The organism is Cytobacillus sp. FSL W7-1323, assembly GCF_038595015.1.
GTDB classification, from domain to species: domain Bacteria; phylum Bacillota; class Bacilli; order Bacillales; family Cytobacillaceae; genus Cytobacillus; species Cytobacillus kochii.
The window spans coordinates 4,264,227-4,321,897 of record NZ_CP151998.1; the positions used below are offsets into that span (position 1 = coordinate 4,264,227).

At 38.9% G+C, this 57,671-nt stretch carries 54 protein-coding genes (2 of these 54 cut by a window edge); 5 read left to right on the forward strand and 49 right to left on the reverse strand.

All coding sequences use genetic code 11. From position 1 onward, the window contains the following. The 25 genes from MKX67_RS21675 to prfA form a co-directional block, all read right to left on the reverse strand. Window positions 1-30, reverse strand: partial view of a F0F1 ATP synthase subunit epsilon gene (locus MKX67_RS21675; RefSeq protein WP_095371595.1) — the 5' end (the start) only. Its footprint begins 378 nt before the window's first position; 30 of the gene's 408 nt are visible here — the first part of the coding sequence; its start codon is at window positions 28-30; its stop codon lies off the left edge, out of view. Between the two features lie 22 nt (window positions 31-52). After that, window positions 53-1,474, reverse strand: a complete 1,422-nt coding sequence (gene atpD / locus MKX67_RS21680; protein ID WP_095371594.1) for a F0F1 ATP synthase subunit beta — start codon at window positions 1,472-1,474, stop codon at window positions 53-55. 32 nt (window positions 1,475-1,506) lie between these two features. Continuing rightward, window positions 1,507-2,367, reverse strand: a complete 861-nt coding sequence (locus tag MKX67_RS21685; protein WP_095371593.1) for a F0F1 ATP synthase subunit gamma — start codon at window positions 2,365-2,367, stop codon at window positions 1,507-1,509. Window positions 2,368-2,513: 146 nt separating this feature from the next. Continuing rightward, entirely contained in the window at window positions 2,514-4,022 is a 1,509-nt protein-coding gene (gene atpA / locus MKX67_RS21690; RefSeq protein WP_095371592.1) for a F0F1 ATP synthase subunit alpha, read from the reverse strand. Window positions 4,023-4,046: 24 nt separating this feature from the next. Next, window positions 4,047-4,583 carry a F0F1 ATP synthase subunit delta gene (locus MKX67_RS21695; protein ID WP_095371591.1) on the reverse strand — a complete coding sequence of 179 codons (537 nt, stop codon included), beginning with the start codon at window positions 4,581-4,583 and terminating at the stop codon, window positions 4,047-4,049. Continuing rightward, entirely contained in the window at window positions 4,580-5,098 is a 519-nt protein-coding gene (locus MKX67_RS21700) for a F0F1 ATP synthase subunit B (RefSeq protein WP_224936757.1), read from the reverse strand. Before MKX67_RS21700 ends, MKX67_RS21695 begins: the two co-directional genes overlap by 4 nt. 130 nt (window positions 5,099-5,228) lie before the next feature. Beyond that, window positions 5,229-5,441 (reverse strand): F0F1 ATP synthase subunit C, encoded by a 213-nt coding sequence (gene atpE, locus MKX67_RS21705; RefSeq protein WP_095371589.1) that lies wholly within the window; start codon window positions 5,439-5,441, stop codon window positions 5,229-5,231. 79 nt (window positions 5,442-5,520) lie between these two features. Further along, window positions 5,521-6,231: a F0F1 ATP synthase subunit A gene (atpB, locus tag MKX67_RS21710; protein ID WP_281203301.1), complete on the reverse strand. Its 711-nt coding sequence runs from the start codon at window positions 6,229-6,231 to the stop codon at window positions 5,521-5,523. A gap of 7 nt (window positions 6,232-6,238) precedes the next feature. Then, entirely contained in the window at window positions 6,239-6,628 is a 390-nt protein-coding gene (locus MKX67_RS21715) for an ATP synthase subunit I (protein WP_095371587.1), read from the reverse strand. A 6-nt stretch (window positions 6,629-6,634) separates the two neighbouring features. After that, window positions 6,635-6,856: an AtpZ/AtpI family protein gene (locus MKX67_RS21720; RefSeq protein ID WP_095371586.1), complete on the reverse strand. Its 222-nt coding sequence runs from the start codon at window positions 6,854-6,856 to the stop codon at window positions 6,635-6,637. Between the two features lie 313 nt (window positions 6,857-7,169). Next, entirely contained in the window at window positions 7,170-9,416 is a 2,247-nt protein-coding gene (locus MKX67_RS21725) for a S8 family serine peptidase (protein WP_322909835.1), read from the reverse strand. A 298-nt stretch (window positions 9,417-9,714) separates the two neighbouring features. Continuing rightward, the gene (gene wecB, locus MKX67_RS21730) at window positions 9,715-10,866 is read right to left on the reverse strand and encodes a UDP-N-acetylglucosamine 2-epimerase (non-hydrolyzing) (protein WP_307318204.1); all 1,152 of its coding nucleotides are present in this window, start codon (window positions 10,864-10,866) and stop codon (window positions 9,715-9,717) included. 158 nt (window positions 10,867-11,024) lie between these two features. Then, window positions 11,025-11,654: a uracil phosphoribosyltransferase gene (upp, locus tag MKX67_RS21735; protein WP_095371583.1), complete on the reverse strand. Its 630-nt coding sequence runs from the start codon at window positions 11,652-11,654 to the stop codon at window positions 11,025-11,027. Between the two features lie 210 nt (window positions 11,655-11,864). After that, window positions 11,865-13,106: a serine hydroxymethyltransferase gene (gene glyA / locus MKX67_RS21740; protein ID WP_095371582.1), complete on the reverse strand. Its 1,242-nt coding sequence runs from the start codon at window positions 13,104-13,106 to the stop codon at window positions 11,865-11,867. Window positions 13,107-13,385: 279 nt separating this feature from the next. Beyond that, the gene (locus tag MKX67_RS21745) at window positions 13,386-13,928 is read right to left on the reverse strand and encodes a TIGR01440 family protein (protein WP_095371581.1); all 543 of its coding nucleotides are present in this window, start codon (window positions 13,926-13,928) and stop codon (window positions 13,386-13,388) included. 78 nt (window positions 13,929-14,006) lie between these two features. Beyond that, window positions 14,007-14,453 (reverse strand): ribose 5-phosphate isomerase B, encoded by a 447-nt coding sequence (rpiB, locus tag MKX67_RS21750; protein ID WP_095371580.1) that lies wholly within the window; start codon window positions 14,451-14,453, stop codon window positions 14,007-14,009. 99 nt (window positions 14,454-14,552) lie between these two features. Then, the gene (locus MKX67_RS21755; protein ID WP_095371579.1) at window positions 14,553-15,842 is read right to left on the reverse strand and encodes a methyl-accepting chemotaxis protein; all 1,290 of its coding nucleotides are present in this window, start codon (window positions 15,840-15,842) and stop codon (window positions 14,553-14,555) included. A 23-nt stretch (window positions 15,843-15,865) separates the two neighbouring features. Next, on the reverse strand, window positions 15,866-16,327 hold the full coding sequence (locus MKX67_RS21760; RefSeq protein WP_095371578.1) for a low molecular weight protein arginine phosphatase: 462 nt from the start codon (window positions 16,325-16,327) through the stop codon (window positions 15,866-15,868). Between the two features lie 163 nt (window positions 16,328-16,490). Continuing rightward, window positions 16,491-17,042, reverse strand: coding sequence for a manganese efflux pump MntP family protein (locus MKX67_RS21765; protein WP_095371577.1), 552 nt, complete (start codon window positions 17,040-17,042; stop codon window positions 16,491-16,493). A 457-nt stretch (window positions 17,043-17,499) separates the two neighbouring features. Beyond that, a complete protein-coding gene (locus tag MKX67_RS21770) occupies window positions 17,500-17,832 on the reverse strand; it encodes a hypothetical protein (protein ID WP_322909836.1) in 333 nt (110 codons plus the stop codon). 210 nt (window positions 17,833-18,042) lie between these two features. After that, window positions 18,043-19,086, reverse strand: a complete 1,044-nt coding sequence (locus MKX67_RS21775) for an L-threonylcarbamoyladenylate synthase (protein ID WP_322909837.1) — start codon at window positions 19,084-19,086, stop codon at window positions 18,043-18,045. Window positions 19,087-19,251: 165 nt separating this feature from the next. Further along, the gene (locus MKX67_RS21780) at window positions 19,252-19,704 is read right to left on the reverse strand and encodes a hypothetical protein (protein ID WP_095371574.1); all 453 of its coding nucleotides are present in this window, start codon (window positions 19,702-19,704) and stop codon (window positions 19,252-19,254) included. 86 nt (window positions 19,705-19,790) lie between these two features. After that, complete coding sequence (spoIIR, locus tag MKX67_RS21785) at window positions 19,791-20,474, reverse strand: stage II sporulation protein R (protein WP_322909839.1); 684 nt, start codon at window positions 20,472-20,474, stop codon at window positions 19,791-19,793. A 406-nt stretch (window positions 20,475-20,880) separates the two neighbouring features. Beyond that, a complete protein-coding gene (prmC, locus tag MKX67_RS21790) occupies window positions 20,881-21,747 on the reverse strand; it encodes a peptide chain release factor N(5)-glutamine methyltransferase (protein ID WP_322909840.1) in 867 nt (288 codons plus the stop codon). Beyond that, window positions 21,740-22,813: a peptide chain release factor 1 gene (gene prfA / locus MKX67_RS21795; RefSeq protein ID WP_322909841.1), complete on the reverse strand. Its 1,074-nt coding sequence runs from the start codon at window positions 22,811-22,813 to the stop codon at window positions 21,740-21,742. Before prfA ends, prmC begins: the two co-directional genes overlap by 8 nt. A 216-nt stretch (window positions 22,814-23,029) precedes the next feature. On the opposite strand from prfA, the gene MKX67_RS21800 reads away from it, so the two are divergent. Continuing rightward, complete coding sequence (locus MKX67_RS21800; protein ID WP_322909842.1) at window positions 23,030-24,004, forward strand: multidrug resistance efflux transporter family protein; 975 nt, start codon at window positions 23,030-23,032, stop codon at window positions 24,002-24,004. A gap of 12 nt (window positions 24,005-24,016) precedes the next feature. Here MKX67_RS21800 and MKX67_RS21805 read toward each other — a convergent pair whose 3' ends face one another. The 8 genes from MKX67_RS21805 to MKX67_RS21840 form a co-directional block, all read right to left on the reverse strand. Further along, on the reverse strand, window positions 24,017-24,463 hold the full coding sequence (locus MKX67_RS21805) for a hypothetical protein (protein ID WP_095371569.1): 447 nt from the start codon (window positions 24,461-24,463) through the stop codon (window positions 24,017-24,019). A gap of 145 nt (window positions 24,464-24,608) precedes the next feature. Further along, the gene (locus MKX67_RS21810) at window positions 24,609-25,223 is read right to left on the reverse strand and encodes a thymidine kinase (protein WP_095371568.1); all 615 of its coding nucleotides are present in this window, start codon (window positions 25,221-25,223) and stop codon (window positions 24,609-24,611) included. 192 nt (window positions 25,224-25,415) lie between these two features. Continuing rightward, window positions 25,416-25,622 (reverse strand): 50S ribosomal protein L31, encoded by a 207-nt coding sequence (rpmE, locus tag MKX67_RS21815; protein ID WP_095371567.1) that lies wholly within the window; start codon window positions 25,620-25,622, stop codon window positions 25,416-25,418. 155 nt (window positions 25,623-25,777) lie between these two features. Continuing rightward, complete coding sequence (gene rho, locus MKX67_RS21820; RefSeq protein WP_095371566.1) at window positions 25,778-27,046, reverse strand: transcription termination factor Rho; 1,269 nt, start codon at window positions 27,044-27,046, stop codon at window positions 25,778-25,780. A 308-nt stretch (window positions 27,047-27,354) separates the two neighbouring features. Next, a complete protein-coding gene (gene glpX, locus MKX67_RS21825) occupies window positions 27,355-28,317 on the reverse strand; it encodes a class II fructose-bisphosphatase (protein WP_095371565.1) in 963 nt (320 codons plus the stop codon). Window positions 28,318-28,409: 92 nt separating this feature from the next. Beyond that, a complete protein-coding gene (locus tag MKX67_RS21830) occupies window positions 28,410-29,696 on the reverse strand; it encodes a UDP-N-acetylglucosamine 1-carboxyvinyltransferase (RefSeq protein WP_095371564.1) in 1,287 nt (428 codons plus the stop codon). Between the two features lie 458 nt (window positions 29,697-30,154). Next, window positions 30,155-31,012, reverse strand: coding sequence for a class II fructose-bisphosphate aldolase (locus MKX67_RS21835; RefSeq protein WP_095371563.1), 858 nt, complete (start codon window positions 31,010-31,012; stop codon window positions 30,155-30,157). Window positions 31,013-31,240: 228 nt separating this feature from the next. Continuing rightward, window positions 31,241-31,609, reverse strand: a complete 369-nt coding sequence (locus MKX67_RS21840) for a response regulator (RefSeq protein WP_095371562.1) — start codon at window positions 31,607-31,609, stop codon at window positions 31,241-31,243. 267 nt (window positions 31,610-31,876) lie between these two features. On the opposite strand from MKX67_RS21840, the gene MKX67_RS21845 reads away from it, so the two are divergent. Next, a complete protein-coding gene (locus MKX67_RS21845; RefSeq protein WP_307318189.1) occupies window positions 31,877-32,404 on the forward strand; it encodes a DUF2529 domain-containing protein in 528 nt (175 codons plus the stop codon). 246 nt (window positions 32,405-32,650) lie between these two features. Here the strand turns inward: MKX67_RS21845 and MKX67_RS21850 are convergent, their stop codons facing one another. The 10 genes from MKX67_RS21850 to MKX67_RS21895 form a co-directional block, all read right to left on the reverse strand. Beyond that, on the reverse strand, window positions 32,651-32,977 hold the full coding sequence (locus MKX67_RS21850) for a hypothetical protein (RefSeq protein ID WP_322909843.1): 327 nt from the start codon (window positions 32,975-32,977) through the stop codon (window positions 32,651-32,653). Between the two features lie 262 nt (window positions 32,978-33,239). After that, window positions 33,240-34,841 (reverse strand): CTP synthase, encoded by a 1,602-nt coding sequence (locus MKX67_RS21855; protein WP_095371561.1) that lies wholly within the window; start codon window positions 34,839-34,841, stop codon window positions 33,240-33,242. 282 nt (window positions 34,842-35,123) lie between these two features. Then, the gene (rpoE, locus tag MKX67_RS21860) at window positions 35,124-35,663 is read right to left on the reverse strand and encodes a DNA-directed RNA polymerase subunit delta (protein WP_095371560.1); all 540 of its coding nucleotides are present in this window, start codon (window positions 35,661-35,663) and stop codon (window positions 35,124-35,126) included. Window positions 35,664-36,294: 631 nt separating this feature from the next. After that, complete coding sequence (gene icmF, locus MKX67_RS21865) at window positions 36,295-39,558, reverse strand: fused isobutyryl-CoA mutase/GTPase IcmF (RefSeq protein ID WP_341052501.1); 3,264 nt, start codon at window positions 39,556-39,558, stop codon at window positions 36,295-36,297. Window positions 39,559-39,668: 110 nt separating this feature from the next. Further along, window positions 39,669-40,298 carry a TetR/AcrR family transcriptional regulator gene (locus MKX67_RS21870; RefSeq protein ID WP_095371558.1) on the reverse strand — a complete coding sequence of 210 codons (630 nt, stop codon included), beginning with the start codon at window positions 40,296-40,298 and terminating at the stop codon, window positions 39,669-39,671. A 150-nt stretch (window positions 40,299-40,448) separates the two neighbouring features. Then, complete coding sequence (locus MKX67_RS21875; protein ID WP_095371557.1) at window positions 40,449-41,588, reverse strand: acyl-CoA dehydrogenase; 1,140 nt, start codon at window positions 41,586-41,588, stop codon at window positions 40,449-40,451. Between the two features lie 23 nt (window positions 41,589-41,611). Further along, entirely contained in the window at window positions 41,612-42,742 is a 1,131-nt protein-coding gene (locus MKX67_RS21880; protein ID WP_342488766.1) for an acyl-CoA dehydrogenase, read from the reverse strand. Window positions 42,743-42,837: 95 nt separating this feature from the next. Beyond that, complete coding sequence (locus tag MKX67_RS21885) at window positions 42,838-43,689, reverse strand: 3-hydroxybutyryl-CoA dehydrogenase (RefSeq protein ID WP_095371555.1); 852 nt, start codon at window positions 43,687-43,689, stop codon at window positions 42,838-42,840. A 21-nt stretch (window positions 43,690-43,710) separates the two neighbouring features. Next, window positions 43,711-44,898 carry an acetyl-CoA C-acetyltransferase gene (locus tag MKX67_RS21890; RefSeq protein ID WP_095371554.1) on the reverse strand — a complete coding sequence of 396 codons (1,188 nt, stop codon included), beginning with the start codon at window positions 44,896-44,898 and terminating at the stop codon, window positions 43,711-43,713. A 243-nt stretch (window positions 44,899-45,141) separates the two neighbouring features. Continuing rightward, window positions 45,142-47,250 carry a (Fe-S)-binding protein gene (locus MKX67_RS21895; protein WP_307316578.1) on the reverse strand — a complete coding sequence of 703 codons (2,109 nt, stop codon included), beginning with the start codon at window positions 47,248-47,250 and terminating at the stop codon, window positions 45,142-45,144. 241 nt (window positions 47,251-47,491) lie between these two features. Between MKX67_RS21895 and cls the strand changes: the two genes are divergently transcribed. After that, on the forward strand, window positions 47,492-48,709 hold the full coding sequence (gene cls, locus MKX67_RS21900; RefSeq protein ID WP_322909844.1) for a cardiolipin synthase: 1,218 nt from the start codon (window positions 47,492-47,494) through the stop codon (window positions 48,707-48,709). A gap of 17 nt (window positions 48,710-48,726) precedes the next feature. Beyond that, the gene (uvsE, locus tag MKX67_RS21905) at window positions 48,727-49,683 is read left to right on the forward strand and encodes a UV DNA damage repair endonuclease UvsE (protein ID WP_322909915.1); all 957 of its coding nucleotides are present in this window, start codon (window positions 48,727-48,729) and stop codon (window positions 49,681-49,683) included. An 81-nt stretch (window positions 49,684-49,764) separates the two neighbouring features. Here the strand turns inward: uvsE and MKX67_RS21910 are convergent, their stop codons facing one another. The 5 genes from MKX67_RS21910 to speE form a co-directional block, all read right to left on the reverse strand. Then, on the reverse strand, window positions 49,765-50,325 hold the full coding sequence (locus tag MKX67_RS21910; RefSeq protein WP_322909845.1) for a hypothetical protein: 561 nt from the start codon (window positions 50,323-50,325) through the stop codon (window positions 49,765-49,767). Window positions 50,326-50,465: 140 nt separating this feature from the next. Then, window positions 50,466-52,136, reverse strand: coding sequence for an arginine--tRNA ligase (argS, locus tag MKX67_RS21915; protein WP_340976867.1), 1,671 nt, complete (start codon window positions 52,134-52,136; stop codon window positions 50,466-50,468). Further along, a complete protein-coding gene (locus MKX67_RS21920; protein ID WP_233435184.1) occupies window positions 52,137-52,577 on the reverse strand; it encodes a DUF1934 domain-containing protein in 441 nt (146 codons plus the stop codon). A gap of 272 nt (window positions 52,578-52,849) precedes the next feature. Then, window positions 52,850-53,722: an agmatinase gene (gene speB, locus MKX67_RS21925; protein WP_095371548.1), complete on the reverse strand. Its 873-nt coding sequence runs from the start codon at window positions 53,720-53,722 to the stop codon at window positions 52,850-52,852. A gap of 12 nt (window positions 53,723-53,734) precedes the next feature. Further along, window positions 53,735-54,562, reverse strand: a complete 828-nt coding sequence (speE, locus tag MKX67_RS21930; protein WP_322909847.1) for a spermidine synthase — start codon at window positions 54,560-54,562, stop codon at window positions 53,735-53,737. A gap of 397 nt (window positions 54,563-54,959) precedes the next feature. Between speE and MKX67_RS21935 the strand changes: the two genes are divergently transcribed. Beyond that, window positions 54,960-57,038, forward strand: a complete 2,079-nt coding sequence (locus tag MKX67_RS21935) for a transglycosylase domain-containing protein (protein ID WP_342488767.1) — start codon at window positions 54,960-54,962, stop codon at window positions 57,036-57,038. Between the two features lie 195 nt (window positions 57,039-57,233). On the opposite strand, the gene MKX67_RS21940 is transcribed toward MKX67_RS21935, so the two are convergent. Next, window positions 57,234-57,671, reverse strand: partial view of a YwhD family protein gene (locus MKX67_RS21940; RefSeq protein ID WP_095371545.1) — the 3' portion only. 69 nt of this gene lie beyond the right edge of the window; 438 of the gene's 507 nt are visible here — the last part of the coding sequence; its start codon lies beyond the right edge, outside the window; the stop codon is at window positions 57,234-57,236.

The window sequence follows — 57,671 nt, forward strand, 5'->3', positions numbered from 1 at the left end:
AGTAACAACACTGACTTTAATCGTCTTCATTTTTTACCCTCCTGGTCCTAAATTATACCTCTACGCCCATTTTTTTAGCAGCTTCAATTACTTCTTCAATACGACCAACTAGACGGAAAGCATCTTCTGGTAGGTGGTCATATTTACCTTCAAGGATTTCTTTAAATCCTTTAACAGTTTCTTTTACAGGAACATAAGAACCTGGTTGGCCTGTAAATTGCTCTGCTACGTGGAAGTTTTGAGATAAGAAGAATTGGATACGACGCGCACGTTCAACGATAAGCTTATCTTCGTCTCCAAGCTCGTCCATACCTAGGATCGCGATAATATCTTGAAGCTCTCTGTAACGTTGTAACGTTTGTTGTACAGTACGAGCTACTTCATAATGCTCTTCACCAACTGTTTCAGGTGAAAGTGCACGTGATGTAGATGCTAATGGATCCACGGCAGGGTAAATACCCATTTCAGATAATTTACGCTCTAAGTTTGTTGTTGCATCTAAGTGAGCGAAAGTTGTTGCTGGAGCCGGGTCAGTATAGTCATCGGCAGGTACATAAATCGCTTGAATTGATGTAACAGATCCAACATTCGTTGAAGTAATACGTTCTTGTAATTTACCCATTTCAGTTGCAAGTGTTGGTTGGTAACCAACGGCAGATGGCATACGACCAAGTAGGGCAGATACCTCAGAACCTGCTTGCGTGAAACGGAAGATGTTATCCATGAAGAAAAGAACGTCTTGTCCTTGCTCATCACGGAAATATTCAGCCATTGTTAAACCAGTTAGGGCAACACGCATACGTGCTCCAGGTGGCTCATTCATTTGTCCGAATACCATCGCAGTTTTCTTAATAACGCCTGAGTCAGTCATTTCATAGTAAAGGTCATTACCTTCACGTGTACGCTCACCAACACCAGCGAATACAGAAATACCACCGTGCTCTTGAGCGATGTTATTGATTAACTCTTGAATTAAAACGGTTTTACCAACACCGGCACCACCGAATAGACCGATTTTACCACCTTTGATGTAAGGAGCAAGTAAGTCTACTACTTTAATTCCTGTTTCAAGAATTTCTACTTCTGTAGAAAGTTTTTCGAATGTAGGTGCTTCTCTATGAATAGAGTCACGACGAGCATCACCAGTAATGGCTGGATCCAGGTCAATTGTATCACCTAGTACGTTAAATACACGGCCAAGAGTGATATCACCTACTGGTACAGAGATGGCTGCACCTGTATCTATTACTTCAGTTCCACGTTGTAAACCATCTGTTGAAGACATAGCAATTGTACGTACAGTGTCATCACCTAAATGAAGGGCAACTTCAAGGGTTAAGTTGATTCCAACTTCAGATTCGTTACGCGAAGTGTTATCAATTTGCAATGCGTTATAGATTGCTGGTAATTGACCGTTTTCGAACTTTACGTCAACAACCGGACCCATAACTTGAAGAACGCGTCCTTTGTTCATCTTTTTCCCTCCTAATAAGAAATGCTATTTAATTATTCTAGAGCAGCTGCTCCACCGACAATTTCAGTAATCTCTTGAGTAATTGCAGCCTGACGCGCACGGTTATAGCTTAAGTCTAATGCATTGATTAGATCCTTCGCATTATCCGTAGCATTCTTCATCGCTGTCATACGCGCGGCATGCTCACTAGCTTTACTATCTAATAATGCACCATAGATTAAGCTTTCAGCATACTGAGGTAGCAATACTTTCAAAATTTCTTCAGCGGAAGGCTCAAATTCATACGAAGTTAACTGGTCTGACCCACTAGAAATATCTGTTAGTGGTAAGATTTTTTTCGATGTTACTTCTTGAGTAATTGCGCTGACATAGTGATTGTAATAAATGTATAGCTCATCATATGTTTCATCAGAGAACATACCAACCGTTTTAGTTGTTAAGTCTTTGATTTCAGCAAATGATGGCTGGTCTGCTACGCCGACGATATCGACGATTACATTCATCCCTTTTCCTTTGAAGAAATCAACGGCCATTCTACCAATCGCTATTATCGCAAACTCATCATTAGACTTATGTCTTTGTTGAATTGTTTGGTTAACGGCTTTTAGAACTCTACTGTTAAATGCCCCAGCTAGTCCACGGTCAGATGTAATGACGACATAACCCGTTTTCTTAACCGGACGGCTCACTAACATTGGATGTGATGCATCTGCACTACCAATTGCGATAGACGCTGTTACCTCTTGGATTTTTTCCATATAAGGTACAAATGCTTTTGCATTCATTTCCGCACGAGTCATCTTTGAAGCTGATACCATTTGCATAGCTTTTGTAATTTGACTTGTTTTCTTCGTAGAATTGATTCGGTTCTTTATATCACGTAATGATGCCACAGGTTCTCACCACCCTTATACTTAAGTGTGTTTGATTGGTTAGCGCGTAGGCTGTCCCAATCCTTATATATCATTAGATCCTGTAAAAACAATGCATGAAAAGGCAGGAAGGGACAACGATCCCATCCTGTCTAACTCTGCAATGATTATTCAGAAACCACAAACGTTTTCTTGAATTCGTTAATTGCAGCTGCCATATCTTCATCAGCCGGAAGGCCTTGAGTTGTAGCGATATGGTCAAGCAATTCTTTATGATTTTGATCTAACCAAGTAAGATATTCTTCTTCAAAACGACGGATATCTTCAACTGGAATATCATCAAGGAAACCACGAGTTAACGCATAAAGAATCGCAACTTGCTTTTCTACTTTAAGTGGTTTATTAAGGTCTTGTTTAAGAACCTCAACTGTACGAGCACCACGGTTTAACTTCGCTTGTGTTGCTGCATCTAAATCTGAACCAAATTGAGAGAATGATTCAAGTTCACGGAATGAAGCAAGGTCTAGACGTAATGTACCAGCTACTTTTTTCATTGCCTTGATTTGTGCAGAACCACCAACACGTGATACAGAAAGACCTGCGTTAATCGCTGGACGAACACCAGAGAAGAATAGGTCAGACTGAAGGAAGATTTGTCCGTCAGTGATAGAAATAACGTTTGTTGGAATATAGGCAGAAACGTCACCTGCTTGTGTTTCAATGAAAGGTAGCGCAGTGATTGAACCGGCACCTTTTGCGTCACTTAGTTTAGCTGCACGCTCTAAAAGACGGCTGTGCAAGTAGAATACATCCCCTGGATATGCTTCACGACCTGGAGGACGACGTAATAATAATGAAAGTTCACGGTAAGCAGATGCTTGTTTTGTTAAGTCATCATAAACAACTAGTACATGTTTACCGTTATACATGAACTCTTCACCCATTGCTACCCCAGCGTATGGTGCTAAGTAAAGTAATGGAGCTGGTTGAGATGCAGATGCAGTTACAACAATCGTGTAATCTAGTGCACCTGTTTTACGTAATGTTTCAACAGCATTACGTACAGTTGATTCTTTTTGACCAATTGCAACATAGATACAAATCATATCTTGGTCAGCTTGGTTTAAAATTGTGTCGATTGCAACAGATGTTTTACCTGTTTGACGGTCCCCGATGATTAACTCACGTTGACCACGACCGATTGGCACTAATGCGTCAATCGCTTTAATACCTGTTTGTAATGGCTCATGTACAGATTTACGATCCATAACACCTGGAGCCGGTCCTTCAATCGGACGAGTTTTTGTTGTATTGATTGGTCCCATTCCATCAACAGGGTGTCCAAGAGGGTTTACAACACGGCCAATAAGTTCTTCACCTACTGGTACCTCCATGATACGTCCTGTGCGGCGTACTTCATCGCCTTCTTTGATCTCTGTGAATGGTCCTAAAATAACAATACCGACGTTACTTTCTTCAAGGTTTTGCGCCATACCCATAACGCCATTCGAAAATTCAACAAGTTCGCCAGCCATGGCGTTATCTAAACCATGAACACGCGCGATACCATCACCTACTGAGATAACTGTACCGACATCACTCACTTGAATTTCCGACTGATAACCTTCAATTTGCTTTTTTATCAGCGCACTGATTTCTTCAGCTTTGATGCTCATGAGTTTCACCCCTATCTACGAATCTTAGCCTAACAATTGTCGCTCAAGTCTATCTAGCTTGCCACGTAAGCTGCCATCGAAAATCTTGTTTCCTATGCGAAGCTTGACACCGCCCAATAAATTTGAATCAACGATATTTTCTATACGAAGGGATTGCTTGCCCACTTTAGCTGCAAATGTTGCAGATAAAGCGTTTCTCTCTTCATCAGTTAAAGGACGAACAGAGTAAACTTTCGCTTCAGCAATTCCTTTTTGCTCATCTGATAGGTCTAAGAAATGCTCGACCATACCTGTGATTTCATCTTCACGATGACGCTCCACCATGATGAGTAAAGTGTTTATCACATATGTGTTAACAGATGCAAAAGCTTCTTTTACGATCTCTTTCTTTTTTTGAATAGAGAGCTTAGGAGTCTTTAGCACTGCTTTAAATTCAGAGTCATGATTCACTACGTCTTTCACTGCACGAAGCTCATCTTCCATTTGGTCAAGAAGCTGATGTTCATTCGCAAGCTGGAATAGAGCTAACGCGTAACGTTTTGCCACTATTGAGCTCGTCATTGCTTCTCGCCTGCCTCTTGAATATATTCGTTAATTAGTTTTTCTTGATCGGCTGCACTTAATTCCTTCTCAATAACTTTCGAAGCAACTAGGACAGATAATGAAGCAACTTGTTCACGAATAGCTGATACAGCTTGTTCTTTTTGCTGCTCGATTTCAAGTTTTGCAGAATTTTTCAAACGATCGCCTTCAGCACGTGCCGCAACAATTATCTCTTCGCGTTGCGCTTCACCTTGCTTTTTCGCGCTTTCAATTAACGTTTGCGCTTCTGTACGCGCTTCTTTTAATAGAAGCTTTTGCTCTTCTAGTAATTTCTTCGCCTCTACACGACTTGCTTCTGCTGCTTCAATTTCACCAGCGATATGTTCTTCACGTTGGTTCATGATTCCCATAAGTGGGCCCCATGCAAACTTTTTAATTAAAGCTAACAAAATGATGAACATAATCAATTGGAATACGATGTCGCCACCATTAAAGCCGCCAGATGCACCTAATACATAACTATCTAATAACACCCTCGATTCACTCCCTTCAAGAGACGTTCACTTAAGGTCAAACTATTTTAAAGTCATTCGATTGAATTTACATAAAGGAAAGGCGAAGGTCCACTTGTGATGATCTTCGCCATTTTACAAATACAAAAAATTAGCCACCGATAACCATGAATGCGATAACTACGCCGATGATCGGAATCGCCTCAACTAACGCTACCCCGATGAACATAGTAGTTTGAAGCATACCACGAGCTTCTGGTTGACGTGCCATACCTTCAACTGTTTTTGAAACGATTAATCCGTTACCAATACCTGCACCAAGTGCTGCTAAACCGATTGCGATTGCTGCTGCTATAAGACCCATTATTTGTTTCCTCCTTAAAATTTTGGAATAAAATTATTTTTAACAAACATGTTTTGTTCATGTAATGAACAGGTATATATTAATGGTCGTGACTCACTTTGTGAGACATATAAACCATTGTTAACATACAGAAAATAAATGCTTGGATAGCACCGATAAATACGGAGAATCCCATCCATAATAATGTTGGTAATACTGCTACAGCATGTCCTAAGAACCCTGTTGCAAGTGAGCCTGCTAGTAATGTCAGTAGGATTTCCCCTGCATAAATATTACCGTAAAGACGCAAACCAAGTGTTAATGTGTTGGCAAACTCTTCAATGATTTTCAATGGGAACATAAACCACATTGGCTTGAAGAAATCTTTCCCATATTCTTTCAGACCCTTCACTCTCACACCATAATAATGTGAAAGACCTACCACCATCGCTGCTAGTGTAAGCGTTACGACCGGATCAGCTGTTGGTGATTTCCACCATAGCTCGTGGTTATAGGTGACTGCAAATGGAAGTCCTAGCATGTTCGATACAAATACGTACATGATGAGTGTGATTCCAAGCACGTGGAATCTACCACCATCTTTCCATGCCATGTTGCTGTTGATGATGTTCTTAACGAAGTCCATCACCCATTCAAAAAAGTTTTGCATGCCTGTCGGCTTCATTGCTAAACGACGAGTTGAAATGACAGCAATTAAGAAAACTATCGCACTTGCTACTGTTATCATCAGAATATTAGATAAGTTGAAGTTTAACCCCATAAATTCTCTCAATGGAGCTCCATGATCCATAAATTATTCACCTCTCTTCCCGCTTTTTACGTAAATGAAAAGATTGAAGAAAAAAATCTATCATAATGACTAAATAGGACGTCATTAATCCCAACACTACACTTATAAGGTGAAAATACGCTGGATACTCCAGGGCGATGATAACTGCCAAAGCGGCAGATGCCATTCGCGACATCGTTCCTAGTGAACGCACCTTTTGCTCTTTCTCTACTGCTTCTCGGAACTGAATCATCTTCCTTACAATTAACCAAAGATTAAAGAAGCTGAGAACGGTTCCCAAAATCAGGCCAAGAAAGATAGATTGATAAGACGTAAAGCCCCAGCCGAGTACAAAGAACGACAACAAGAAAAGCATGTATTTACGTTGTCTACTAAATCTTTCTTGTATTTCCGGCATATTTGTTTATTCTCCTGAAAAAAATTGTTGGATTAAACGAAGCATGGCATAAATGCCCACTGTCAAACCTAGTAATAAACCGATTATTAGAAACAGTGGTTCGGTCTCTAGTAACCGATCGAACCATCTTCCAGCAAAAACACCTAGAAGGATGGCGCCTACTAATTGGGAAAGAATGGCGGACATGAGTGCCATCGCTTTAAAAGGGCGACGGTCATTATGACGCATTAAAACGCATCCTCTCAATCGAGAATGGTAAGAGGTTTTCTGAGGAAAGCAGTATGATAAATCGTCTATTTCATATGATATAAAACTATAAAATCTGCTCATGAAAACCTTATCAATAATACCCTTTGTAAGCATACAATAGGGGCATGTCAATGTCAATGCGTTTAATGGGAATTTCGCCAGTTCTCTTTTGGGCAAAATATGGATGTTCACACTTTTTTCATAAAATCTTCACTAGATTTTTCTTGCAAATTCTGAAAATTTATGCGTTCTTTTTGGCTATTGTTTTTCAATTATAATATTTTTATACCGCTTAATTTCCTATCATTTCTAATTCTCCATTAGCCCCAATGAATAAACGGGTCTCTATCCAATCTTCTTGTCCAGATTTGCGAGCAAATACTTTTGCAATATACAAACCAGGCTGTGGTAAATCGCTTATGAATAAATCCTCTTCTACCTGGCCTTTCTTTACATCTTTCTTCCAATCAAGCATGCCTATAAAAGTTAATGAAGTTGAATCGAATAAAGCAATCCCAAACTCTTCCGCTCCACCTGGTAAATACACTTCATAGCGATACGTTTTCTTACTATCACCTTTACCAAAACTAAAGCCCATGACACGTGGATAATCCGGTTCTTCCAATACGTATAAATAAGGAAGCTGAATTGTTTGCTTATTACTATTCAACCGAATCGTACCGTCTGCCAGTTTTTCAGTGAGTTCCTTTGGATTAACGATCATATGTAATCGAATGGTTTTCTTCTCCTTAGGCTCAAGCATAAATGATAATGGTAGACGCCATTCAATCCCCTTTTGTTTTTTCGGGATTTCAAAAGCATAGGACTGCTTTTCATCGGTTGTATTTTCTACCGTAATTTTTGCTACATGGTCATGATGTTGTTCTGATAACTTAAACTTACCAAACTGTATGGACGATGGATAGATTAATGTAGATGTCATTAATGCTTCCTTCAATTGAATCCGGCCCGCACCTTGTTCAAAGGTCCGGTATGGCGTACCATCTTCATTCACCATAGATAAGGCCGTATTCATTAGTGCTGCTTTTACTTGCTCAGGGCGCCATTCAGGATGAGCCTGTATTAACAAAGCGGCTGCCCCTGCCACATGAGGCGCTGCCATACTTGTTCCTTGTAATGGTGTGTATCCACCAGGTACCGTACTATTAATGGCTACTCCTGGTGCAACCACATCAGGTTTTATTTCCCAAGTAGAAGTCACAGGACCCCTTGAGCTAAATTCAGCTAAGATGTCTTTTTCTTCCTTTATCACTGTTTGTCCATATAATCTTTTAGCTTGTGAAAGCTCTTGATTAATCTCTTCCCCATCTTCCTTCGTTAATGACACAACCGGGATATCTAACACCCCTTCTAAATTGCCCATGAAGGAGCCCGGTGTATTATTGTAAATGAGCAAAGCAAGTGCTCCTGCTTCCTTGGCATTCTTACTTTTTTCCGTAAAAGTTAATTCCCCTCTCTCCACAATAACTACTTTTCCATTAGCTCCTTTTAATTGCTCCTCTTTCCCAATGCCACCGTTATATAACTCAAATGATTTGTTTAAATCCCACGGAATCGTTCCTTGCAGTGGATACAACTTCATTTCTTTTTTACCAATATGTAAATAAGGTACTTTTAATGTAGGGGTAGAGGCTCCTACAGATATCGCTTTGGCAGCCGTACCCGGTGAGCCAACACTCCAAATGCCAGGCCCTGAATTACCCGATGATGTAACAGCAACAATTCCACTATCGACTGCCTTATTTAAAGCAAGACTAATAGGGAGATCAGGTCCGTTCACATTATTTCCCAATGAAAGATTAATGACATCCACTTTATCTTTCATCGCTTGTTCTATTGCTTGTAACACTTGCTCTGTCGTCCCGCTTCCTCCTGGGCCTAAAGCACGATATGCAATAACCTCTGCTTTTGGTGCCACACCTTTAACTTTTCCGTTGGCTGCAATGATACCTGCCACATGGGTGCCGTGCAATGTATCCAACCGTCCCATATTCACTGTTTCCATCGGATCGTCATCTTGGTCCACGAGGTCTTTCCCACCACCATAACTAATGCGTAAATCTGGATGACGATAATCAATCCCCGTATCAATGACGCCAACCTTAACACCTTCTCCAGTAAGGCGGTGATTATCATCATCAAAATATCCTCTAATAGCCTCTCCACCAATAAGCTGAATATTGTCATTCTCTGCTTGCACAGTATAATTTTTTACGGTCGTAAGGTGATGAATTGTTTGATTCCTTTCTATTTGTGCTAACTTATCATTTGTTGCTTCAACAGAAAACCCTTTTAGGGCATAGTTAAATATGTATCTTATTGCGACACCTTGTGCTTTGAGCTTCTCCTTTTCTACTTGTAAGTCAGCGTCATCACTATAAACGATGATAGCTACTTGTTCTTCTGTTTTAATTTCATCCAAGGAAGGCACAATTAGTTGAGATGAAGACGCACTCATACCTAACGTACAAGGAAAAAGAAAAAGAATAATAACGAGAATAAATAGATTTTTCTTCATTACGACTCCTCCTTTTTTTGTTAGCGTCTTCGATTTCTAGCTTCCCTATACTACGGAATTTAATGGGAAGCGCAAATAAAAAAGGTGAATACCCTTTTTAAACTTAGGTAATCACCTTTTTTATTATAGGCCGTTTAAAACCAATGTGTAATGCTGCAGAAATCCTCGAGTTGCCGTGCAGGAAAAATCCGAGGAGGCTTATAGGATCTTCGCGAAAAAGCGAGTGTCTAGTGCACAATAAAAAGAATCTAGTATCGTAAGTGAGTTAAAAGCTACAACCATTACGAAAATAGCGTTCTTATATTAAGGGCTTAAATGGAGCTGGCTTCTTTAAACCTTCACGAAAATAATACTTAATGGCCTCTGCAATTCTTTCAGAAGCGTGACCATCCCCGTATGGATTAGAAGCTTTCGACATCGCATTGTACGCCTGTTTACTAGTTAACAGTTCATTAGCGTTTGCATAGATAACTTCCTCATCTGTACCAACGAGTTTCAATGTGCCTGCTTGAATACCTTCAGGGCGTTCTGTTGTATCACGCAACACTAACACAGGCACTCCTAGCGATGGTGCTTCTTCTTGTACACCACCTGAATCAGTTAAAATTAAATGGGCACGCGAGGAAAAGTTATGAAAGTCGATCATCCCTAGTGGCTCAATCAAATGAATCCGTGGATGCCCTTGTAAAATTTCATTCGCAACTTCTCTTACAGCAGGGTTTAGGTGAACCGGATATACTAATTGTACATCTTCATGCGTTTCGACAATTTTTTTGATCGCTTTAAACATATGTCTCATCGGCTCGCCAAGATTTTCCCTGCGATGGGCTGTCATCAAGATTAAGCGATCGTCACCAATTTTCTCTAAAATCTCATGCTGATATTCCGGTCGCACTGTTGTTTTTAACGCATCAATCGCCGTATTACCCGTAATGAATATTTGCTCTGCAGATTTATTTTCCCTCAATAGATTATCGGCCGATTTCTCTGTTGGCGAGAAATGAAGATCACTGATTACACCTGTCAGCTGACGATTCATTTCTTCTGGGTAAGGAGAAAATTTGTTCCAAGTGCGTAAGCCTGCCTCCACGTGGCCGACAGTAATCCCATTATAAAAAGCTGCTAAACTGGCCGCAAATGATGTTGTTGTATCCCCATGAACAAGAACAATGTCTGGTTCAACCTCTTTCATTACTTCATCTAAACCAGACAATACACGGTTTGTCACTTCTACTAACGTTTGTCTTGCTCTCATAATATTTAAATCAAAGTCCGGTTCTATTTGAAAAATTTTAAGCACCTGATCAAGCATTTCTCGATGTTGAGCAGTCACTGTAACGATAGAATGAAAGTCTTGTGGGTGCTTGTTGAGCTCAAGAATAAGCGGTGCCATCTTTATCGCTTCAGGTCTTGTTCCAAATATACTCATTACCTTAATCGGTCTTTGCATAAAACACTCGTCCACCTTTCTAAAAGAAGTGCTGGTTGCACTCACCTTCCGACAAACATTTGTCGAACAGATCTTTATCAGATCCACTTAAAGGGAAGCATTCTTGTAAAAAAGCCCGTCCTAGGACGGGCTCATTTTCTATAATTAACTTTATTTTTTTATTTTGTACCGAATAAACGATCTCCCGCATCCCCAAGACCAGGAACGATGTAGCCTTTTTCGTTTAACATTTCATCTAATGCAGCGATATATATATCTACATCTGGATGTGCTTCTTTTAATGCTTCTACCCCTTCAGGTGCAGCAATTAAACACATAAATTTAATGCTTTTTCCACCGCGTTTTTTCAAAGAATTGATTGCTTCAATTGCAGATCCGCCTGTTGCAAGCATTGGATCAACTACAATGAAATCACGCTCTTCAATATCACCAGGGAATTTTGCATAGTACTCAACTGGTTTTAAAGTCTCTGGATCACGATATAAGCCAACATGACCTACTTTAGCTGCAGGGATTAATTTCAAAATACCGTCTACCATCCCAATACCTGCACGTAAAATCGGCACAATTCCCATTTTCTTTCCAGAAAGAACTTTTGAATTTGTTTTTTGAACAGGTGTATCTATTTCAATTTCTTCTAAAGGCATATCTCTCGTGATTTCGAAAGCCATCAAAGTTGATACTTCATCAACGAGTTCACGGAATTCTTTCGTACCTGTATTTTTTTCACGAATGTATGTAAGCTTATGTTGGATTAATGGATGATCGAAAACATATACTTTTGCCATAAATATCTCTCCTTTTACTGATTGTACAAATCACACTTCGTACTATTTTACAGAAAAAATGTTTGTGGGGCAACTACGATTCTTGACATAGAAACATTTATTGCCATTGGAAGAAAAGAAAATGTAGAAGATACTTTTAGAACATTCGTTATAGTTGGCATAACTTAACAAAAATCCAGCCCTCAAGCGAAGGCTGGATAAACTAGATGATTATCTTTCTGGATATAAAATAAATTTGCTTGTTAATGCTTCTACTCGTTGTGAAGCTTCAGCTAACTTTTCTTCGTCTTCCGCATTTTTCAACGTGAACGCGATAATAGAAGCAATCTCTTCCATATCGTTCTTTGCAAATCCACGAGAAGTAACTGCTGCTGTACCAATACGTATACCACTTGTCACAAATGGGCTTTCTGGATCAAATGGAATTGTATTTTTATTAACCGTAATACCTACTTCATCAAGTACTTTTTCTGCTACTTTACCCGTTAAACCTAATGAACGAACATCTACAAGTAAAAGATGGTTATCTGTTCCACCAGATACTAAGTCGATGCCTTCTTTTTTAAGTGACTCTGCTAAATGCTTAGCATTTGTGATAATGCTTTCCGCATATTCTTTAAAGCTATCTTCTAATGCTTCTCCGAAAGCTACAGCTTTAGCGGCAATGACATGCATTAATGGACCACCTTGAATACCTGGGAAAATCGATTTATCGATTTTTTTCGCAAATTCTTCTTTACAAAGAATCATACCACCACGTGGACCTCTTAATGTTTTATGAGTTGTTGTTGTCACGAAATCAGCATATGGTACTGGATTAGGGTGAAGACCAGCTGCCACTAAGCCCGCAATATGAGCCATATCGACCATTAAATAAGCGCCAACCTCATCTGCAATTTCACGGAAACGCTTGAAGTCAATCACACGAGGATACGCACTTGCACCTGCTACAATTAGCTTCGGTTTATGCTCTTTCGCTTTTGCTAATACATCATCGTAATTGATGGTATGAGATGTTTCGTCTACACCATATTCAACGAAATTATATTGGACACCACTAAAGTTTACAGGACTCCCGTGCGTTAAGTGGCCACCGTGGGATAGATTCATACCAAGGACAGTATCTCCTTGTTCTAAAATCGTGAAGTACACTGCCATGTTTGCTTGCGCACCTGAATGAGGCTGAACATTCGCATGCTCGGCTCCAAAGATTTGCTTCGCGCGATCTCTAGCTAAATCTTCCACTACATCAACATGCTCACAGCCACCATAGTAACGACGACCAGGATACCCTTCAGCATATTTATTCGTGAGAACAGATCCTTGTGCCTCCATTACCGCCTCTGACACAAAGTTCTCTGAAGCGATTAATTCAATCTTACTTCTCTGACGTCCTAATTCATCTTGAATTGATTTGAAAACTTGCTCGTCCTGCTGCGCTAAATGCTTCATACAATAATCCTCCCTTATCTCTACCACACTATCAAAAATGAATAGCTATTATGAAAATTCTCCTTTATTCTATCATGTTTTTTCAGGAGGATACAGGCAAGCTTACTGTTTATTAAGAGAAAAAAATTATCCATATTAACGGAAAACGGTTACATGTAAATGATTATGAAATGAAGGGTAAAGTTGGTATTTCCGAATAAAAGTTATGCAGAAATAATTAGTTACATACGTCATTTATCTACTTATCGCTAGCGGCGCATTATCAGACAATGACTATTTCTATTGGTAGACCGCTCTTTCTCCCCCAATCAACTTCGGCCTAGTCGTTGCTAATGTGACGTGTGCACCACCTACTTCTTTTAATGAAAGACGAATAGGTACAACCACATGCTTCAAGTGCATGCCAATGAAGGTATCACCGATATCTATCCCTGCATCAGCTTTTATATGCTCGACTACAACAGGGGCATCGAAATGTTGAAACGCATAAGTCGCCATCGCACCACCCGCTTTTCGGATTGGCACAACACTCACCTCTTCTAAGTTATACTTCTTAGCGGATGCTCGTTCGAGAACAATGGCGCGATTTAAATGCTCACAGCATTGAAAAGCGATTTGAACATTTGTTTGTTTTTGTAAGTTCATTAGTTCTGAAAAGATGAATTCAGCCACATCCTCTGAACCAGCCGTGCCGATATGATTACTCATCACTTCACTCGTACTACAGCCAATAACAATTAATTTGTCTTCGTTTAGTGATACTTTTTGTGTAAACTCTGTTAAAATATCCCGCCATTGTTGTATTAACTCTTCCATCATCATATGCTCCCTCTCTTCTCAAGATAAAAAAGATGCATATGTCTTCCTTCCTTTCATGAAGTCAACATATGCAACAAAGTTTTATAGATTTTCTTTTTCGTATTGATCTATCTTCCCAATACGGTTTTGATGGCGACCGCCTTCATAATCCGTGCCAAGCCATACTTGGGCAATCTCTCTTGCAAGCCCTGGGCCAATGACTCTTTCTCCCATCGCTAACATATTACTATCATTATGCTGTCTTGTTGCTTTCGCACTGAAAGTATCATGAACAAGCGCACAGCGAATGCCTTTCACTTTATTGGCTGCTATAGACATCCCAATCCCTGTCCCACAAACGAGAATACCTTTATCAAATTCACCGCTCGCTACTTTTTCAGCAACCGGTAAAGCATAATCAGGGTAATCTACAGAAGTACTACACTCACAACCAAAATCTTCATATTCAATATTGAGTTCTTCTAATAATGACTTTATTTCCGCACGAATGTTTAATCCACCGTGATCTGATGCAATTGCAACTTTCATTTTTTATGCCTCCAATCAAACTTGATTGTATGATTATCACTTTATTCTGACACAAAATTTAAAAATTATAAAGATGCAATTACTTTTCAGTTGGGTAGGCTACACTTTAAATTTATTCATATCTGTTTTTAACTGGTTGGCTTGCTCTTGTAATTCTTTTACTAGTATGTCGACTGTATCAATCACAGATGTTTGAGCCTCAGTTGAAGCAGCAACTTGTTGTGCACCGGCAGACGTTTCCTCCGCAATCGCTGCTACTTGTTGCGATTGGGCTGAAGTTTCCTGCATAGCATGCATTTGTTTATCTACTAAATCTTTAATCATGGTCACTGCAGCATTCATTTGATCTACAGTTTGCGTCATCTCTTCAATGACGGCATGTGTCTCGGTCCCTTTTTGTGCTTCTTGATTGGCAGACTCCACTTGATTGGAAATTTGACTGACCACATTACGCACTTCTTCTTGAATATTTTTAATTAATTCCGATATTCCTTGCACAGCTTTCGCACTTTCATCAGCCAACTTGCGCACTTCTTCGGCAACCACAGCAAAGCCCTTACCATGCTCTCCTGCTCTCGCCGCTTCAATAGAAGCATTTAATGCTAATAAGTTTGTTTGCGTGGCAATATCGCCAACAAGTTGGATAATTTGTTCTACTTTGACTGCATTTTCTTCTAAAATTTTTACAGTCTCTAACGATTTCTGATTACCTACTGCTAGTTTTTCTATTCCAGAAATAAGTGAATGCATGGCATGTTTGGATTTATTCAGATCACCAAAAAGCTCTTCAGATACTTGCTCAGATTGCTTTGCCTGCACCTGAACTTCTTCAGCAATTCGAATGACTTCATCAACAAGTTCGGCAACAGACTGTGTTGCGACCGCTGAGTTTTCTGCTCCTTGAGATATTTCTGAGATAGTTGTAGCAATTGCTTCAGCTTGCTCATTAGCAACCGAAGACTCCGCGGAAATTTCGTGCACTTTTTTATTTGTCATAGCAAAGTTCTCATCAATTCGTTCAATCATTTCTCTTAAACTCGTTAGCATTTGATTAAAGGCTAATCCTAAAGAACGTATTTCATCATCCGAACGCGAAACCTGTGCCTTTTCTTGTAAATTACCATTCGCTGCTTTTATAGCAGAATGCTCTAAGTCTTTAAGTGGTTTTGTAATAAGCCCTGCTGCAATAAATGCTAAGATCGCAGACCAAATCGCTCCAAGCAAAAGAACAATAATCGTAAAAAATTCTTTACTTATCGGCATATTTCCCATTAAAGGATATACGAACTGAATACATATCGCACTTATTGAGTATGTAATAACGGCTAATACTGAGATGAGAAGAACCAATTTTTTCCTTAAACTAAATTTCATCTTACGCGTCTCCATGATTGCCCCCTACTTCAACCTGTTCATCTTTGTTTATCTTGATTACTATCTTTTAATACTTCTGCTATTTTTTTTATGCTTCCATGTAGTTCATTATAGGTTTCTTTATATTGTTGCAACGTCCCACCGAATGGATCAATGATATCTTCTTGTTTACCATCATAAGCAAACTCTTTTATTAGAAAAACTTTTCCCATAGCATTAGGAAAATGTGATAAAATCGCATGTTTATGTCCATTTGTCATCACTAATATATGTGTCGCCCATTGAATAAGCTCTTCATTCAATTGAGCTGATTGATGATTGATGCTTATGCCTTCTTCTTTTAAAACTTGAGATGTATAAGCAGATGCAGGTCCACCTTGACTTGCAAAAATGCCCGCAGATTTCACCTTTACATCTGGAATGTCTATATGACGTAATATCGCTTCAGCCATGGGGCTTCGACATGTGTTACCTGTACAAATAAATAAAACGTGAGCCATAAAGCTCGCCTCCTTCTCTTACATTATAATCCAAAACTCCTATTTGATATAGACAAAATAAGGTGTCTATCACCGACATATTTCGACAATTTTAAGAATTTTTTGTCGAAACACATCAATAATACGCACCTTAACTGATTTTTATTAGGAAATTTTAACCATATTACATGAATAACATTTTGACGCCAAAAGCAAAAAGAATCGCCCCTCCAAGTGTCTCACTATATTTACCGAACCACCCTTGCATTCTTCTTCCTATCATTAATCCTGCCCAAGTAAGAACCATGGCAATTACACCAAATAATGTAAGAACAAGAGCCGTTTTTGCCCCCAACACACCTAATGTAAGCCCAACTGAAAAGCTGTCTAAACTTACACTTAAAGCAAAAATTAATAAGCCAAAACCAACAGGGGTCAACAGACTTTCTTTTTCAGCCTTTAAGCTTGACCAGAACATTTGCAGGCCTAAAAGCATCAACAAACCGGCACCAATATAGGCAGCAATCTCACTAAAATAAACTGATAAAAACTTCCCTGCCATCATTCCTAACAATGGCATGATGACATGAAATACTCCAATCGTAAAGCCTATATATAATATTTGCCGATACCTTAATTTGTACATCCCCATACCTAATCCAACTGAAAATGCATCCATTCCTAAGGCAAACGCCATTAAACTTAAAGTTAAGACTTCACCTACTAACAACGTCATCTCTTTAGCCTCCTCGGGACTTGCTCTTTTGAAGATATGCATGTCCAAGGAGAATTAGAATTGTTTTTTTAGGCGAAAACAAAACTGCTTCGATAGAGCGAAATATGATGGTTGCAAAAATCTCAGCGCATCTCTATAGGCTAGGGATGTAGTTACGCGGCAGGATAATGCAAAGTGCATACATACAGGGATTTTTAGTATGCTTGTTTTGCCATAAGAGGACTCACAATTAAGGCAGGTTTTTTCTGTTTTCATAGTAGTGATTTTCACTAGCGAAGATGCATCAATAGAGTTGATTGCCGGCGGATATCGTGTAGTGTAGAAGGAAACCAACGTTGTTTATGGATGCTGAAATGTACATTATTTGCAGGGTAAATCATTTTTAGTAGGGCTTTCCGCGAGTGATTTGGGATGAGATTTCTTTTTTAGTCGCGGATTTGCCTCTTTTCGCGACTTATCATTGGCGGGTCTCTTTTTTTAGTCGCGATTCTTGCTTTTTGCGACTTATAAAGAGTGTCTCTGCTTTTTTAGTCGCGGATTTGACCTTTTCACGACTGATCATAGTTGGTTCTCCTTTTTTAGTCGCGATTCTTGCCCTTTTGCGACTTATTAAGAGTTTCACCGCTTTTTTAGTCGCGGATTTGACCTTTTCACGACTGATCATTGGCGGGTCTCTTTTTTTAGTCGCGATTCTTGCCTTTTTGCGACTTATTAAGAGTTTCACCGCTTTTTTAGTCGCGGATTTCCTCTTTTTATGAGCTATCAAGGACAGATTTGCTTTTTTACGCACAAAATAAAAAAGCTCCGCTCATAAGTAATACAATCGGAATATGATCATTTTACCCACACAGCTTACCGGATTTCTGCTGAAATAGCACGCTATAAGAATCATTTAAAAAAACTGAGCCTCTGTTTTTAGCTTCTAAGGTGAAAAGGGATAACAAATCAGAACCTGAACAATTTTTTGTTCAGGTTCTGAAACACTCATTCCCAAGTCTACTTATAATTGAATGCGCCTATGGCCTGCAGCTTTCTCTAAGCGATTCATAATCGCCACACCGACACCTTCATATGGGAAAACCTCACCTAAAATGATATCGACATTCTCATGATTAAATGCTCTCAATGCATAGTATAAACCTGCAGCCACGGTATCTAGCGTTTCCCGCGCACCCATAGAAAGAACAACATCCGTTTCATAGAAATCTTTATTTTCATCTGTTGTCAGTACACCTACTCGCAGTCCTTCTGCCCTTTTTTCATTGATCAATTGTTGCAACTGCATCGGAGTTGAATCGACTAATGTTAATGGTGCATCTGGTGCGTAATGTGTATATTTCATACCAGGCGATTTTGGTTTGGCTTGTTGATTATGTAGCGCCGGATCTAATTTTACCTCACCTATCACCGCAATTATCTGTTCCTTGGTCACACCACCCGGCCGTAAAATAACAGGTATCTCTTCTGTGCAATCAATTACGGTTGACTCCACACCAACACCAGTGGCTCCTCCGTCTACCAGACCAGCAATTTTTCCTTCTAAATCTTCCCACACGTGATCCGCTGTTGTTGGACTCGGTCTTCCTGAGCTATTTGCACTTGGAGCAGCTATTGGTAAATCCGTTTGGGCAAGAATGGCTAATGCTACAGGATGATCAGGCATACGGAAGCCAACAGTTTTTAATCCTGCTGTTGCTAAATCAGAAAGGCTACCCCTTTTTTTCTTAAGAATAATCGTTAATGGTCCTGGCCAAAAGGCATCCATCAATTGTTCTGCCTTTAATGGAATCTCTTCAGCCAGTTCCTGCAGTTGCATCCTCTTTGCTATATGAATAATTAAGGGATTATCTGCCGGTCTTCCTTTGGCAGCAAAGATTTTCTCTACGGCACCGTCACTCTTTGCATTCCCACCTAACCCATATACGGTTTCAGTTGGAAAAGCAACAACCTCATTTTCTTTAAGTAAATCAGAGGCTTGGACAATTTGTGGGTAACTATTCAAATTATCCACATTATTATCCACTGACCATCTAATTGTTTTCATTGTTATCCACCTTCAATATCTTTCATTCTAAATAGGGGAAATCCCCCTATTTTCAGTCTATCATCTAAGACAGTATAAAAGAAGCAAGGTGATAACTCAAGGTATTATCCACAAATTGTGAATAAACACATCGTTTTTGTGTATAACTTTGTGGATATATCCACATTATTCGAGTGAATATTTTAAAAAGAAAGAGTTATCCACAGATTGGACATTTTTAATATGTTCTTTTTCTACTAAAAATGTTGGCAATTCCGATTTATCCACTTGTTGAAAACCCATTAATAAAAATAATTGTAGTGTACTTTTGCGATTTGATCCTAAATATACTGTGGATAACCCTTTTTCTTTTGCTAATAGAAAAATTTGTTGCAATAAATACAATAAATCTGTCTGCACCGTTGTTTCTGACTTCATAACAAGCGAGCGTAACAAACCAACCGTATCATAAGGTTCGATGCCAATTGTCGCTTTTATTTCTCCCTCTTCATCTTCCATAATTAAAAAGTAATCAATTAAGTCCGCTACACCTTCCGATCGAACTGACGCTTCTGTTAAAAATTTCATGAGCTCGTTTTCATCTTGCTTCTGTGCAACTCTTACAATACTTGTTTTCATTCACTTCACCCTCTACCTCATTTTATAGTCTATGAATATGAGTTAATTGAAATTGATAGAACTAAAAATTTGCTAGAGTTAAAATATTATCCGAATAGCTTATCCCATATCTCTGCTAAAAAGAATTTTACTTCCACTTCTTCTTCATCTTGTTCACCTGCATAAACAGGATCTTCTTCTTTTTCGGTCATTTCTTCTTCTACGTTCTCTTCTTCCACTACTAATTCTTCCTCTTGCTGTTCTTCATCACTAAACCCTTCGCTCACAGCCACACCATTTGAAAAATCAAGAAAGCATAATGGTGGAAATAAAACACACCACCAGTTCGCACCGTCTCCTTCACCAAGCGTAATTAGAATCGCTTCATACTCACCAGCAGGGTATAAAAACTGGCCATAAAGTTTCGTCGGAAAATCTACTTTATCAAACTCCGTCTTAACTGTTTGTTGAGAGCCTGCTTCAGCTACAACTCGTTCGGCTATTTTTTGAATTTCTGGTAATTTTGATTGAATCAATGCTCTTGCTTCTTCTAAAGAGGTTAAATCGGATACCCACTCTGTTATATTTGCATTTACTTCGTCTCTCACCGCACGTTTAATCTTTTGATCTTTCTCCATATCGCTATTCGCTAGAATTCTTAAACGGATCGCTTCGTTAGGAATGACTAGTGATTCATCAGCCACTACCTCTGTTTGCGGTATATATAAACTAAATAAAGTACCTAATGATAAAATTAAGATGTATAAGTTCACAATCGATTTCGTTTTCATCTTCCTGCACCATCCCTTCACTATCCACAGTGTGGTCAGAAAGAGAACATCTTAAACTATTAAAATTAAAAAGTTATAAAAATAAGAAGGAAAGATAGACTAAATTTAGATGGTGAACGGATTAAGTTAACATGTACAAAGCGTTACTTTGTTTATAATCCATACATATGTCCATAACGAGTCTTTTTTCTTTTATAATGGGAGAAGCTTGCAGAAAGTATTCTTTGGGGGATTTTTAAATTTTTACGACTGTTAGCTTTTTTTACCGAGGACAGTTCACTTTACAACGCTCTCACTCTTGGACGTTTCACCAAGTGCCGTCATTTTTCTTTTTCCACCGCTCTTGGTTCCTATTTCCTTACCGAGAGCGGTGGTTTCAATCAGTTCCTAATGCTATAAATCCTCATTAGCTACTTATTTCAGCGAAAACCATTCGATCTTTCCCGTTAATGTCAAAGACGACTTCGACCTGTGCTTGTGGGAGGGCACCTTTTAATAAGTTTGCGACCAATTCCCCTTGACCTGCACCTACTTCAAATCCAACAAGTGCTTGTTCGGTTAGTACATATGGTAATTCATTTACTAAACGGCGATAGATGTCTAAACCATCCTCTCCAGCAAACAAGGCACGATTAGGCTCATGTTCAGTTACAATCTCTGACATCCACGAACGATCTGCAGTTGGAATATAAGGGGGATTGGAGATAACTATATCTAATTTTACTCCAGAGTTGATAAAAGGCTGCAGCAAGTCCCCTACTATCCAATTTATGTCTGCGTCTAAATAAGCCCCATTACCCTTAGCTACTTCTAAACTTGCAGGATATAGATCAGTTCCAAAACAATCAAGCTGAGGGTTTTCCCGTTTCAGAGTAATAGCAATTGCACCGCTACCTGTGCCAACATCGGCCACTTTTAACCCTGTATCATCTTGCCAACGTGCACGAATACGCTCAAGCGTAGCAAGGACTAACTCTTCTGTTTCTGGCCTAGGAATAAGAACTTCCTTATTCACCTTAAATTTTCTACCATAAAACTCCTCATAGCCCATAATATACTGAATAGGCTCACCAGTAATATGAGTGAGTATCGCCTTTGAAAAAAGTTGATCGATCTCCTCAGGAAGTTCTTCACGTAATCTTGTTAAGAATTCAGCTCGACTCATCTTCATATAATGTCTTAGTAAAATTTCAGCAGCATATCCTTCCCGTTGATTTTCTTCTAAAAAAGAAGAAGCCCAGTTAAGGGCTTCGAATACTCTGCGATTACTCATTAGTCGCACTCTCTAGTTTAGCCGATTGCTCTTCTAAAATAAGAGCATCAATAATTTCATCAATCTTACCGTGTAGGATCTGGTCTAACTTTTGGATAGTTAAACCAATTCGGTGATCAGTTACACGGTTTTGTGGGAAATTATACGTACGGATACGTTCAGAACGATCCCCTGTCCCTACAGCTGATTTACGCTGCTGATCGTATTCAGCTTGTGCCTCTCGTTGGAATTTATCGTATACACGTGCACGCAAAACTTTCATCGCTTTTTCTTTGTTCTTAATTTGCGACTTTTCATCCTGACAAGAAACGACAGTTCCCGTAGGAAGGTGGGTAAGTCTTACTGCGGACATAGTCGTATTAACACTTTGTCCACCCGGTCCACTAGATGCAAAAGTATCGACACGGATATCTTTATCATGAAGCTCAATTTCCACTTCTTCTGCTTCAGGTAACACCGCTACTGTTGCCGTAGACGTATGAATGCGACCGCCTGATTCTGTTTCCGGTACACGTTGCACGCGATGCGCACCATTCTCATATTTTAATTTAGAGTAAGCACCGTTTCCGTTTACCATGAAGATAATTTCTTTATAGCCACCGACTCCTGTACTACTTGCTTCAATGACGTCAATTTTCCAACCTTGGACCTCTGCATAGCGACTATACATACGGTACAAATCACCCGCAAACAGTGCAGCTTCATCTCCACCAGCTGCGCCACGAACTTCTACGATAACGTTTTTGTCATCATTAGGGTCCTTTGGAATGAGAAGGATTTTTAATTTTTCTTCTAATTGCTCCACTTTTCCCTCTAATTCAGAAATCTCTTCTTTCACCATATCACGCATTTCAGCATCTAATTTCTCTTCCAACATGGCCTTTGCGTCTGTATATTGTTCATGTATTTCTTTATATTCACGATATGTATCCACTGTTTCTTGGATATCAGACTGTTCTTTTGAATACTCACGTAATTTTTTTGGATCATTTACTATTTCTGGATCACTAAGCAATTCATTAAGACGTTCATAGCGTTCCTCTACAGATTGAAGACGATCAAACACGGTTATTCACCTCTAATTCATTATTAACAAGCATCTATCTTATCACTGCTATCAGTATGCAGTTTTATTTCCAACGTATAACATTCTAATTATAGTATAGCCGCCTTGTTCAGTCAAAACCACTTTAGATTATTTTAGAAATTTCTGTTATTCGATTGATGAATCTTTCATCGTTTACTATAGTAAAGTTATCTAATTAAAAATGAGGTGCAGCACATGAAAGCCATTATGATTGGAATACTCTCCGCATTCTTTTTTGCTTTTACATTTGTTTTAAATGCAGCTATGGAAATGAATGGAGGAAGCTGGTATTGGAGTGCATCGCTCCGTTACTTCTTTATGATTCCACTTCTACTTATCATTGTTTTATACCGTAAGAGCTTACGTGCACTTATGATTGAAATGAAAAAAGCTCCTGGAAAATGGATGCTATGGAGCACAATTGGCTTTGGGCTATTTTATGCCCCTATATGTTTTGCTGCTGCCTATGGTCCCGGCTGGCTAATTGCTGCCACCTGGCAAATCACGATTATTTCTGGCAGTCTACTTGCCCCATTATTTTATGAAATGCGCCACACTTCTCAAGGAGTCATTCGCATAAAAGGGCAAATTCCTTTTAGAGGACTACTCATGAGTCTCATTATTTTAGTTGGCGTATTCGTTATCCAATGGGACCATGCCTCTGTTGTATCGGTGAAAGATACTTTTATTTGCACCTTAGCCATTCTTATTGCATCGTTTGCTTACCCTCTAGGGAATCGAAAAATGATGGCCTTAACAAACAAGCGCTTAGATCCTTATCAAAGAGTGCTTGGTATGACAATAGCTAGCCTTCCTTTTTGGCTCTTACTTGCATTTATTGGTTTACAAACAGCTGGCATGCCATCGATGAGTCAAGTTTATCAATCGGGGTTAGTAGCCTTATTTTCAGGTGTTTTTGCAACGGTACTATTCTTTGCTGCCACCGATCTCGTTCAAGGCAACATGCAAAAACTTGGAGCTGTGGAGGCAACACAGTCCTTTGAAGTGCTGTTCGCAATGATTGGTGAAGTGATCATTTTATCTGCTCCTCTTCCTTCTGCCACTGCTACGGTTGGAATCAGTTTAGTAATACTCGGAATGGCACTTCATAGTTATGTATCCAATTTACCTCAAAAGGGATTTAAAAAGGAAAAGGAAGAGACGGTTTAATTCACCGTCTCTTTAGTCTGTATGGTCTTCTCTAATTTTCACATTTATATAATAGGTCGGCACCGCACCAACTAATTTTTTTTGCAAACTTTCCTCAGCTTTTTCACGTTCCGCTTTTGATGAAAAGTCTTTATTCGTATACACAGTTACATGCATATATTCCCCGTCAATCCATATACCACCTGGTTCATAATCAGTAAGCTTATTAATCGTTGATCTTGCTTGATTAATATCACTACGGTCTGATTTTTTATCGCCATTGGTATTTAATAAGTTGGGATTTTGTTCATACATCGACCATTCCTGAACATCTTCGGAACGATGACCAGAAGGGCTGCTTATTCTAACGGTATCGGTATGTTTGTTGATATCATAAGTTTTATCAGCGTTTGCACCGTAATTATAAGAACAACCAGTTAGTAGACTGATTAACAAAACACCTGTAATGGTTTTTTTCATGAATGAATGGCACCCCCTACTAAATAAAATGCCCATTCATTTTAAAATTTCAGCAAGCAATATTTCCTATGTAAAAAAATGTATGCCAGGGAGTTTTTTCGTTCCAAAAAAGACGCCAAAGTTAGCGTCTCCAATCAAAAATGTGTTATTTCATCATTTCCGTGTGATTTTTAATACTTTTTGGTTTGCCAATCACTTCATGATGTTCACGGCACCGAGGTTCATACGATTCCGATGCGCCAACAAGAATGGTGGGATCTGTATATGATGCTGGTTTACCATCAATTAAACGCTGCGTTCGACTAGCAGGTGAACCACAAACAGCACATACGGCTTGTAGTTTTGTCACTAACTCAGCAGTAGCCATTAAATCCGGCATCGGACCAAAAGGCTCACCACGAAAATCAACGTCTAACCCAGCCACAATGACACGATGACCGTTCCCCGCAAGCATCTCCACAACTTCAATGATTTGATTATCAAAAAACTGAACTTCATCAATAGCTACGACTTCTGTATCAGACGTAACAAATGACAAAATATCCTCTGAACAGGCTACAGGTTGAGCAATAAACGATGCCCCATTATGAGAAACAACTGATTCTTCACTATAACGTTTATCGATTTGAGGCTTGAATACAGCAATTTGCTGTTTGGCAAATTGCGCTCTCCTTACTCTGCGAATAAGCTCCTCTGACTTACCAGAGAACATACTCCCGCAAATTACCTCAACCCATCCATGATGATTGATAACATACATGAAAGGTCTCTCCTTCCGCAACAATCTAATCTATCTATAAACACCTATTACAGTCCTTACTGTTAAGGTCTCACAAAAGAAACATTCTTATGTTAAATGCCGAAAAATAGTGGTGGTGTGCACCACTATTTTTCGACATTCATGAAAAAACAGGCAAGTATCATGACTTGCCTGCTTTGATTGTTATTTAAATTACTTCTGTTTGATGCCGTATTTTTTATTGAAACGGTCAACACGTCCGCCAGCTTCAGCGAATTTTTGACGTCCAGTATAGAATGGGTGGCATTCTGAGCAAGTTTCTACACGGATTTCTTCTTGTACAGAACCCGTTTCGAATTCGTTACCGCATGCACATTTCACCATTGCTGTTTTATAGTTAGGATGAATTCCTGCTTTCATTCTTTTCATCTCCTTCCGCCCTGAATCATTCTGAAACAGAGTTATATAGTTACGGATTCACCGTAATCTTAGAAACGCACTGGAATCATTATAACAAGGTCGAGCTTAATTTGCAATCATCGATTACGAATCAGCTTTACCATTTGATTCCAAACCTAATGTGAGCGTTTTGCTTTCATCTCTTCACTCAATAAGGCAAAGAAATCCTCATTTGATTTCGTTTGCTTTAATTTTCTCATGAGTTTTTCCGCAAAATCAGGAGAATCAGTCATTGATTTACGGATTGCCCATAGTTTATCAAGATGATCCTTAGGAATCAACAATTCTTCCTTACGTGTACCAGATCGTCTAATATCAATTGCAGGGAAAATTCTTCTTTCCGCAAGCGAACGATCAAGATGCAATTCCATATTCCCCGTTCCTTTAAACTCTTCATAAATCACATCATCCATACGTGATCCCGTATCAACTAGAGCAGTAGCTAAGATGGTTAAGCTTCCGCCTTCCTCAATATTTCTTGCGGCACCGAAAAACCTTTTCGGACGGTGGAATGCGGCTGGGTCAATACCGCCTGATAACGTACGACCACTTGGAGGAATGACCAAGTTATAAGCTCTAGCTAAACGTGTAATACTATCCATTAAGATGACAACATCGCGCTTATGCTCAACTAGACGCATCGCTCTCTCTAATACGAGCTCGGCCACTTTAATATGATTTTCCGGCACTTCGTCAAATGTTGAACTAACAACATCACCAGCAACAGAGCGTTCAATATCGGTTACTTCTTCCGGTCTTTCATCAATAAGTAATACGATAAGCTCTGCTTCAGGATGATTCGTTGTAATACTGTTGGCAATTTCTTTTAACAACATCGTTTTCCCTGCTTTTGGAGGAGCGACGATTAAGCCACGTTGTCCAAAACCAACTGGTGAAATTAAGTCCATAATTCTAGTTGAAATATGTCTTGTTTTTGTCTCTAAATTCATATGACGATCAGGATATAGAGGCGTTAAACCTGGGAAATGAACACGTTCCTTTGATGTCTCTGGATCATCTCCGTTAACCGCTTCCACTTGTAACAAACCAAAATAACGTTCATTTTCCTTCGGCGGACGAACTTTACCAGAAACTTTGTCACCATTTCTTAAATCAAAGCGACGAATTTGCGATGCAGAGATATAAATATCCTCTGAACTAGGCGAATAGTTAATCGGTCTTAAGAAACCGAAACCTTCTGATTGAATGATTTCTAGAACACCTTCCATAAAGAAGTATCCTTCTTGTTCCGCTCTCGCTTTTAATATCGCAAAAATAAGTTCTTTCTTTGATAATTTACTATAATAAGAAACTTTATATTCTCTTGCATGTTCATAAAGTTCTTTCAATTTCATATTCTCTAGACTTGAAATATTTAGTCCCATTTCTACACCACTCTTTAGATTTTTCGATTATTTCCCCCATATGCTAAAGAAATAAGATTCATTATACATTCGAATATGGTTGGAAAGGAAAGTATGTTTGAGGCTTCCTGAAGTAAACGAAGAGTTTGATTTAATCAACTCTACTTTGTAATAGAGGAATGATTGGTCTTCCTTTGAAAATATCTTTTATTTTACCCCTAACCTCTATGTTAGGCAACTACATTTTATAGTAGGATATTTGGAAGGATTCTTTCTATTTTAATTTAACCTAAGAAATGCAAGGATGCACTTCTTAGGTCTATCATCAATTATTTAATTACAAGATTAGGTTTTTTCTTCAAGCTATGACGACCATCAATAAACCTTACTGTGCCCGATTTAGCACGCATAACGACAGAAGACGTCGAACCGTAAGATCCTTTAAATTGAACGCCTTTCAAAAGTTCTCCATCCGTAATACCTGTCGCAGCAAAGATTGCGTCATCGCCTTTAACTAGGTCTTCCATCAATAAAACTTTGTTAACATCTAATCCCATTTTAATACATCTTTCTAGTTCCGCATCGTTTTGGGGAAGCAGTTTACCTTGCAATTCACCACCAAGACATTTCAATGCTACAGCTGCAACAACACCTTCAGGGGCACCACCTGCTCCAAATAAAATATCTACGCCTGTATGATCGAATGCCGTATTAATGGCTCCTGCTACATCACCTTCATTAATTAGCTTAATTCTAGCGCCAGCGTCACGCAATTGCTCTATAATATGTTGGTGGCGATCACGATTAAGTACAGTTGCAACAACGTCCTCAATATCTTTGTTTTTTGCTTTCGCAACAGCTCTCAAGTTATCAATCACTGGAGCATTGATATCGATTTGCCCAACCGCCTCAGGTCCAACGGCAATTTTATCCATATACATATCTGGTGCATATAGTAAGTTACCTCTATCTGCCACTGCCAGAACCGCAAGCGCATTCCAACCACCAGAGGCAACAATACTTGTACCTTCTACAGGATCGACTGCAATATCAACTTGAGGGCCAGAACCTGTTCCAAGCTCTTCGCCAATATATAGCATTGGTGCTTCATCCATTTCACCTTCACCAATCACTACTCTGCCCTGCATAGGAACTGTATTAAAGATATCTCTCATTGCTTCAGTTGCTGCACCATCAGCTTCATCTTTTAATCCACGGCCCATCCAACGAGCAGATGCTAGTGCTGCACCTTCTGTAACACGAACCAACTCCATTGATAAACTTCTTTCCATTTTTACTTCCTCCCCAATATTCACTTCGTCTCAGTATGTACTGAAATCGATGCGGAATCTAGATGTACATTTATAACATTGTCAATTCATCATTAAGCATTATTCATTTGTTCAATTTCTTGATCAGTTAGCTTTTCTCTCCAAATCGTTGCCCCTAAACCATTGAGTTTTTCAACTAAATGACTATAACCTCTATCAATGTGATCAACGCCTGTAACCTCTGTTACACCTTCAGCCATAAGGCCTGCGATGACTAGCGCCGCTCCAGCACGTAAATCACTTGCCTTTACTTTGGCACCTTGTAACTTCATAGGGCCGTTAATAATAGCCGAACGACCTTCTACTTTAATATTGGCGTTCATTCTTCTCAATTCATCAATATGCTTAAATCTAGCCCCATATATCGTATCAGTTACCATGCTTGTTCCTTCTGCATTCGTTAACAATGCCGTTAATGGTTGCTGAAGATCGGTTGGAAAACCAGGATATACAAGTGTCTTAATATCTACTGCCTTCATTTTTTCAGCGGGACCGACAAAAATTTGATCATCACCCGCTTCAATTTGTACACCCATTTCTCTTAGCTTTGCCGTTAATGATTCAAGATGATGGGGAATAACATTATCAATTAAAACGCCCTCTCCAGAAGCTGCAGCAAGCACCATATAAGTCCCTGCTTCAATACGATCAGGAATAATTGTATGTTGGCATCCATGGAGCTGATCTACACCATCAATACGGATGACATCAGTACCTGCGCCTTTTATTTTTGCACCCATATTATTCAGCAATGTAGCAACATCAATAATTTCAGGTTCTTTAGCCGCATTTTCTATAACCGTACGACCCTTTGCCTTTACAGCAGCGAGCATAATATTAATGGTTGCACCAACACTGACGACATCTAAATAAATACGTGCACCTCTTAGTTCATCTGCACGTAAATAAATCGCGCCTTGTTCATTTGTTACACTTGCGCCGAGTGCCTCAAAACCCTTAATATGCTGATCAATCGGTCTCGGTCCTAAATGACAACCACCCGGAAGTCCAATGACTGCTTTATTAAATCGTCCAAGCATGGCCCCCATTAAATAATAAGAAGCACGAAGCTTTTTCACCTTGCCATTAGGCATAGGCATGGAGATCATTGCAGAAGGATCAACCTGCATATCTCCATCAGCGAATGTTACTTCACCACCGATTTCCTCTAGTAAACCTTTTAAGATTTGCACATCCGAAATATCTGGTAAACCTTCTATTGTTACAGGCGAATCTGCTAGTATTGTTGCCGGTATTAAGGCAACTGCACTATTCTTCGCGCCGCTAATTCTCACTGTTCCTTTTAATGGGTACCCGCCTGCAATCATAAGCTTTTCCATTTTGAACTCCCTTCTAAGCCGTTAACGCAACCCCTTTATAGAGGATGCTCTATAAGAATAAGCTTGTCCTATGTGGAATCTTTTGCTCTATCAGTCATAAAACAAACCCGCATTTTAAAAAAACACAGGTGTAATCTACATTACCATTGTTGTCTATCTATTGAAAAAATAAGCATCTTTATGTTAACATGTCTAACAATTTTTAAAAAGCTCACATATGATAGGCATTTAGATGCATCTTCCTTCTCCTATTTTACACCATAACAATTGGAAATGTAGTTGTTGTTTCGAATTGTTATGAATATGTAAATTTTTAAGGAAACATTTGCATCATGGATTCATTCACCGATGGAAATTGTTGACTAATGAGTTTTCCGAGAGTCAAGAGGGATTGAATTGAGAAGTTGCTTTAAATAAGCTTAAGAAACCGTTGAATGAACAACGGCTTCTTTTCTATTTTATGCCTTGTTAGCAGAACCAAACTCGCGCATTTTCCCAATTACTGTTGCTTTAATTGCTTCACGAGCAGGCCCTAAATATTTACGTGGATCGTACATTTTTTCATCTGCTGCAAGGACTTCACGTACTTTTTTCGCAGATGCAATTTGGTTCTCTGTATTTACGTTAATCTTTGCTGTTCCTAGAGAAATTGCTCTTTGAATATCTTTCGTTGGGATACCTGTCCCACCATGCAATACAAGTGGTACACCTGTTAAGCCACGAATTTCTTCCATTTCTGTAAACCCTAAGTTAGGCTCACCTTTGTATGGTCCATGAACAGACCCAAGAGCAGGCGCTAAGCAGTCAATCCCTGTTCTCTGAACTAATTCTTCACATTCTTTTGCATCTGCATAAATAACGCCATCTGCAACAACGTCATCTTCTTGTCCACCAACAGTGCCAAGCTCAGCCTCAACAGATACTCCTTTTGAATGCGCATATTCTACTACTTTAGAAGTGATTTCGATATTTTGCTCAAATGGATCATGAGAAGCATCAATCATAACAGAAGTAAATCCTGCATCGATTGCTTCTTTACATTTATCATAACTTGAACCATGATCAAGATGAATGGCCACTGGAACAGTAATATTATAGTCTTCCATTAGACCTTCTACCATTTTAACAACCGTTTTAAATCCACCCATATAACGACCTGCACCCTCAGAAACACCAAGAATTACAGGTGATTTTTCTTCCTCAGCTGCTTGTAAAATTGCTTGTGTAAACTCTAAATTATTTAAGTTGAATTGACCAACTGCATAGCCCTCTGCATTTGCTTTTTTCAACATTTCAGTCATAGAAACTAAAGGCATATGTAAAAATCCTCCTTGTCTTATTCACTTCAGTCATTCCTTTTAAAGGATTTCCTTCCAGCTACATGTTTATGTACCCTAATAGCTCTCCATCAAACGGAAAAAATGAAATGAACATATAAATTCCATTTGTATCATACCAAAATGTGCAGAGAAAATCTATGATTAGGTTATAACTTTTCATAAATAAGATGTACTATTAATTAAAAAAGGCATAATTGTATAACCTTATTTAGGTACTGGTAAATATTTCTTAACTGCCGCCCGAATGTCATCTATGTCGAATGGTTTAGCAAAATGTGTTAAAGCACCTAAATCTTTTGCCTCTTGAATCATATCTAATTCTCCATAAGCAGTCATAATGATGACTCTTATATCATGATGCCCTTCTCTCATTCTCTTTAGAATTTCAATCCCATCCATGCCTGGGATTTTCATATCTAATAATACTAAGTCTGGGTCATGCTTCGCTACAATATCAAGGGCTTGAATTCCGTTTGCTGCTTGGTACGTTTCATAGCCCTCCTTCTGTAAAACTTCATTTAATAGAATCCTTATACCAAACTGATCATCGACAATCAATATTTTCCCTTTCATAATACACCCCATTCTCGTTTAATCAAGAATACTTAATGTTTTTAAATTCGACTCTAAGTGTTTTTTTCCTGCATTTGTTAGGAAAATAACTAGAATGAGTCATCGCCGTTAATTGCTATATTTCGACAAGTTGATGGTTCTCTTTTCGTTGTGTATCAATCAATTACTGTAGCACCAAAAAACCAAAGTGAGCAGCCTGATTATTTTGTGATTTCGTCTTATTTCAATATAATGATAATATTGGGAGAAGTACAGGAGGAATTATTAATGTTAAAGATTTTTTCTACACAATTATTCGGTTTATTTAAAAAATGGCAAGACAATCATGAAGAATCAATAGAAGATGCTGCTCGAATTTTAGCTCAAGCGAGTGTCGGTGAGGGCCATATATATATTTACGGAAAACAGGAGATGCAAGCTGTCGGTATCGAAGCAACTGAGGGAGTAGACGCACTGGCAAACGCAAAAGTCTGGGATTCTTCTGCATCATTTGATGATATCTCAGCTAGTGACCGTTTTCTCATTATCACCAGAGAGAGTGATGACAAGGAAGCACTCCTATTAGCACAACATTTGAGTAATCAATTCATACCTTTTGCAACAATAAGTGCCCTTCCATCTGATAACACGGAGCAATTAGCCTCCTATTCCGATGTACATTTCGACTTACAACTGAAGCAAGGACTTGTTCCAAATGAAAGCGGGGAACGAGTTGGTTATCCATCTGCGATAGGAGCATTATTTATCTATCATGGAATTAAATTTACGTTAGACGAGATATTAGCAGATTATTAATATGTGTATTTATATGAGGCGAGGGATTCCATTTTGACGGGGTTCCTTGCTTTTTTTATATGTTATAGAAGGGCTCATTTCTCGGGCGCATATATTCTTAACTACACAACGGCTTTGAAATAAATGATTAGTGTTTGTTTCATTGTCTCTTTAAACCAATATTACTTTTCTTTGCAAGTGTGAAGCGATTCTAAATTATTTACTGTGAAATTTTTTGTTTCGTTCATACATTTTTCAGTGACAAATTTACGATATGCACTGATACATGTTTCTTTCTCTTTCTGAACGACATGCGGGCCTCTTTTGTAAAGCGCTCACCTTTAGTGTTCCTTCTGAGTGACTTGCAAATCCCTTTTGCGAAGCGCTCACCTTTGGTTTTCTCTCCGAGTGACTTGCAAACCCCTTTTGCGAAGCGCTCACCTTTGGTTTTCTCTCTGAGTGACTTGCAAACCCCTTTTGCGAAGCGCTCACCTTTGGTTTTCTCTCTGAGTGACTTGCAAACTCCTTTTGCGAAGCGCTCACCTTTGGTTTTCTCTCTGAGTGGCTTGCAAACCCCTTTTGCGAAGCGCTCACCTTTGGTTTTCTCTCTGAGTGGCTTGCAAACCCCTTTTACGAAGCGCTCACCTTTGGTTTTCTCTCTGAGTGACTTGCAAACCCCTTTTGCGAAGCGCTCACCTTTGGTTTTTCCTTCTGAGTAACGTCATACCACTTACAGAAGCTAGCTTTATGAAGATTGATTGTAATAAAAATACCAAATTTTATTTTTGTACCCTTTTGAATTCTTGATTTTACACAAAAAAAGGAAGAGATCCGGAAATCTCCTCCTTATAACAATTTATTCATTGATATTGATTGTAGCACCGACAAAGTCACGGAAAAGTGGTTGTGGACGTGTTGGTCTAGATGTGAATTCTGGATGGAATTGAGATGCCACGAACCATGGGTGATCTTTCAATTCAATGATTTCTACTAGTCGACCATCTGGGCTTGTACCAGAGAAGACAAGACCCTTTTCTTCCATTTCTTGACGGTAGTGATTATTAAATTCATAACGGTGACGATGACGTTCGTAAACGACTTCATCTTGGTATGCTTCATAAGCAGCTGTACCTTCTTCTAGTTTACATGCTTGTAAGCCTAAACGTAGTGTACCACCTAAATCTTCAACATCTTTTTGTTCAGGTAAAAGGTCAATGATTGGGTGGTTCGTTTCAGGATTGATTTCCGCTGAGTGTGCACCATCTAATCCAAGAACGTTACGAGCAAATTCAACAGTAGCCAGTTGCATACCCAGACAAATGCCTAAGAATGGTTTATTGTTTTCACGGGCATATTGTGTTGCTAGGATTTTTCCTTCAATCCCACGATCCCCAAATCCACCTGGTACAAGAACACCGTCAACATCCCCTAAAAGTTCAGCAACATTTTCTTTAGTGACATGCTCTGCATTGATCCATTTTACATCAATATCTGCATCATGTGCATAACCTGCATGTTTTAATGCTTCAACAACAGAAATATAAGCATCTTGAAGAGCAACGTATTTCCCTACAAGTGCAATTTTTGTTTTCTTCGTTAAGTGAAGCACTTTGTCTACAAGTTGTTTCCACTCAGTCATATCTGCTTCTGCACAATCTAATTTCATCTCTTTGCATACACGTTTATCTAAGCCTTGTTCTTGTAAAGCTAATGGAATAGTGTAAAGTGTTTCAGCGTCTCTACATTCAATAACTGCTTCTTTATCAATATCACAGAAGAGTGCAAGCTTGTCTTTCATTTCTTGAGAGATAGGCATTTCTGTACGGACAACGACAACATTTGGTTGAATACCTAAGCTTCTTAATTCTTTTACACTGTGTTGTGTCGGCTTTGTTTTCATTTCTCCAGCCGCTTTAATATACGGCACCAATGTACAATGAATATACATAACATTATCTCGGCCGATATCACTCTTAATTTGGCGAATCGCCTCTAGGAATGGTAATGATTCGATATCACCGACAGTTCCACCGATTTCAGTAATAACGACATCTGCATTCGTTTCATGTCCCGCACGGAAAACTTTATCTTTAATTTCATTTGTAACATGAGGGATTACTTGAACCGTTCCTCCGTTATAATCTCCACGACGCTCTTTACGTAGAACCGTTGAGTAGATCTTCCCAGTTGTTACACTGCTGTATTTAGTTAAGTTTATGTCTACGAAACGCTCATAGTGACCTAAGTCTAAATCCGTTTCTGCGCCATCTCCTGTTACATAAACTTCACCGTGTTGATAAGGACTCATTGTACCTGGGTCCACATTGATATACGGGTCAAACTTTTGTATCGTTACGCTAAGCCCTCTATTTTTTAACAAACGTCCTAAAGATGCTGCAACGATTCCTTTACCTAATGACGAAACAACGCCGCCTGTAACAAAAATATATTTTGTCATGAATGATTCCCCCTTAACTATTCATAGCTTGTGCATTTATCCTTTGTTTAAAAAGATGAATCTTATCTTTCATAAAAAATTGTCCCATGCACGACCTTTTATTTGAAAAACTTGGTAGAAGCAGCACATGCTCAACTATCAAGCCTTACTCAAAAAAATAAAAAGCGCCCCGCTTACTTTAATTAAGTAAGGGAGCGCTTTTAGCGTATCAATTTATGATCGTTCCTTTTTAAAGGAGCCCAAAAATGATTCTACAAGGCTACAAGAAAAAAGTCAAGGCTATTATTTTCTGTCCTCATCGTCTTCATCTTCATCTAAATCATCATCTTCTAAATCATCGATGAGATCATCGTCTTCATCGAAATCTTCTTCGATATCTTCATCGTCATCGTCTTCATCATCAAGAAGATCATCCACATCATCGTCTTCATCTAGATCATCGTAATCCTCTAAATCATCGTAATCGATGTCTTCTTCTTCAAAATCTTCCTCTTCCTCATCTATTACAGATTTTTTCGCCTTTTTCTTCTTCGGCTTAATAACTGTAACAACTTCCTCTTCATACTGTTCTACAGGGTACCATGCACGCAGTCCCCAACGATTGTCTCCAAGACCAATGAAATGCCCTTCGATATTTAAATCTGTATAGAACTGGGCAATCTTCTCTTGGAATTCTTTTTCACTAAGATCCAAAAGGTTTTTTAATTCACTCACAATGTCAGCAAACGCCAAAGGCTCTTTTCTTTCATTTAATAATTCATGAGCCACTTCAATTAATGCCATTTCTTTTAATTGCTCTTTTGAGTATCCTTTTAAACTCAAGACCAGCACTTCCTTTCCCTATATCAAGCTATGTATTAGCAACATGTAATCAAATATTTCGTGCCTAATAGTATAACGCTAAAAATAAAAAAGACAACCTAAACATACTCGTCCAATCTCTAGGTTACAAGCAGCGGTGCCTTCTTAAAAGAAAAAAACGCATATTCTTCATTATAAACAAATTATTAGTGTTTATGCTACCTTTAACGATAAGTTTTCCTACTTTTTACATTGACCTTCGAGTTGTCTCTCCTTTTGATACAATCTTATTGCTAAAAGAGTAAAAAAGACAGACAACAAAAAGAAGGGGATGGCCCCTAGTTGTATTGAATAAAGATATCGTGCACATATGATAAACACTATGAATGCAAAAACAATCATAATTTGCTTCACACTCGCACCCACCTTAAAAAACAAAATCCATACCGATACTATTATATGATGATGGTTAGCAATTGTATATCTTATTTACTCAAGAAATTTTGTTGAATACGATCACTTTACTCCATTGTACCCAATTTATTCATTCCGGAAAAGTCAATGAATAAAATATCCTCTCTAGACGTTTAAAAACCCGAACTCACCTTTTAACATTTTTAGATGGTCCGGGTTATTATTCAATTATGACAATTTACATATTCCGTCTGTATTGTCCGCCCACTTCATATAATGCATTTGTTATCTGTCCTAAACTTGCTACGTTAACCGTTTCCATTAGTTCGTCAAAAATATTCCCACCGCTTACTGCAACCTCTTTTAATCGTTGCAGTGCTTCTTGAGCAACTGCTTGATTTCTTTCTTGGAAAAGTTGCAGATTACGTATTTGTGTTTCTTTTTCTTCTTTAGATGCCCTGGCAATCTCCATACTGTCAACTGCATCATCTGCTGGTGGATTTGGATTGATATACGTATTGACACCAATAATCGGCAGCTCTCCTGTATGTTTTTTCATTTCATAATACATCGATTCATCTTGAATTTTACCGCGTTGATATTGTGTCTCCATCGCACCTAGTACGCCACCGCGATCATTCATTCGCTCAAATTCAACCAATACTTGCTCTTCGACTAAATCTGTTAATTCATCAATAATGAATGCACCTTGTAAAGGATTTTCATTTTTAGACAATCCATGTTCCTTAGTAATTATCATTTGGATAGCCATCGCTCGCCTAACTGATTCTTCTGTCGGTGTTGTAATCGCCTCGTCATATGCATTAGTATGAAGAGAATTACAATTATCTTGGAGTGCCATTAATGCTTGCAGCGTTGTACGAATATCATTAAAGTCTATTTCTTGTGCATGTAAAGAACGACCAGACGTTTGAATGTGGTATTTTAATTTTTGACTTCTCTCATTTGCACCATATTTGTCGCGCATAACCGTCGCCCATATACGTCTCGCGACTCGACCGAGAACAGTGTATTCTGGGTCTAAACCGTTCGAGAAGAAAAATGAAAGGTTTGGCGCAAAGTCATTGATATTCATCCCTCTGCTTAAATAATATTCCACATAAGTAAAACCGTTGGCTAAGGTAAACGCCAATTGAGAGATAGGGTTCGCTCCCGCCTCGGCAATATGATAGCCTGAAATGGAAACAGAATAATAATTTCGAACCTTTTGATCAATAAAATATTGTTGAATATCTCCCATCATTCTTAAGGCAAACTCAGTGGAGAATATGCAAGTATTCTGGCCTTGGTCTTCTTTTAAAATATCAGCCTGAACGGTTCCGCGTACAGTTTGTAAAGTGAAAGCTCTGACTTCTGCAAACTCTTCTACTGTGAGATTCCTACCTAATTCTTTTTCTTTCTTTTCAACTTGCTGAGAAATGGCTGTGTTCATAAACATCGCTAGGATGATAGGGGCCGGACCATTTATTGTCATAGAGACAGAAGTCGTTGGGTGACAAAGATCAAAGCCCGCATAGAGCTTCCTCATATCATCAAGTGTACAAATACTAACGCCACTCTCTCCTACTTTTCCATATATATCTGGGCGATAGTCCGGGTCTTCTCCATATAAAGTAACTGAATCAAAAGCTGTACTTAATCGCTTCGCATCGTCATCTTTAGATAAATAATGAAAACGACGGTTGGTTCTTTCAGGTGTACCTTCACCTGCAAATTGTCTCTTCGGATCTTCTCCTTCTCGTTTAAAAGGGAAAACACCAGCTGTATAAGGGAAAGAGCCTGGTACATTTTCTTTATAAACCCAATTGATAATTTCCCCGTAATCTTTATAACTCGGTAGAGCCACTTTCGGGATCTCTAAGCCAGATAAGCTCTTCGTCCGCAGAATAGTTACTATCTCTTTATCTCTTATTTTTGTGACAAACTTATCACCTTTGTATTGCTCTCTTAACTGCTCCCAACCTTCTAATATCTTCTTAGATTCAATTGTTAATTGTTCATATGTCTTATCTTTTAACATTTGCAGGGCACTGTGCGCACTTGTATCTTTTTCTTCAGATAACATGGTCATTGCACCCTCTAGCTGAAAAAGCTTTCTTGCTAAATCCGCTTGTTCTTCGGCTTTTTTATGATAGGTGCGTACCGTATCAGAAACTTCTCTTAAATAGTAACGTTGATCATTCGGAATGATGACATTTTGTTTTTCTACATCAGCCGTTTTCTCATAAGTGGTTACCCAATTTAAACCCGCTTGTTTATTTATGATTTCAACAAGATTAGCAAATACGGCATTCGTGCCCGGGTCATTAAATTGACTGGCAATCGTACCGAAGACAGGCATGTCATCAAGTTCTTTTTCAAATAGCATGTGACTGCGCTGATATTGCTTTTGCACTTGTCTTTTCGCATCTTCCGACCCTTTACGTTCAAATTTATTGATAACAATTAAATCAGCATAATCAATCATATCAATCTTTTCTAACTGTGAAGGAGCGCCAAATTCACTAGTCATCACATACATAGAGACATCACAAATATCCGTAATACCTGCATCCCCTTGACCGATACCACTTGTTTCGACAATGACTAAATCAAAACCAGCAGCTTTTACTACTGAAATCGCATCCTTAATAGCCAGTGACAATTCACTTCTCGCTTTTCTTGTTGCCAGGCTTCGCATATAGACTCTCGGATGAAAAATCGCATTCATTCTTATCCGATCTCCGAGTAATGCCCCACCTGTTTTTTGTTTTGTCGGATCAACTGAAAGAATAGCTACTTTCTTATCAGGGATATCATGGATAAACCTTCTAATTAGTTCATCCGTTAATGAACTTTTACCCGCTCCCCCTGTTCCAGTGATACCAACGACTGGGACTTGTTTCTCTAGTTTCTTCACTTTATCCATTACGGGATCCAGACTGGCCGCAAGTTCTTTCTCTAAACTAATGTGATGTTCGGCGATTGTAATTAACCTTGCTATCGAGTTCACATTGCCTTCTGGAAGCTTCTTAACTAGGTTATCATCTTGTTGAGTAAACGTAGGAAAATCACATTCTTCTAGCATTTCATTGATCATTCCTTGCAAGCCATTCTTTCTGCCGTCTTCAGGTGAAAAAATTCTTGCTATCCCATATTCGTGCAATTCTCTAATTTCACGTGGAATAATAACGCCTCCACCGCCACCATAGATGCGAATGTGAGGTGCTCCCTTTTCTTGTAAGAGGTCATACATGTACTTGAAATATTCAACATGACCTCCTTGATAGGAAGACATGGCAATTCCTTGGACATCCTCTTGTATGGCAGCATTCACTACTTCTTCAACTGACCGATTATGCCCAAGATGAATGACCTCTGCCCCGCTCGCTTGAATAATACGCCTCATGATATTAATAGATGCATCATGACCATCAAATAAACTTGAAGCTGTTACAAATCGGACATGATTCTTTGGTTTATAAACCTCTATCGTACTCATGGATAAATCCTCCTCTTCATCCAGCATTAATCATCACTGTTCTTTCTTTCGGTGAAGGTAATCTTAGTTGTGAAAATATTTTATTTTCAGTTATTTTTACAGTTAATCTATTATCGTTTCTCTGCATGAATTGCTTGAAAAAGTAAATCTGTTTGTAGTTCAATATATTCCTCAATCGTAAACATTCTTTGTAATGACCAACGCCTAAACGCCCACATTTGTCCTTGGACAAAAATATTATGAGCGATCATTTTGACCTTTGTCTCAGGTAATGAAAGCTCTCCATTTTCTATGCAAAGAACGATTACTTTCTCAAACATTGCCACCATTTCAATTTCTTTTTCTAAAACATAAGGTAACGCGTCTTTCGATAAAGACTTTACTTCCTGATACATCACTAGCACTTCATCCTGCATACCATCAACGACTCGGAAATAATCTGCTATCCCTTGTCTCAGGCTATCAATCGTTCCCTTTTTTGTGTCTAGCCCCTTTTGTAGATGCTCTCGAACCTTATCATAAATACTGTCACAGACAAGATATAGTACGTCTTCTTTTGTTCCGATATATTCATATAATGTACCAATACTAAATCCAGAAGCTTTCGCAATCTCTCTTGTCGTCGTTCGGTGGAACCCCTTTTCGATGAATAGGTTCACCGCGCCTTTGATCATTTGATCTCTTCTTTTTTTTACAAGCTTTTCATCTTTGACAGAGGCCTGTACTTCTCTCTTTGACATGATTATCTACCGTCCTTTTATACCCTCCATCCATGTTGATGACTGTATAAACCTCTCTTTACTTAATGGATCTATGAGAAGAATCATTTAATGCGGGGCAACGATCTAATTGCGTACCTAAACATAATCGGCGCCCCATTTCTTTATTTGTTATTTCGTAACCATTCTTGAAATGACTAATCTTTGAATTTCTTGAGTACCCTCATAAATTTGTGTAATCTTTGCGTCTCTCATGTAACGCTCGACAGGATAATCCTTTGTATAACCATAGCCACCAAATACTTGCACAGCATCCGTTGTCACCTTCATCGCCGCATCGCCAGCAAAAAGTTTAGACATAGCTGATTCTTTTCCATAAGGCAGTCCGGCAGATTCCAACCAAGCTGCTTGATAGGTCAATAGTCTAGCTGCTTCTACACTTGTTGCCATATCTGCTAATTTAAAACCAATTCCTTGCTGGGCCGCAATCGGTTTTCCAAATTGAACACGCTCTTTTGCATAAGCAGTTGCCGCATCTAACGCACCTTGAGCAATTCCGACAGCTTGTGCAGCAATACCATTACGACCACCATCTAACGTCATCATCGCAATCTTAAAGCCCTCACCGACTTCGCCGAGCACATTTTCAACTGGTACTTTACACTCTTCGAAAATGATTTCAGTTGTAGGAGAAGAACGAATACCTAACTTTTTCTCTTTTTTACCGACAGAGAATCCTTCATAATTAGACTCGACTATAAAGGCCGTTGTTCCTTTATGTTTATTTGAAGGATCAGTTAAAGCAAATACAACATAGATTTCTGCTTCACCACCATTTGTGATGAAAATTTTTGAGCCATTAAGAATGTAATGACTGCCCTCTAATCTCGCCGTTGTTTTCATACCGCCAGCATCAGATCCGCTACCTGGTTCCGTTAGACCATAAGCACCTATTTTTTCACCTTGTGCCATCGGCTTTAAATATTTTTGTTTTTGTTCCTCTGAACCAAATTTATAAATTGGCCATCCGGCTAGGGATGTATGTGCAGATAAAGTTACACCGGTAGATGCACATACACGTGACAGTTCTTCCACCGCTATACAGTATGCTAAATAATCACTCCCAATACCACCGTATTCCTCTGGCCAAGGAATACCTGTTAAACCTAGTTCAGCCATTTTATTAAATATATTGCGATCAAAGCGTTCCTCTTCATCACGACTAGCAGCGGTCGGCGCCACTTCGTTTTCAGCAAAATCTCTTACCATTTTTCTAATCATTTCATGTTCTTCACTTAATTGAAAATTCATGATTACTCCTCCAAGATAAATTGTTAAAGTTGTTTACTGATTACTAGCTTTTGAATTTCACTTGTACCTTCGTATATTTCCGTTATTTTTGCATCACGGAAATATCTTTCTACTGGATAATCTTCTGTATAGCCATAGCCACCAAATACTTGAATCGCATCCGTTGTGACTTCAACAGCTGTTTTAGAAGCGAATAATTTAGACATTGATGCTTCTTTCCCACATTTTTGACCGTTTTGTCTCATATGAGCAGCACGATAGATTAGTAGTCTTGCTCCTTCAACTGCCGTTGCCATATCCGCTAACTTAAAGCCAATACCTTGCTGGGCTGCAATCGGCTTACCAAATTGGACTCTTTCTTTAGCATAACGAGTGGATGCCTCAAGGGCAGCTTCAGAAATCCCCAGGGCTTGGGCAGCAATGCCAATCCTCCCCACATCTAAATTAGACATGGCAATCTTAAAGCCTTCACCTTCTTCACCTAAAAGGTTTTCCGAAGGTACCTCCATATCTTCAAAGCTAAGCTGTAAAGTTCTTGAACCATGAAGTCCCATTTTATGTTCATCTTTTCCGATGACTAGTCCAGGGGTATCCTTGTCAACAATAAAAGCCGATATTCCTTTTGTTCCTAATGCTGTGTTTGTGGAAGCAAAGACAATATAGACATCCGCTTCTCCACCGTTTGTAATAAATACTTTGGAGCCATTGATAATATATTGATCTCCTTTTTTTACCGCTTTTGACTTTAAGCTTCCTGCATCAGAACCTGCACTTGGTTCAGTCAAGCAAAACGCACCCAAATATTCTCCACTAGCTAACTTGGGAACATACTTTTGTTTTTGTGTTTCTGTACCAAAATAAACAATTGGATTCGTACCTACAGATGTATGGACAGATAAAATCACACCAATTGTTGCACTTACTTTAGAGATTTCATTAATAGCAATGATATAGGACATAAAATCCATTTCAGAGCCACCGTATTTTTCTGGAATGGGAATCCCCATTAATCCAAGCTCTCCCATTTTCCTCAAGACTTCCCTTGGAAACTCGCCAGCTTCCATCCTATCCACATATGGAGCTATCTCGGCTTGAGCAAAATCCCTCACCATTTTTCTCATCATCTCTTGCTCTTCAGTAAACTTTAAATGCATATACTTAACCCCCGATGTCGTCAATTGTATGTGTCTTAGCAAGGTTCAAAAAAGATTTTTATCCACTTCGACTAATTATTTAACTTACTTAATCATTAAGCGTATTCGTAAAAACCTTTACCAGTTTTCTTACCTAGCCATCCAGCCTTTACATACTTTCTTAATAAAGGACATGGACGATACTTATCATCACCGAAGCCTTCGTGTAAAATTTCCATAATATAGAGACACGTATCTAAACCGATGAAATCTGCTAAAGTCAACGGTCCCATCGGATGGTTCATACCCAGTTTCATAACGTCATCGATTGCTTCTTTCGTTGCAACTCCCTCATATAATGTATAGACAGCCTCATTAATCATCGGCATGAGAATGCGGTTAGACACAAAACCTGGAAAGTCCTCCACTTCTACTGGCACCTTGTTTAATTGTTTCGTCATGTCCTCAATTGCTTGATACACTTCATCTGTTGTTGCTAAACCACGTATAATTTCGACTAATTTCATGACTGGTACAGGGTTCATAAAATGCATACCAATCACTTTTTCGGGACGTTTAGTCGCTGCGGCAATTTCCGTAATCGGTAAAGAAGATGTATTTGATGCTAATATCGTATGTGCTGGCGTAATTTCATCTAGTTGGTTAAATATCTTTGTCTTCACTTCCATATTTTCAACAGCTGCTTCTATCACTAAATCAACCTGTTTTGCATCTTCTAATGAAGTAGAGGGAATCAGATTAGCAAGAACTTTTTCCATTTCTTCTGCTTGCATTCTGCCCTTATCTACTTGTCTAGTTAAATTCTTTTTAATCACACTTAATCCACGGTCTAAAAACTCCTGCTTTAAATCATTTAAATAAACACTAAATCCCGCTTGCGCACAAACTTGCGCGATCCCTGAACCCATTTGTCCTGCACCGATAACCATTACTGTATTGATACTCATTTATTTATCCCCTCCAGGAATTTATTGTTTGGCCACTTCTATCATTACTGCGTCACCCTGACCTCCACCTGAACAAATAGCAGCAATGCCAATACCGCCACCTCTACGCTTTAATTCATGCATGAGTGTTAAAATAATCCTTGCACCACTTGCACCAATCGGGTGACCGAGGGCAACCGCACCGCCATTCACATTTACCTTCTCTTCATCTAATTTAGCAATTCTTCCACTTGTTAAGGCAACTGCTGCAAAGGCTTCGTTTATTTCAAATAAATCAATATCATCTAAGCTTTTACCTGTCTTTTTTAATAACTCATTAATGACTAAGCCAGGTGTTTGCGGAAAGTCCTTTGCTTCTACCGCAATTGCTGTATGACCGAGAATTACTGCCCCTATCTCTTTTCCTTCACGCTCTGCCTTTTCTGCACTCATCAGTACAAGGGCAGCCGCACCGTCATTTACACCAGGAGCATTCCCTGCAGTAATACTTCCACCTGGACCAAACGCGGAACCTAGTTTAGCTAACTTTTCTAAGGATGTATCTTTCCTAGGCGCTTCATCTTCTGAAACGACGATGCTCTCACCTTTTCTTTGCGGTACTTCAACTGGCACAATTTCTTCAGCTAATTTACCTGATTTAATTGCTTCTGCTGCTCGCTGATGACTTCTCAATGCCCATCTATCTTGTTCTTCTCTACTAATGTTGAATGCTTCTGCTGTTTCATTCCCATAAGTGCCCATATGCACACCAGAAAAGCTGCAAGTTAAACCATCATATGTCATTAAATCCTGCACTTTGCCATCGCCCATTCTTAATCCCCATCTAGCCTTTGGCAGAAGATAAGGAGCATTACTCATCGATTCCATTCCACCGGCAACAATGATCTCTTCTTCACCTAGTCTTAAAATTTGATCTGCTAAGGTCACACTCCTCATTCCTGAAGCACATACCTTATTGATTGTTTCCGTTTTCACTTCCCAAGGTAAGTCAGCTTTTCGCGCTGCTTGCCTTGACGGGAGCTGTCCTTGTCCTCCTTGTAAGACTGAGCCTAAAATTACTTCGCCTACATCTTGCCCAGCAACATTCGCTCGTTTTAGAGCTTCTTTAACAACGATTCCACCTAAATCTGAAGCGGTGAAAGAGCTTAACCCACCAGCAAACTTACCAAAAGGTGTTCTCGCACCTGCAACAATGACTGTTTTACTCAAAACTTTCACTCCATTCCTATTTATCTCTTATTCACTAAATTTTCTTTTAACTAAGAGGCTATTGACTGAACGCTCGCTCAAAGGATGTCCATAGAAAAAAGTAAAATTTCTACAAATATCATGAAAGCGCTTTATTTACTTTATTTTACACGAAAAAAGAGAAGAATTAAAACAATATCCTAAAAATTCATAAAATTTATTTTTACTGAATTTTTATACGTTTCAATTCCTCTCTCCTTATTTCTATGAAGCGAGTGTTTGTTCACCGATAACAGCTTTTTCTAAAAGCTCAGCTACATCATATGTTTGTACATTTTCTTCTACTTCTTTTGCTTTTGTTCCATCTGATAACATCGTTAAGCAATATGGACACCCTGAACTAATAACCGTTGGATTGACCGCTAATGCTTGTTCTGTACGTGAAACATTGACACGATTACCTGTTTCTTCTTCCATCCACATTAATCCACCACCAGCACCGCAGCACATTCCTTTTTCGCGATTTCTCTCCATTTCAATTAGTTTCACACCTGAAATCGATTTTAAAATTTCACGAGGTGGATCATATACTTCGTTATAGCGCCCTAGATAACAAGAATCATGGAAGGTAATCGTTTCTTCAACGGCATATTGTGGTTTTAACACACCGTCCTTCACCAATTTCGCTAATACTTCCGTATGGTGGTATACCTCGGCTTTAAGCCCAAAGTCTGGATATTCATTTTTAAAGATATTATAAGCATGTGGATCGATTGTTACGATTTTCTTCACTTCATTTTTCTCAAACTCTTCGATATTCTTTGTTGCTAACTCTTGGAATAAGAACTCATTCCCTAGACGTCTTGGTGTATCACCTGAGTTCTTTTCTTTATTGCCAAGGATAGCAAATTTAACTCCTGCCTCATTCAAAAGACGAGCAAAGGAAAGGGCAATCTTTTGGCTACGGTTATCATAAGAACCCATTGCTCCTACCCAGAACAGATACTCATAAGATTCATCTGCTTTCTTCATTTCTTTCACTGTAGGAACATGTACATCTTCACGAAGACTTCTCCAATCTTCTCGCTCTTTCCTGTTTAGTCCCCAAGGATTTCCTTGACGTTCGATATTCGTCATCGCACGTTGTGCATCGGCATCCATTTTACCTTCTGTTAAAACAAGATATCGGCGTAGGTCAATAATTTTATCTACATGTTCGTTCATAACTGGGCATTGGTCTTCACAATTACGGCAAGTTGTACATGCCCATATTTCTTCTTCTGTAATGACTTCCCCAATCAAACTCGGACTATAAGCGAGGCCCGCTGCCGCCTCTTCAGCACCCTCTGCCCCAGCTGCTAAAGCAATTTGATTTCCCTTCGTATTCGAAAAGGCAAATGTCGGTACCCATGGTTGTTTTCTAGTCACCGCTGCCCCGTGGAATGTTAAATGGTCACGCAACTTAATGATAAGATCCATCGGAGAAAGCATTTTACCTGTTCCAGTCGCCGGACACATATTTGTACAACGACCACACTCAACACAAGCATAAAAGTCGATCATTTGTAATTGCGAAAACTCCTCAATATGTCCAACACCAAATGTCTCTTGTGATTCATCTTCGAAATCGATTGGTTTTAACTTTCCTGGGTTATCTAATCTATTGAAATATACATTTACTGGTCCTGCAATCAAATGAGCATGCTTCGATTGCGGAATATAGACTAGGAAAGCGAGTAGGAATAATAAGTGAATCCACCAAGAAACATAAAAGACTACAATAGAAGCTGTTTCACCAATCCATGATAAGGCGATGGCGAAAAGCGAAGCGACCGGTTCCGTCCATACAGGATCATGTCCGTGCCAAATCATCGACATGCCATTTCCTAATAAAACAGATAACATCAAGCCGCCAATAAAAATTAAAACAATCCCTGATTTAAAACCTCTTTTTAGACGAACAAGCTTTTCAACATATCTTCTGTGAAATGCCCAGATGACGGCAACCAAAATCATTAAAGTGACGATTTCTTGGAAAAAAGTGAATCCTGGATACAACGGACCTAATGGAAGATGTGATCCAGGCGAAATTCCTTTGATAATAAAATCGATTGCACCAAACTGGACTAAAATAAAGCCATAGAAGAACATGACGTGGATAGCGCCACTTTTTTTATCCTTTAAAAGCTTCTTTTGCCCAAATACATTGACCCAAATTTTGTTCATACGCTCTTTAACATTATTGTCAAATGCCGTTTTCTTTCCAAGCTTAATGTACTCATATCTGGTCTTGAGCAAATAAGCAAACAAACTAAGTGCGTAAGCGATTACAAGAACGGTCGCAATAAGGTTAACCCATAATAATCCATTCACGTGTGTTCTACTCCTTTCTCGACTAATCCATGTGTATAAGAAGATTATTCAATGTAAAAAGAAAATTTTATCGTATTAAAATTTTCTGAATTTAAATCTTAGTTCCATTATATAAAGAATGAGCATTCAGTCAACTACTTTTTATTTATTTTATCCTTTTTTCTTCAGGCAATAAAAGCGATAATAGAATAGGTCTCTATGGAGATACTATTTAAACATACTGTTTTGGGAGATGATCAACTTGACAATCCTTCTTTCTGTTGCGGTCATCTTGCTGATTGCTATCGTATTTATTTTTCTTCTATGGGTCGATTATGCCCTTGGTCGTAAAAAACATTTAAAAACAGTCAGCCGAATGAACCCCTCCCCCGCTTTCGCTAACTTTGTCCTTTTTGCGGACGGACCTTCATTATTTGATGATTATTTTACGGAATTAAAAAAAGCAAAACACCATATCCATATTCTCTTTTATATTGTTAAAGACGAAGGAATAGGACAGGAATTTTTAACTATCTTAAAACAAAAAGCAAATGAAGGTGTAGAGGTACGTCTGCTATTAGATTGGGCTGGTAGTTTACCGATTATTCTGAATTTTAAACTCAAAAAAGAGCTACGTTCTCATGGTATTCAATTAGCCTTTGCCCATACACCTACGTTTCCCTTTCTATTCTACAACGTACAAGCAAGAAATCATAGGAAAATTTCTGTAATTGATGGAAAAGTAGGATATTTAGGTGGATTTAACGTAGGCCCTGAGTATATCAACCTTGACCGTAAACTTACACCATGGCGAGACTACCATTTAAAAGTAAATGGAGAAGGTGCACATACTTTACAAAGTGTTTTCCTACAAGATTGGGCAGATGCTAGCAACCAACTAATAAGTAAAACTGAAAAGTATTTTCCAAAAGATATAACAAAAGGCAGTGTAGAACATCAGTTTAAAGTGAATGATGGTGCATTCTTGAAAGAGGAATATATCGCACTGATTGAAAATGCTGAACAATTCATTGAAATTGGTACACCCTATTTTATTCCCGATGTAGAAGTAATGCAGCATCTATTGTCCGCATTAACAAGAGGGGTAAAAGTAACGATTATGATTCCCTATACGAGTGACCACTTTCTTGTCAAAGAAGCTTCCCATCGTTACTTACGTCCATTACTGAAGGCAGGAGCAGAAGTGTATGAGTATAAAAAAGGTTTCTATCATGCAAAAGCAATGATCGTCGATGAAGTTGCTGTCGTCGGAACAGCTAATTTTGATAAAAGAAGCTTCTTTCTTAATGATGAAATAAATTGTTATAGTGAGGATCTTCATTTTCATAAAGAACTAAGCGAAGTATTTCATAAGGATTTAGCGAATGCAGAAAAACTGCAATATCAAGATATTTCTGGTTTCAACCTGAAGAGACAAGGGAAAGAATTATTAGCACGATGTGTAGATCTCTTTTTATAAGGAGCCGATAACTATTGATTTCAATACGTTTCGGGTATGTATCTCATGCGATTACATTATGGGATGCCTCCCCTGCAAAAACACTTACTTACGCTCGCTATCAACAATTAAATGCTCATGAAAGATTAGATAAACTGAGGGAAATTACTGCACTTAATCTTGCTCACACAAAGCGAATGCTTCATTATAATATTGCTCATGAAATCCCATTATACCGATTATCAAGTTCGATAGTGCCACTTGCTACTCACCCCGATGTGAAATGGGATTTCCAATCGCCCTTTAAGAATGAATGGTATGAATTGGGTAAATTGATTAAAGACCATCATTTACGTGTAAGCTTCCACCCTAATCAGTTTACTTTATTTACTTCTCCTAGACAGGAAGTAACCGAAAATGCCGTAATCGACATGCAATATCATTTTGACATGCTCGAAGCAATGGGTTTAAGCCAGACCGCTATTATCAATATACATATAGGCGGTGCTTATGGTGATAAGATGACATCCTTAAAACGTTTCGAGGAAAATCTTAAAACTTTACCCTCACATATTAAAGCGAGAATGACGTTAGAAAACGATGATAAAACCTATAATGCCGAGGAAACACTTGCTGTATGTGAAGAGGAAAAGGTGCCAATGATTTTTGATTATCATCACCATATGGCTAATCTCGTGGACATTCCTTTAAGAGAATTATTACCACGCGTATTTCAAACATGGAGCCATAAGGGTTTGCGACCTAAAATCCATGTGTCTTCACCTAAATCAGATAAAGCCTATCGGTCGCATGCTGATTATGTGGATTTCCAGTTTGTACAACCCCTGCTAACGGCCATTCGCGAAGTAGGTCAAGATGTGGATTTAATGATTGAAGCGAAAGCAAAGAACTTAGCATGTTTACAACTTGTTGAAGATGTCGCTAGCATTCGCGGAGTCAAGCGTGTTGGTGGCGGAACGGTTGAATGGAAGTAGTGGATAAGACAATATATGCTCTGATTCATACCTATAAAAATAAATAGAACCTAAAGTAGACTAATGATCTTTTTATCTGCTTTAGGTTCTTTCTATGTGTAATGTTAGAAGTGCCATGTAAAACTTAATAACACCAATCCCCTTTCTTCTGTCTTTTACTGCGGAGACATAACTTACACGCAATTCTTCTCCTTCTCCCTTCGTCTTTTGCGCGCAAACACGACTTTCACGCAATTCTCCTCCTTCTCCCTTCGTCTTTTGCGCGTAAACATGACTTTCGCGCAATTCTCCTCCTTCTCCCTTCGTCTTTTGCGCGTAAACATGACTTTCGCGCAATTCTTCTCCTTCTCCCTTTACCTTTTGCGCGCAAACACGACTTACGTGCAATTCTTCTTCTTCTCCCTTCGTCTTTTGCGCGTAAACATGGATTACGCGCAATTCTTCTTCTTCTCCCTTCGTCTTTTGCGCGCAAACACGACTTTCACGCAATTCTTCTCCTTCTCCCTTCGTCTTTTGCGCGTAAACATGAATTACGCGCAATTCTTCTCCTTCTCCCTTCGTCTTTTGCGCGTAAACATGAATTACGCGCAATTCTTCTCCTTCTCCCTTTGCCTTTTGCGGGCAAACACGACTTTCACGCAATTCTTCTCCTTCTCCCTTCGTCTTTTACGCGTAAACATGGATTACGCGCAATTCTTCTCCATTACTACTCTTTGTGAATTTAATTCTATTTCAAGAAAAAAAGCGCCCACTACACGAGTGGGGCGCTTGCTGTACGTCTCTTACATTTTTTCAGGAGCTGACACACCGATTAACGCTAATGCATTTTTCAATGTTGTTTGTACCGCTTTAATTAGTGCTAGTCTTGCTTTTGACTTTTCAGGCTGTTCGCTATCTAAAACTTTTTCGGCATTATAGAAGCTATGGAAAGTAGATGCTAAGTCAAAGATATAATTGGTAATTCGATGAGGCATGCGCTTTTCAGCAGCTTCACCTACTGCTTGTGGAAATTCGCCAATTTTCTTCAATACATCTAGTTCTTTTTCTGCTCCGATTAATGATAAGTCAGCTTGGGCGTCAAGAACTAACCCTTGTTCTTCACCTTGTCTTAAGATGCTTGAAATACGCGCATGTGCGTATTGTGCATAATATACTGGGTTCTCGTTAGACTGTGATACAGCTAAATCTAAATCAAAATCTAAATGAGTGTCCGCACTTCTCATCGCGAAGAAATAACGAGTCGCATCTAAACCGACTTCCTCTACAAGATCACGCATGGTTACTGCTTTACCTGTACGTTTACTCATTTTCATTTTCTCGCCATTTTTATATAAATGAACGAGCTGAATAATTTCAACTTCAAGGGCTTCTTTACTATAGCCAAGTGCTTGAATGGCAGCTTTCATACGCGGTATATAACCATGATGGTCTGCACCCCAAACGTTAATAATTTTCTCAAAGCCACGCTCTAATTTATCTTTATGATAAGCAATATCTGGCGTTAAATACGTATAGGAGCCGTCATTTTTAATCAAAACACGATCTTTATCATCACCAAAAGTAGTAGAGCGGAACCATGTCGCACCATCTTCTTCGTATATATGACCATTTTCTTTTAATGCTTCCAATGCACGGTCGATTTTTCCATTATGATAAAGTGAAGTCTCTGAATACCATACATCATAAGGAACACGGAAATCTTCCAAGTCATTTTTTAATTTTTCCATTTCATATTTCAAACCATACTCACGGAAAGTGTCAAAACGCTCTTGGGCATCGTAATCGACATACTCATTACCATGTTCTTTAGCAAGTGTTTTACCGATATTAATAATATCTTCCCCATGATAACCGTCTTGCGGCATCTCCTTTTCCATACCTAATGCTTGGAAATAACGGGCTTCTACAGAATAAGCGAGATTATTAATTTGGTTGCCGGCATCGTTAATATAGTATTCACGCGTAACATCATAGCCTGCCTTCGCTAGAATGTTGGATAATGAATCACCAACAGCTGCCCCGCGCGCATGGCCTAGGTGTAAATCACCTGTTGGATTAGCAGATACGAACTCTACTTGAACTTTTGTGCCATTACCTACATTTGTTTGACCGTAGGCTTCATCTGCTTCTAACACGGTAGGAATTAAGTTCGTTAAATAACGATTATCCATGTAAAAATTCAGAAATCCTGGCCCAGCGATTTCCATCTTTTCAATCGAAGCTTTTGATTGATCAAAGTGAGTAATGATATCTTCAGCAATCATTTTTGGCGCTTTTTTTGCCACTCTTGCAAGTTGCATCGCCATATTTGTAGAATAATCACCATGCGTTTTGTCTTTTGGTATTTCTAGAATAACATCAGGAATTTGTCCCTCTTCAGCTAAGCCAGCTTTTATGACCGCTTGTTTAATTTCTTGTTTCAGATTTTGTTGCACCTGTTCAACGATATTCACTCAGTTTTCCTCCTCAAATGCAATGGTTAGATGATAGGTTCCTGCTTTAGATCCTTGCATGTTTAAATCATACATCAAATCAATAGAGCCAATGTTTGTCTCTTCTTTAAACTCATGCACCATTCTCTTCGTTAAAGTTTTTAAATTAAATACACCATATGGGGTCGTATAATTACCTCTTAAAGACTGATGCATTTTAAATGGCAAGCGCATTTTTATCGAACCACTTCGTAAGATTAAACCGTCATCCTCAGTCATTTTTACAATGGTTTTCACCATGCCTACATCCATCTCTTCTTCATATTGAAGATATCTGGCATTTCCTTTTTTATAGTATCGACCAGCCGCCGTTAATTCAAAAGTATCCTTACTATTCCCATCATGGATGGTCGTTTTCACATTTATTTTTACAGGAATTTGATCATCTAAAACTTTCGACAATCCCTCCACATCCTTTTATACCGTTTCAAACGAAATTTCTATAACCTTATTAGTATAAAACAAATTAATGTTATCTTCCAGTCATGAATAATTATACAACAACAACTTTGACCACTAGTATACCACGGGCATCCACAGAACTTTTCTGATGAAAAGCGTATGATAAAGCTTTTCACGTAGTTAGTATTTTTGAACTAAACACCAGATATCACACAAAACCAAATAAAAAACGAACAAATTCTCCTATAATAGAATTTGTTCGCATCATCAATTTATTTCACCCAACCTAAAATCATTTCACGAATAAGCTTACTAGCTGTATTCGCAGTTTGTTCTGAAGGGTCATAAATGGGTGCCACTTCAACTAGGTCACAGCCAACCACATTCACATTGGCACGAGCAATTTCATGAATAGAGGCTAAAAGCTCCTTAGAAGTAATGCCTCCAGCATCAACAGTACCTGTACCCGGCGCATGTGCAGGATCAAGGACATCGATGTCAATTGTCACATAGACAGGACGACCAGCTAATTGTGGCAAAACTTCCTTCAAAGGTGCTAATACTTCAAATTTAGAAATATGCATCCCTACTTCTTTAGCCCATTGAAACTCTTCTTTCATCCCAGAACGAATCCCAAATGAATAGACGTTTGTTGGACCAATGAGATTAGCCGCTTTCTTGATTGGTGTGCTATGAGAAAGTGGTTCGCCTTCGTAATCGTCTCGTAAATCTGTATGTGCATCCATATGGATAATCGCTAAGTCAGGGTATTTCTTATACATCGCCTTTATGACTGGCCAGCTAACTAAATGCTCCCCACCCATACCAATAGGGAATTTATTATCTGCAAGTAGTCCGTCAATGTATTCCTCTATCATATCGATACTTTTTTGCGGGTTTCCAAATGGTAATGGAATATCTCCTGCATCGAAAAATTTCACTTCTTCTAGATCTCGATCTAAATAAGGACTATACTCTTCAAGGCCGATGGACACTTCTCTTATTCTGGTTGGGCCGAATCTTGAACCCGGACGATAACTAACTGTCCAGTCCATTGGCATCCCATAAATTACAGCACTGCTGTCTTCATAATGCGGATGACTTTTAATAAACACATTTCCTGAATAAGCTTCATCAAAACGCATAGTGAGCCCTCCTTATTCCACTAAATCTTTAACAAATTTCGGTAGTACAAATGCAGCCTGATGTAGTTCTTTTGTATAATATTTCGTCTCAATTTCGTGGAAACGCTCTTCTTCTACTTTTAGTGGATCGTGCTTTTTCGAACCGATAGTGAATGCCCATAATCCACTAGGATAAGTAGGGATATTCGCCACATACAGACGTGTAATTGGGAAAATTTCTTTTACATCCTTTTGAACATTGCGGATTAAGTCTGCTTTAAACCACGGATTATCTGACTGCGCTACGAATAAACCATCTTCCTTCAATGCTTTAGCAATACCTGCATAGAAACCTTTAGTAAATAAGTTAACTGCCGGACCCACTGGTTCTGTTGAATCGACCATAATAACGTCATATTCGTTTTCACTTTCAGCAATATGCATGAAGCCGTCGCCCACTTTTACTTCTACACGCGGGTCTTCAAGCTTTCCTGCAATTTCTGGCAAGTATTTTTTCGAGAATTCAATAACCTTCCCATCAATATCTACAAGTGTCGCCTTTTTCACGCTAGGGTGCTTTAACACTTCACGAATAACGCCTCCGTCTCCACCACCGACAACGAGGATATTCTCAGGGTTTGGGTGAGTAAATAAAGGCACATGAGCGACCATTTCATGATAAACAAACTCATCCTTCACAGAAGTCATGACCATATCATCAAGAAGAAGCATATTGCCCCACTCTTCTGTTTCTACCATGTCTAGCTTTTGAAAATCTGTCTGTTCCGTATGTAAAGTTCGATTCACCTTCATCGTGATACCGAAGTTCTCTGTTTGTTTTTCAGTAAACCAAATGCTCATTATTCTTCAATCCTTTCTATTAAAAAAGTGCCTCATTTAACCTTATCGTTCCCGAAAAGCAAAATGACAAACATGAGAAAAGTATAGAGGATTCTAGCAAAATTGCAAGTGAAAATTTTGTTAAAAAGCAGATACCCGCTAAAAAGAGGAATGGGCTAATAGAATCTTCGCACTCATTCATTGTGAAATCGGAACAGTCTTTGGCGTTTCAGCTATATGATTGAACCGATGTAGATGTTTGCTGACCTGGCTCTCTCTACTATTCATGTTTGACCCAATCGGGGGGTTTTCATGCAGACTTTAGATATTCGTGTAATCACAAATATGCATGTTTAAAATACCCTATAGTTTTCAATACTATATGTAAACGAAGCACATTAAAATGGGGGTGGTATATGTGGAAATCATGACAAATCAGCGCTTTAGAAATGCAGGTAAATATTTGCGAGCACTCGTCATTTGTAGCTTAATAGGTTTAGCGTTAATGGTCTGCCTGCTCATCGGTATTTTCATTTATGCCAAAATTTTAGGTCCACCACCACTTGCCGTACCACAATCCACTTTATATATGGCAAGTGACGAGTCTATTATTGGTGAAAGTCACACAGGGGAGAAAAGGTATTGGGCAGATATTACTGATATTTCCCCAGACTTAATTCATGCGACGATCGCGATTGAGGATCAGAGTTTTTATGAACATCATGGCTTTGATTATAAAAGAATTGCTGGCGCCTTGCTGGCAGACCTCAAAGCAATGGCAAAGGTACAAGGTGCGAGTACTATTAGTCAGCAATACGCTAAAAACCTCTTTCTCGATCAAGATAAAACGTGGACAAGGAAAATAAAAGAAGCGTTTTATACCCTAAGAATAGAAATGAGTTACACAAAAGAGCAAATACTAGAAGGCTATTTAAATACAATCTATTACGGTAACAGGGCTTACGGTGCACAAGCAGCTAGTCAGTTTTATTTTGGAAAAGATGCAGCTGATTTAACTTTAGCCGAATCCGCTATGCTCGCAGGTATTCCAAAAGGACCAAGTGCCTATTCACCTCTTGCCTCATTTGAGAAAGCGAAACAAAGGCAAAAGTTAATCTTAACTTCTATGGTAGGGAATCAATATATTACGAAAAAGGAAATGGCAAATGCTTTCAATGAAGAGCTTACTTTCGTTGGTGAGCATCAATATTACGTGAACACTGTTGCCCCCTACTTTCAAGATGCAGTCAAAGCCGTACTAAAATCCCAATTAGACCTTGATGAAAGAATGATTGAACTTGGTGGATTACGAGTTTACACAACACTAGATCGCCAAAAACAAGAGATAGCAGAGAAAACAATTGAAGAAGTGATGACAGAAGATACTTCAATGCAAGTCGGGCTTGTATCAATGAATCCTAAAAATGGACATGTAGAAGCCATGGTTGGAGGAACAGATTATGAAGAGAGCTCATTTAATAGAGCTTTACAAGCGATTAGACAGCCTGGATCTACGATGAAGCCCCTTTTATATTACGCGGCCATTAAACAAGGATTTACACCAGCATCAACAGTAATGAGCAAACCTACTACTTTTCGGTTTGACGATGGACAATCAACATATGCACCTCATAATTATAATAATAAGTATGCAGATGGGGATATAACAATGGCGCAGGCACTAGCGCTCTCGGATAATATATATGCTGTGAAAACCCACCTTTTTTTAGGTGAAGAAACACTCGTTAAGACCGCTAAAGATTTTGGTATTCAGTCTAAGATGGCCAAAGTCCCTTCACTCGCCCTGGGTACATCCGGATTAAGAGTAACAGAGCTTGCCAATGCATACAGCATGTTAGCTAATGGTGGGAAGCGTACTGACCCTGTTTTTATAACAAGAGTTGAGGATTATAAAGGCGATGTCCTTTACGAGGCTAAGGGGTCACATGAGCAAGTATTAGATGAGGATACAGCTTTTGTCGTAACAGAGATGATGACGGGCATTTTTGATCAGACATTAAATGGATATGCTAGTGTGACTGGATCTACTATTAGCAATCAACTCACAAGACCATACGCAGCAAAATCTGGTTCGACGGAGACTGATAGCTGGATGGCTGGGTTCTCTCCCCAGCTCGTTACTGCTGTATGGACAGGTTACGATGATAATCAAACGATCGACCTTGTGAAGGAAAAGGCGTTTGCAAAGGAAATTTGGGGGAATTATATGGAAGATGCGCACCAGGGCCTACCAATCCGCCAGTTCACACCAACAAAAAATACAGTAGGCGTTTATGTTGAACCTTTCACTGGCAAACTAGCAACAGAAAATTGCCCTGTCAAACGTTTTACCTACTTTATTAAGGGAACCGAACCAACTGAATACTGTTCGCTTCACCTGCCTGAATACCAAGCAGAGGAAAAACAAAAAGAGAAAGAGCCAGCCCCTAAGGAAAAAAAGCCTTGGTACAAGAAGATATTACCATGGACTTCATAATTCGCACACAAACATGACAATAGTAGAAATAATGAAAAACCTCGACAGTAGCTGTCGAGGTTTTTCGTGTCCTAGTTCTATACAGTGCTTTGCACTAATATTAAGTTTACTTTTTTTATCCACTTGAAGCAATACTTTGTAAATTCCTTCAATAAACTGTCACAAATACGCCACAATTATGGCTGAATTTGTCTCTTATGCTTGCAAATCTGTTTTTAGTTGTTCTGATGATCTCTCCCACATACCTGCATCATAATCTTGTAGGAATTTAGCTAATACTTCTTTAGAAGAAACATCCATATGATCCACGATCACTTGACCTTTAATTGATTTATCCATTCGATTCACATGTTCAGGAAGTGACTTATACCCTCTTCTAATTGATCGATCAACTGTAAACTCACAAGCTGTTACACCCGCATAATACGTACCTTCTGCTCCACGTTCTACCGTTACCCAGATTAACCAGTATGGCTTACCATTAGGGACTTCTTCTTTTGTTTTTAAAAACTTAATGCCTTTTTCTTGTGGGCTGCGGGCATGCATTGCCCCAACCTCGATTGAAGCCTCTTTTTCATTGACATCTATAATAACCGGCGAAACATTATCTAAACTAAAAGCACCGGCCCCGAA

Bases quoted from the DNA above. Each gene is read 5' to 3' on its own strand.
- atpD (WP_095371594.1), bottom strand. From the start codon at position 1,474: ATGAACAAAGGACGCGTTCTTCAAGTTATGGGTCCGGTTGTTGACGTA.
- atpA (WP_095371592.1), bottom strand. From the start codon at position 4,022: ATGAGCATCAAAGCTGAAGAAATCAGTGCGCTGATAAAAAAGCAAATT.
- MKX67_RS21695 (WP_095371591.1), bottom strand. From the start codon at position 4,583: ATGACGAGCTCAATAGTGGCAAAACGTTACGCGTTAGCTCTATTCCAG.
- atpE (WP_095371589.1), bottom strand. From the start codon at position 5,441: ATGGGTCTTATAGCAGCAGCAATCGCAATCGGTTTAGCAGCACTTGGT.
- atpB (WP_281203301.1), bottom strand. From the start codon at position 6,231: ATGGATCATGGAGCTCCATTGAGAGAATTTATGGGGTTAAACTTCAAC.
- MKX67_RS21715 (WP_095371587.1), bottom strand. From the start codon at position 6,628: ATGCCGGAAATACAAGAAAGATTTAGTAGACAACGTAAATACATGCTT.
- MKX67_RS21720 (WP_095371586.1), bottom strand. From the start codon at position 6,856: ATGCGTCATAATGACCGTCGCCCTTTTAAAGCGATGGCACTCATGTCC.
- MKX67_RS21725 (WP_322909835.1), bottom strand. From the start codon at position 9,416: ATGAAGAAAAATCTATTTATTCTCGTTATTATTCTTTTTCTTTTTCCT.
- wecB (WP_307318204.1), bottom strand. From the start codon at position 10,866: ATGCAAAGACCGATTAAGGTAATGAGTATATTTGGAACAAGACCTGAA.
- upp (WP_095371583.1), bottom strand. From the start codon at position 11,654: ATGGCAAAAGTATATGTTTTCGATCATCCATTAATCCAACATAAGCTT.
- glyA (WP_095371582.1), bottom strand. From the start codon at position 13,106: ATGAAGCATTTAGCGCAGCAGGACGAGCAAGTTTTCAAATCAATTCAA.
- MKX67_RS21745 (WP_095371581.1), bottom strand. From the start codon at position 13,928: ATGATGATGGAAGAGTTAATACAACAATGGCGGGATATTTTAACAGAG.
- rpiB (WP_095371580.1), bottom strand. From the start codon at position 14,453: ATGAAAGTTGCAATTGCATCAGATCACGGTGGATTAAACATTCGTGCG.
- MKX67_RS21755 (WP_095371579.1), bottom strand. From the start codon at position 15,842: ATGGAGACGCGTAAGATGAAATTTAGTTTAAGGAAAAAATTGGTTCTT.
- MKX67_RS21760 (WP_095371578.1), bottom strand. From the start codon at position 16,327: ATGGCTCACGTTTTATTTATTTGTACAGGTAACACATGTCGAAGCCCC.
- MKX67_RS21765 (WP_095371577.1), bottom strand. From the start codon at position 17,042: ATGACGTTGTTAGTAGGTGAAGTCTTAACTTTAAGTTTAATGGCGTTT.
- MKX67_RS21775 (WP_322909837.1), bottom strand. From the start codon at position 19,086: ATGAAAACAATTAGATGGTCAGTGGATAATAATGTGGATAATTTGAAT.
- MKX67_RS21780 (WP_095371574.1), bottom strand. From the start codon at position 19,704: ATGAAAACAAGTATTGTAAGAGTTGCACAGAAGCAAGATGAAAACGAG.
- spoIIR (WP_322909839.1), bottom strand. From the start codon at position 20,474: ATGAAAACGAAATCGATTGTGAACTTATACATCTTAATTTTATCATTA.
- prmC (WP_322909840.1), bottom strand. From the start codon at position 21,747: ATGAGTAATCGCAGAGTATTCGAAGCCCTTAACTGGGCTTCTTCTTTT.
- MKX67_RS21800 (WP_322909842.1), top strand. From the start codon at position 23,030: ATGAAAGCCATTATGATTGGAATACTCTCCGCATTCTTTTTTGCTTTT.
- MKX67_RS21805 (WP_095371569.1), bottom strand. From the start codon at position 24,463: ATGAAAAAAACCATTACAGGTGTTTTGTTAATCAGTCTACTAACTGGT.
- MKX67_RS21810 (WP_095371568.1), bottom strand. From the start codon at position 25,223: ATGTATGTTATCAATCATCATGGATGGGTTGAGGTAATTTGCGGGAGT.
- rpmE (WP_095371567.1), bottom strand. From the start codon at position 25,622: ATGAAAGCAGGAATTCATCCTAACTATAAAACAGCAATGGTGAAATGT.
- rho (WP_095371566.1), bottom strand. From the start codon at position 27,046: ATGGGACTAAATATTTCAAGTCTAGAGAATATGAAATTGAAAGAACTT.
- glpX (WP_095371565.1), bottom strand. From the start codon at position 28,317: ATGGAAAGAAGTTTATCAATGGAGTTGGTTCGTGTTACAGAAGGTGCA.
- MKX67_RS21830 (WP_095371564.1), bottom strand. From the start codon at position 29,696: ATGGAAAAGCTTATGATTGCAGGCGGGTACCCATTAAAAGGAACAGTG.
- MKX67_RS21835 (WP_095371563.1), bottom strand. From the start codon at position 31,012: ATGCCTTTAGTTTCTATGACTGAAATGTTGAAAAAAGCAAATGCAGAG.
- MKX67_RS21840 (WP_095371562.1), bottom strand. From the start codon at position 31,609: ATGAAAGGGAAAATATTGATTGTCGATGATCAGTTTGGTATAAGGATT.
- MKX67_RS21845 (WP_307318189.1), top strand. From the start codon at position 31,877: ATGTTAAAGATTTTTTCTACACAATTATTCGGTTTATTTAAAAAATGG.
- MKX67_RS21855 (WP_095371561.1), bottom strand. From the start codon at position 34,841: ATGACAAAATATATTTTTGTTACAGGCGGCGTTGTTTCGTCATTAGGT.
- icmF (WP_341052501.1), bottom strand. From the start codon at position 39,558: ATGAGTACGATAGAGGTTTATAAACCAAAGAATCATGTCCGATTTGTA.
- MKX67_RS21870 (WP_095371558.1), bottom strand. From the start codon at position 40,298: ATGTCAAAGAGAGAAGTACAGGCCTCTGTCAAAGATGAAAAGCTTGTA.
- MKX67_RS21875 (WP_095371557.1), bottom strand. From the start codon at position 41,588: ATGAATTTTCAATTAAGTGAAGAACATGAAATGATTAGAAAAATGGTA.
- MKX67_RS21880 (WP_342488766.1), bottom strand. From the start codon at position 42,742: ATGCATTTAAAGTTTACTGAAGAGCAAGAGATGATGAGAAAAATGGTG.
- MKX67_RS21885 (WP_095371555.1), bottom strand. From the start codon at position 43,689: ATGAGTATCAATACAGTAATGGTTATCGGTGCAGGACAAATGGGTTCA.
- speB (WP_095371548.1), bottom strand. From the start codon at position 53,722: ATGCGTTTTGATGAAGCTTATTCAGGAAATGTGTTTATTAAAAGTCAT.
- speE (WP_322909847.1), bottom strand. From the start codon at position 54,562: ATGAGCATTTGGTTTACTGAAAAACAAACAGAGAACTTCGGTATCACG.